We start from the raw sequence: 55,870 nt of genomic DNA, 5'->3' as shown, positions 1-55,870 counted from the left end.
CTTGCGCTTGCCGTGCTGCGCGACGACGGTGAGCGTGTTCCCGGCGTGCGTCGTGTAGCCGTTCTTCACCCCGGCGATCCCCGGGTACGGGTCGAGCCCGGGGGCGCCGGTGAGCAGCCGGTTGGTGTTCTGGATGCCGAACGTCGCCCGCTTGCCGTTCTTGTCCGTGTCGCCGGGGAACTGCGCGGTCGCCGTCGCGCAGTACTCCCGGAAGTCGGCGTTCTGCAGCCCCGCGCGGGCGAACAGACTCAGGTCGTACGCGCTGGAGACCTGCCCCGGCGCGTCGTAGCCGTCCGGTGTGACGACATGGGTGTCGACGGCGTTCAGGTCCTTGGCCCGCTGCCGCATCTCGGCGACCGTCGCCTCCGTGCCGCCGTTCATCGCCGCGAGCGTGTGCACCGCGTCGTTGCCGGAGCGTAGGAAGACACCGAGCCACAGGTCGTGGACGGTGTACGTCAGGTTCTCCTTTATCCCGACCAGGCTGCTGCCCGCCCCCATGCCCTCCAGGTCCGCGGGCTTGACCTTGTACTTCTCGCTCTTGGGGAACTTCGGCAGAACCGTATCGGCGAACAGCATCTTCAACGTGCTCGCGGGCGGCAGCTGCCAGTGCGGGTTCTTCGCCGCCAGCACCTCACCCGACTCCGCGTCGGACACGATCCACGACCGTGCCGAAATCCCCTTCGGCAGCTTCGGCGCCCCGTCCTTCAGCTGCACCTGCACCCCCGGCATCCCCAGCCGCTCCCCGCCGACCCGCGACATCGCGGCGGGCGGCGCCGGCTCCTTCGCCCGCTTCCCTGCGTCACCGTCCGCGGCGTACGCACTCTGGCCACCGGCCACCACGGACGGCACCAGCAACGCGGACAGCGCGAGCGCGGACACCGCCCGCGGCGATCGCGGACGGGGAATCCGCACCGCCCGCGGAGCGGGAACCCGCACCGCCCGCGACGCGGACACGGAAGCCCGGCGGACGGCACCACGGGGAACGGGCAGGGGGACCGGGGAGGAGGACATCGTCGACACGTCCGCGAACGTACCCGCAGCCCCTGTGCCCGCGTCGGGGACCCCGCGCATTCCTGCCCCGGCCGTCCGGTTCCCGGCCACCTTGCCCATACTGGAAGCCATGAAGCTCTCTCGCCCCGTCTCCTGGTTCCTGCTCGCCTTCGGGGTCTGGAGCTGGTTCATCTGGATCACTTTCGTCAAGAACCTCTGGAAGGACGGCAGCGGCCTCGCCTTCGACGGCGCGGGTGACCCGACGGCCTACTTCTGGGTCCACCTGCTGCTCGCGGTGGCTTCCTTTCTTCTGGGGACGGCAATCGGAGTGATCGGGTTCCGCGCGGTCCGCGCCCACCAGCGCGAGCGGTCGGCGACCAACGCTCCGAAGCCTCCGACCGGGGACCAGCCGTAACCACCTCTCCGGGGCTGCCCCCGGGCGCACGGCGTCCCGCCCGCATGACCCGGCCGCCCTCCGCGCCCGCCCATGCCGTCACCCGCGCTCACGTCCGCGGGGGCCGCGGGAGCCACGCCGCCGTCCGTCGGCCCACGCCCGGCTCCCGGCCGCCGCGGGCGCACCCGAAGCACCTCGCGTGCGTTCCGCCGGATGCGTCCCGGGCAGGACAGGTTGCCTCGACTTGGTAACAACAGCCCTACAGAGCTTCGCGCCATCTGGCGCTAAATCGGACACATCAGGACTTTCAACGTTGGCCGAGCGGACGTCAACTCCCTAGTATTGACACTCTTTACGCTGCTCCGGGCGCAGGTTTGCCGGACGCGGAATGAAGGACAACGGGGGAGTGATCGCGGTGAGCGACAAGTTTCAGGTCGACCTGGACGAGCTGGACGGCGTCGTCCGCAGACTCAAGCGCCTGCAGGCCGACATGGACGAGCCGAACGAGAAGATCAAATACAGCACGGTCATCCCCAAGTCCGCATTCGGCATCAATTTCAACGAGGCCGAGGACATCAGCAGCGCTCACGACAAGATGCACGACTACATGGCGCAGGTCATCGCCGCCCTTCAGGACCTCATACGCGACTTCGGCGGCAAGGCCGAGCGTAGTCACGGTGCCTACGACGACCAGGAGCAGGAGACGAAGGCGTCGATGAGCAGCTGATCCCCGTGCGGGGGAGGGTGCGTCGGAGATGACTAGGGGGAGTAAAGCATGCCGGGCCCGATGGACAACGACGGCAACAAGGCGTACGCGAAGCAGATCGACGAGAAGCACCGCACGGAGGGGATGAAGCAGTTCGACGGCTACAAGCCGATCCCCAAATCCGATTCGGACTTCCACCATCACGGGATCAACGCGCTGCGGAAGATGGTGGAGAACTCCTCACCGGAAGCCCTGGAGCGGTCCGGTGACCACTGGCGGGCATCGGCGGATCGACTCGGGGGGCAGGACGGCCGGGGCGGGATCCGCAAGGCGTTCATCGACGCCGTGGACCACGCCTCGGAACACTGGCGTGGCACGGCGGCCGATGCCTTCCGGCGCCAGGCGGAAAAGGTGCTGACGAAGATCGACCGCACTTACGGGCATGCCCGCAGTGTCGAGGCCATGCTCATCGGAAGCCGGTCGACGGGGCCCGAGTACGGCGTCGCCCACAGCCTGCGTGAGGCCAAGAAGGCCATGTCCAAGATCGAGGACCCGGGCAAGGTCGAGAGCGCGTTCAACTCGTCCGGCGATGACACCCAGTTCCACAAGGACATGGCGAATCCCAAGATGGACGCCAGGATGGCCCTCGAACTCAACCGGGACAAGCTCTCGTTGAGCAAGGAGCGCCAGGTCGAAGCGGTCATCGTGATGGAGGAACTGGCGAACCGCTACAAAAAGGCGCACCAGAACCAGTTCAACCCGGGGCCGCCCCCCTCGGCCGACCCTGACTGGCCGACCGATCCTCCTGAGTACAAGCCTCATCCGCCGGTCAACATGCCGACGATCGGCGGCAACCACCCCCGCCTGACCACGGCCACACCCCACGGCTCGGGCCCCGGAATCCGTCGTGACGACCTCGGGAACATCAAGCCGCTCGGGCCATCGCCCACCACCGGTCTCGACGGGTTCCAGAGCGGTACGTTGACGCCGCCTCCCGGTAACACCGGAGGCACCTTCGGTTCCGGACACACTGGCGGTGGTGCCGGCGGCAGCGGCTCGGGCGGGGCCGTGCCTCCAGGGCTCATGCCCGGGATGGTCGGTGGCACGGGCGGAGCCATGCGGCCCGGCCCAGGAGCCGGCCGCTCCGGGATGCCGGGCGTGGGGGGCGGAGCCTCGCGCGTTCCCGGCGCCGGGAAGGGGAAGCCCGGCGGCCCGGCCGGCGGCCTGAAGCAGGGCGGCGCGGGACTACACCGCAGCCGCGGCGGTGCGCAGGGCGGCCCGGGTATGGCCGGAGCCGCAGGCAAGGGCAAGAAGGAGAAGAAGCGCGAGGGCAAGGAGCGCCCCGACTACCTTGTCGAGGACGAGGAGACCTGGGCCTCGCGACGTAATGTGGCGCCGCGCGTGATCGAGTAGCACGAAGACGGCTCCGGCGACCCGCCGGTGCTCACAGGTGCCCCGTACAGCCTGGTACGGGGCACCTTCGCAGGCGGTCGGCTGCCGCCCGGGAAGAAGCAAGTGAGGAGCAAGGCATGAGGGTCACACGTACCCTTCGCGCGACCGTTGGCGCTGCGCTGACCGGAGCGCTTTTCCTCGGCACCACCGGGTGGGCCGCCGCGGACGAGTCCGGCAACGATCAATGGCCGCTCACTGCCTTTGACGCGGCGAGCACGCACGAGCGGGCCACCGGCAAGGGTGTCACGGTGGCCGTGATCGATGCGGGCTTCCACCTGGAACAGCAGGACCTTACGGGCAAGTTCCTGCCGCTGCACGAGTTCAGCGGAGGCTCGAAGGGCAAGATGCAGGCGCTGCCGGGCGAGGACATCCGGACGCACGGCACCAGCATGGCGGCTCTCATCGCAGGACACGGGCATGGAGCCGGTGGTCAGCAAGGGCTGCGCGGTCTGGCGCCGGATGCCAAGATCCTTCCGCTGGCGGAGGACAACGCGGCTCCCGAGGCGACGCGTTATGCGGCCGATCACGGAGCGGACGTCATCAACATGTCCATCGGTGTCTCCAAGCACACCCCGGACATGTGCGAGGCGGTGCACTACGCGGTGGAGAAGGGCGTCGTCGTGGTCGCGGCGGTCGGTAACGATGCCGGGTCGGAGGAGAACTACCCGGCTGCCTGTCCCGGCGCGATCGGCGTGGGTGCGGTGGACGAATACGGCAAGGCCTGGGACGGCGGAAACTACAACTCCACCGTGGATCTCCTGGCCCCGGGCGTCGACGTCCCCGTCCTCGGCGGTGACAGCTCGCGCTACGGCAAATCCAGTGGTACCTCCATCTCCACCGCCTACGTCTCCGCCTCCGTCGCGCTGCTCAAGGAGAAGTTCCCGGATCTCACGCCGGGGCAGATCGCGAATCGGCTGGTGAAGACCGCGGGGTTGCCGGAGTCGGCGCAGAAGGAAAGGCTCAAGCTTCCTGATGCGCATTACGGCTACGGCTTCATCAAGCCGTTGGTCGCGCTGACGAGCGACATCCCCGCCGGCCCCGCCGCCGGTCCGCTTCCCATGCCGGAGGGGAAGGCGTCGAAGACGCCGGTCGTTGCCGGTGCGGACAAGGGGCAGGACCCCGACCCGCCGATGGGCGGGAAGCAGGCGGTGCTGCTGTACGGCGGTATCGGGCTGGGCGTGGTGATCGTGCTCGGGGTGATCATCGGTGGTGTGGCGCTGGCCCGGCGTAAGGCGAACGCGGGCAGTCAGTCCTGGGGTTGATCCCGGGGCGTCCACCGCGCACACGGACGAGGCCGCCGCCCGGCACCGGGCGGCGGCCTCGTCCGTGTGCGGGGGCGGGGCCGCAGGCGTGGAGCGGGCCAGGGGCGGTGGCGGAGAAAATCGGACGACACGCCCGGGGGTCGCTGTTACGTTCCTGGTTATGGACCCCGTAGGTGAGAAACAGATCCGTGCCTCCTTTGTGAACTGCTCGAAGGGGGAGGCGAGCCGGATCAATCTCCCCCGTGACCTGGGGGAGCTGCCGTGGGGGGATCTCGACTTCCTGGGGTGGCGGGATCAGGGGGCGCCGGACCGGAGTTATCTGGTGGTGCCGCGGGCCGGCGGGCTGACGGGGGTCACGCTGCGGGTGCCGCAGGGGGTGCGGCGGAGTTTCACGAAGACGACGGTCTGTTCGGTGTGCCTCACGGGGCATCCCGGCTCCGGTGTCAGCCTGCTCGCCGCCCGCCGCGCGGGCGCCTCCGGGCGCGAGGGCAACACTGTCGGGGCGTACTTCTGCGCCGACCTCGCGTGCTCGCTCTACGTCCGCGGCAAGAAGCGGTCCCAGCTCGCCGCGCGGTACGAGGAGACACTGCCGGTCGAGGAGCGCATCGCACGGATGGCGCGGAACCTGGACGAGTTCCTGGAGAAGGTCACCGCGGGAGCATCGGCGGCCCGCAGGCGGTAACCCGCCGGGCGCCCGGACCCGCAGCCCCGGACCGGCACTCCCGGGCGCTTCTCCCCGCACACGACCGACCGCGCCACCCGAGTCCCGCCCGGTTCCCTGAGCGGCGGGCCCGGCCCGAGCCCCGCCCGGCACGCCCCGGTGCCCCGATCGGCGCCCCCGCCCGACGGCTCCCCGGCGCACCCCACCCGAGCCCCGACACGGCGCCCCCACCCCGCAAACAGCGCCCCACACCCCGCGGAAACGTGAAGAGCCCCGCACCCGGAATCCGGATGCGGGGCTCTTCACCTGCCCCAGGGCCGTCGGCCGGCAGGCGACATCGGGCCCGTAGGAGGATCAGAAGCGCCGGGTGATCAGCGCTCGCTTGACCTCCTGGATGGCCTTGGTGACCTCGATACCGCGCGGGCAGGCGTCCGTGCAGTTGAAGGTCGTACGGCAGCGCCAGACGCCGTCCTTGTCGTTGAGGATTTCGAGGCGCTGCTCGCCACCCTCGTCGCGGCTGTCGAAGATGAAGCGGTGCGCGTTGACGATCGCGGCGGGGCCGAAGTACTGACCGTCGTTCCAGAACACCGGGCAGGACGACGTGCACGCGGCGCACAGGATGCACTTGGTGGTGTCGTCGAACCGCTCGCGGTCCTCGGGGGACTGCAGGCGCTCGCGGGTCGGCTCGTTGCCCTTGGTGATCAGGAAGGGCATCACGTCGCGGTACGCCTGGAAGAACGGCTCCATGTCCACGACCAGGTCCTTGAGGACCGTCAGGCCCTTGATGGCCTCGATCGTGATCGGCTTCTGCGGGTTGATGTCCTTGATCAGCGTCTTGCACGCCAGACGGTTCTTGCCGTTGATGCGCATGGCGTCGCTGCCGCAGATGCCGTGGGCGCAGGAGCGGCGGAACGTCAGGGTGCCGTCCTGGTCCCACTTGATCTTGTGGAGGGCGTCGAGGACGCGCTCCTTCGGGTCGATGTCGAGCTGGAAGTCCTGCCAGCTCGCCTCGTCCGAGATCTCCGGGTTGAACCGGCGGATCCGGAAGGTGACCTTGATCGTGTGGGATGCGGTGTTCTCGGCCGCGTCCAGCGCCGCGGAGTGCTTGTCGAGAGTCGGGGTGCTCATCAGTACTTACGCTCCATCGGCTGGTAGCGGGTCTGGACGACCGGCTTGTAGTCGAGACGGATCGACTCCTTGCCGTCCGCGCCGACCTCGCGGTACGCCATGGTGTGCCGCATGAAGTTGACGTCGTCGCGGTTCGGGAAGTCCTCGCGGTAGTGACCACCGCGGGACTCCTTGCGGGCCAGGGCGGAGACCGCCATGACCTCGGCCAGGTCGAGGAGGTTGCCCAGCTCGATGGCCTCCAGCAGGTCGGTGTTGAACCGCTTGCCCTTGTCCTGGATGGACACGTTCAGGTAGCGCTCGCGCAGCTCACCGATCTTCTCGACCGCGGTCTTGATCGTCTGCTCGGTGCGGAACACCATCACGTTGGCATCCATGCACTCCTGGAGCTCCTTGCGCAGCTCGGTGACGCGCTCGGTGCCGGTGGAGTTGCGCAGCCGCTCGACCTGGTCGATGACCTGCTTCGCCGGGTCCTCGGGCAGCTCGACGAACTCGTGGTCCGCGGAGTACTCGGCGGCGGCGATGCCCGCGCGGCGGCCGAACACGTTGATGTCCAGCAGCGAGTTGGTGCCCAGACGGTTGGCGCCGTGCACGGAGACACAGGCGACCTCGCCGGCGGCGAACAGGCCCGGGACGACGGTGGTGTTGTCGGCCAGCACCTCGCCCTCGACGTTGGTCGGGATGCCGCCCATCGCGTAGTGCGCGGTCGGCTGGATCGGGATCGGGTCCGTGTAGGGCTCGATACCGAGGTAGGTCCGCGCGAACTCGGTGATGTCCGGGAGCTTGGCGTCGAGCTGCTCCGGCGGCAGGTGCGTGAGGTCGAGGTAGACGTGGTCGCCCTCGGGACCGCAGCCGCGGCCCTCCCGGATCTCCGTGTAGATGGAGCGGGAGACGACGTCACGGGAGGCGAGGTCCTTCATGACCGGCGCGTACTTCTCCATGAAGCGCTCGCCGTCCTTGTTGCGGAGGATGCCGCCCTCACCGCGGGCGCCCTCCGTCAGCAGGATGCCCATCCGCCAGATGCCGGTCGGGTGGAACTGGAAGAACTCCATGTCCTCCAGCGGCAGACCCCGGCGGTAGCAGGCGGCCTGGCCGTCGCCGGTCAGGGTGTGCGCGTTCGACGTCACCTTGAAGAACTTGCCGGTGCCGCCGGAGGCGTAGATGACCGACTTCGCCTGGAAGACGTGGATCTCGCCGGTGGCCAGCTCGTAGGCGACGACGCCGGCGGACTTCTTGACGCCGTCCTCCTCGACGACCAGCTGGTCCAGGACGTAGAACTCGTTGAAGAATTCCACGCCCTCCTTGACGCAGTTCTGGTACAGCGTCTGGAGGATCATGTGGCCGGTGCGGTCGCCCGAGTAGCAGGCGCGGCGGACCGGGGCCTCACCGTGGTTGCGGGAGTGACCGCCGAACCGGCGCTGGTCGATCTCGCCCTTGGGCGTACGGCCGAACGGCAGGCCCATCTTCTCCAGGTCGAGAACGGCGTCGATGGCCTCCTTCGCCAGGATCTCGGCGGCGTCCTGGTCGACCAGGTAGTCGCCGCCCTTGATCGTGTCGAAGGTGTGCCACTCCCAGTTGTCCTCCTCGACGTTGGCGAGGGCGGCGGCCATGCCGCCCTGTGCCGCGCCGGTGTGGGAGCGGGTCGGGTAGAGCTTCGTCAGGACCGCGGTGCGGCTGCGCTTGGTCGACTCGATGGCCGCGCGCATGCCCGCGCCACCGGCGCCGACGATGACGGTGTCGTACTTGTGGATCTTCATTGGTCTCGTCAGCCCCGGCGTTAGCGGATGTTCGGGTCGAAGGTGAAGATCACCAGCGTGCCCAGGAGGACGGTGAACACCGTGGCGGTGTACAGCAGCATCTTCAGCCAGAAGCGGGTGTTGTCCCGCTGGGCGTAGTCGTTGATGACCGTACGCAGGCCGTTGGCGCCGTGCAGCATCGCCAGCCACAGCATCAGCAGGTCCCAGACCTGCCAGAACGGCGAGGCCCAGCGGCCGGCCACGAAGGCGAAGCCGATCTTGGAGACGCCGCCGTCCAGCACCAGCTGGATCAGCAGGTGGCCGAGGACCAGGACGACCAGCACGATGCCGGACAGCCGCATGAAGAGCCAGCCGTACAGCTCGAAGTTGGTCCGCGTCGACTTCGGGGTCTTCCCGGTGCGCTTGCGGGGCGGCTCGATGACGGGCGCGGGGTTGTCCACGTCGTAGAGGGTGACGTCGGAGGAACCCGCGGGGGAGGTCGTTTCAGCAGACATCTCGCGTCATCAGCTCCCGAACAGCGTGCGCAGGGTGTGCTGCAGCACGGGGTAGAAGGCACCGGCCATGAGCACGACCCAGACGCCCACAACGGTCCACAGCATCTGCTTCTGGTACTTCGGGCCCTTGGACCAGAAGTCCACGGCGATGACGCGGAGACCGTTGAGCGCGTGGAAGAGGATCGCGGCGACGAGGCCGTACTCCAGCACGTTGACGATGGGTGTCTTGTACGTCGCGACGACGTCGTCGTACGCCTCGGGCGAGACGCGGACGAGAGCGGTGTCGAGGACGTGTACGAACAGGAAGAAGAAGATGAGGACGCCAGTGACTCGGTGAGCCACCCAGGACCACATGCCTTCCCGGCCGCGGTACAGCGTTCCAGCCGGCACGGAAAAACCCTCCGGGAGCGGGGATTGGGGCCTGCCGGCTTCTCTGTCGGTCGGGCCCGGCCGGGTACGGTCCACCGGCCCTGGCCATCGTAGCGACGCCTTGTCGGTTCATTGCCCCCGGGCCCTTTAGGTGTGATCAAACAGCCACCAACGGGCTATCACACAAGAGCAAAACGGGATGTTATGGGCATCCCGTGATAAGGCGCGCCAGACGCCCGCGAACGGTACGACGCAGCTCATCGGCGGCGACCGCGCGCTCCTCGTCCGGGTCGTTGCCCAGCCGGGTGCGGATCCCGGCCAGCATCTGGTCCAGGACCTCGTCCTCGCCGAAGCCGTCGAGGCAGATGACGAAGGCGTGGCGGAAGCGGCGCTCGTACTCGGCGTGGGCGGCGCGCAGCGCGGTGTGCGCGGCGAGGGTGCCCGGACCGGGCGCGCCGGCCGGCAGCGGGGAGGCCGATTCCGCGGCCAGCGCCTCGTCCAGATCGGCGGCGGACAGGTCGTAGCACGCCTCGTCGGAGGCGGCGAGCAGCGCGCCGAGATCCGGGTACGGGCGGTGCCGGGCCAGCCGCACCGCCCAGCGGTCGCTGCCGCAGCAGGACAGCAGGGCGGTGCGGACGTCGTCGGCCGGGAGGGCGTTGAAGGTGGCGGGCACCGTGGTGTCCGGGAGCGGCGGCCGGGCGCCGTGGCTCTGCGTGGGTATACCGCGCCAGGGCGCGCGCGGCGGGCGCAGCATCGTCGGCCGGGCGGCCGGAGTGTCACCGGACAGCGGAGGCTCCTCGGACGTATCGGTCGAGCGGATGGCGGGGTACGGCGGAGGCGGTGCGGGTGTTCGGATCGTGGGCGCGGCGGCCGGGGCGGGCCGGGGCGGCGGAGGCGCCGGCCGGGGGCCGTCCGGAGAACGGAGGCCCTGCGCGCGGTGTGATGAACCGAAACGCCACCGTAACGACGCCGGGCGGGCGCTGTCCGACGGATGCGCGAATTTCACCCGGATGAGAGAGGTTTTCTTCAGGGAATCCCTGTGACGGGACGGTGTCCGTCCGTGAGCGCCCGCGGGCGGTGGGCGGGCGCCGGACGTGGCGGGTGCCGCCCCGGGGAGCTCCGGGAGGGCGAACGCCCGTGGTGCGGCGGGTCCGCGCGGCGGGAGCCGCGCTCCCCGTACCGGTACGTCCGGCGCGGGGCGCGGCGGCACACCGAGGAGTGAACCGAGCAGTAAGGAGCACGCGATGTCGTACCCGAACCGGCCCGGACGCCCCGAACGGCCGAAGGCGGCGGCGGAGAACGGCCCGCCGGGCGGCCGGCGGAGGGAACCGCGCGGCGCGCGGCCCCGGGAGCGGTGCGAGGAGCGGGCCCGGGGACGGCGCGGGGACCGGCCCGCCGCACGGCGGCACGCGCCGTGCGGCGGCCGCCCGCCCGTGGGCCGGGCCGCGCTGCCCGCCGCACTGCTGGCCACCGCGCTCGCCCTGGCCGGCTGCTCCGACGCGGCCGACTCCCGGGCGCCGGGCGCCACCGGCCCCACCCCGGCGCCCACCCCCACCTGGCAGAAGGTCACCGGGACACCGCGGACCGTCCCCGCCGTACGGGAGTTCCGGGCGGCCGACGGGCGCGGCTGGCGGCCCTCCAAGGGCGCCCGGATCGTGGTGCCCGCGGGGGAGAAGAGCACCGTCGCCGACGAGGCGCGGCTGCTCGGGCAGGATCTCGGCGGGATGCCGGTGGTCTGGGGCGACACGCCTGTACACCCCGGGGACGTCGAGGTGAAGCTCGCCGGGAAGGGCGGCAGGGCGGCTCCGGCGCGGCCGGACAACGCGCCCACCGGGGACCCCGCCGACGAGGCGTACACGCTGACCGCCCGGGACACCCGCCTGACCCTCGCCGCCCCCACCGACGCCGGGATCTTCTACGCGACCCGCACCGTCAAGCAGGCGGTCCGCGCCGCCGGCGGACTGCCCGAGGGCACGGTCGAGGACCGGCCCGACCGGGCGCAGCGCGGGATGCTGCTGGACAACGCCCGCAAACCGTTCACCGCGAGCTGGATCGAGGACCGGGTGCGGGAGCTGGGTGATCTCAAGCTCAACCAGCTCCAGCTGCACTTCTCCGACGACCAGGGCTTCCGCATCGCCAGCGACACCCATCCGGAGATCGTCTCGAAGGACCATCTGTCCAAGGACGAGGTCCGGCGGATCCTGCGGCTCGCGCACTCCCGGCACATCAGCGTCATCCCCGAGATCGACTCGCCCGGCCACCTCGGCGCCGTCCTCGACCACCACCCCGACCTCCAGCTGCGCAACGCGAGCGGGAGGGTGCTGCGCGGCGCGATCGACATCTCGAAGCCCGCCGCCGGGAAGCTCATCGACGAACTGATCGGCGAGTACGCGAAGCTCTTCGGTGTGCCCAAGGGTTCGGCCGCGTACTGGCATCTGGGCGGGGACGAGTACCAGGCGCTGGCGGTCTCCGATCCGGCCGCGTCCTACCCGGGGCTGGCCCGCGCGGCGCGGGAGAAGTACGGGCCGAAGGGGAAGATCGAGGATCTGGCGACCGGCTGGCTCAACGACCGGCAGCGCGCCGCCGAGAAGGCCGGGCGGGACCGCATCGAGGCGTGGAACGACGGCTTCTTCGCGAACGCGCAGGTCAAGGCCGACAAGAACCGCACCGTCGGCTACTGGACCGGCACCGAGATCGGCGCCAACGACCCGGCCCGCTTCCTGCGCGAGGGCCGCACCGTGGTCAACCTCAACGACGCGTACCTCTACTACGTCCTCGGTGAGCCGAACCAGTTCACCTATCCGACCGGTGAGCGGATCTACCGCGAGTGGACGCCCGCCGTACTGCGGCACACCACGCCCGTCGGCGTCCCGGCGGACATGACCACCCCGGAGCGGATCCCGGGCGCGCGCTTCGCGATCTGGTGCGACCGGTCGCAGGCGCAGACGCCGCAGCAGATCGTCCAGGGCATCCGGCTGCCGCTCGCGGCCCTGTCGCAGAAGGTGTGGGACCCGCGGAAACCCGCGCTGAGCTGGGCGGACTTCAAGAAGCTGGCGACGAAGGTGTCCGGCACGGGCTGAGGCACGGGCCCGTGCGGACCCGGCCGCGCCGCTCCCGCGGCGGGTCACGCGGGTGTCTCGGACCATGCTGCCCCGGAGGTACGGAGGGAGAGGAACGCAGGAGTCGAAAGGGACGGCCGGAGCCGCCACCCCCCACAGGAGAGGCTCCGGCCGTCGTTCGCGGGAGAGGCCCGTCACGGGCCCCTCATCCGATACAGCGCCGTACGCGCCAAAAGCGTCACAGGGGGTGTGGAAGGCCGCACCCCGACGCTCTGGACGGCGGCCGGGCGTGGCCCGTAACGTGCCAGTTCGCGCCGGTCGGCGCGCTTGTCGTACGACTGCCGCGGCCGGCTCGGGCCGCCGCCGACAGGGGGTTCGATGGATCCGTACGCGCCGTACGTCCCGGGTCGTCCGCGGCGGATTCCGGGCCCGGGGCCCTCCGTGGTGATCAGCCGGGATACCGTCTGCGGAGCCACCGGTGTTACCGGGGGTTCCGCGGAGCCGGCCGGAGGCGGCGGCCGGTAGCGGAAGCAGTGGGGCAGCAGCAAGGACCGGGCAGCGGAGATTCCGCACGCGACAGGAATGGACCCGTGCGAGGGGACGACACTCAGCCGGACGACAGCCGGCTGACCGCTGCCGTGCAGGCGGCACAGGACGGCGACGAGGCGGCGTTCCGCGAGGTCTACCGTGCGGTGCACCCCCGGCTCCTGGGCTATGTGCGGACGCTGGTCGGTGAGGCGGACGCCGAGGACGTCGCGTCCGAGTCCTGGCTCCAGATCACCCGTGACCTGGGCCGGTTCAGCGGGGACGCCGACCGGTTCCGCGGCTGGACCGCCCGGATCGCCCGCAACCGCGCCCTGGACCACATCCGGATGCGCGGCCGCCGCCCGGTGACCGGCGGCGACGAGAGCGAACTCCTCGGCACCCCGGGCGCCTCCGACACCGAGGGCGAGGCGCTCGCCGCCCTCGGCACCGGCCGCACCCTGCGGTTGATAGCCACGCTCCCGCAGGACCAGGCGGAGGCGGTGGTGCTGCGGGTGGTCGTCGGGCTCGATGCCAAGAGCACCGCGAAGGTCCTCGGCAAGCGGCCCGGCGCGGTCCGGACGGCCGCCCACCGCGGACTGCGGCGCCTGGCCGAACTCGTCGGCGAGGCGGACGACGGGACCACGGCCGTGACGGAGGGTGACGGTGTGGCGGAAGGCGGCCCGGCCCGCCGGGCGACGGGCGGACCGCGCGGGGGCGGTGGAACGATGGGCGGGGTGCCCGTCCAGGGGCGAAGACGCCGTGACGGCGTGGCGGAATCGTACGTACCGGGTGTGACGGAAACGGCCGCGCGAACGCAGAAGGACATGTGATGGCCGACGACCGGTACAACTGGCTCGACAACGATGCCGCGGAGCGCCTGCTGCGCGGCGAGCCGGTCGGCACCACCGCACCCGGCGCCCCCGCACTCGCCCGGCTGCTGGCTAACGCGGCACCGGCCGATCCCGGCCCGGCGCCGCTCCCGGGGGAGGAGGCCGCCCTCGCCGCCTTCCGCCGCGCCCGGAACGATCTCCCGGCCCGCCCGGGGGCCCGTGCGCCGTCCCGGGTCCGCACCGGTCTCGCCCGGCCCTTCCGGCGCGGGATCGTGGTGGCGCTGGCGGCCTGCGCGCTCGGCGGGGTGGCGGTGGCGGCCGGTACGGGCGTCCTGCCCAGCCCCTTCGGCCCCGGCCCCACCCCGGCGACCAGCGTCTCCACGGACGCCACCCCCGGCGCCCTCGAATCCCCGGCCGCCTCCGGCACCACCGCCCCCGGCACCCCGGACGCGACCGCGGGCGGGCGGCCGACCGGCCCGGCGACCGTCTCCCCGACCCCGGACACCTCGCCCGGCGCCACCGCCCCGCCGTCCTCCGGCGCCTCCCGGAGCCCCGGCCGCGGGGTGCCCGGCGTGCCCGGGAACGGCAAGAACGGTTCCGCTGAGCGCCGCACGGTGGTGCTCGCGCTCTGCCGGGACTACGAGGCGGGCAAGCGCGGTGAGATGGACCGCGAGACCGTGCAGCGCCTGGAGCGCGCCGCCGGCGGCCCCGCGAAGGTCCACGCGTTCTGCCGCCGCTATCTCCAGCAGCAGGGCAGCGGTGACGGGAGCGGCGGTGGGGACGGTGACGGTTCCGGCTCCGGCTCCGGCGGGGAGAGCGGCCACGGCGGTGGCGGTGGCGGGAACGCCGGCGGCGGACAGGGCGGCGGGAAGGGCGGCGGCGACGAGGACGACGACGGACAACCGTCCACCGCCCCCAGCTCTCCGGCCCCCGCCCCCAGCTCCCCGGCGCCGGACGCCTCGGACCCTGCGGCCACGCCCACGCCTTCGCCGGGCACCGCGTCCCCGGCGTCGGCCGTCCCCCCGGGAACCGCGTCCCGGGCCCGTGCCGCTTCTCCGGATACGCCGCGGCCCGTAGCGGTGTGACGTTTTTCCGGGGCCCGGCGCAGTACTGAGTGAGCCGACTGGTCATCGGCGGCGCGTGGGCCGGGTTCCCCCCGTACCCAGGGCCTCGCGCACCCGGCGCGGGCGGGGCACGTTCCCCCGGCCCTGCCCGCGCCCCCCTCTTTCCCGGTGTCTGCGACGGTGGTCCTCCACCTCTTCCCCGGGCGTTCCCCGGCGGGTGGTCTCCGGCCGCCGGGCGGGCCGTGCGGGGGCTGCGTCACACTGGTGCCATGTCGTCACCCCGCCGCGCGTGCCCCGTCTGCACCCGAGAGATCGCCGTTGTCGGCGGCCGTTTCGCCCGCCACGACCCGCCCGGACGGCGCACGGTGCTGGAACTGGTCTCCTGCCCGGGGTCGCGGCGGATCGCCCCGATGATGGCGCCCGCGGAGAAGCTCTTCGACCCGGAGGAGCCGCCGTTCCCCGGCCAGCAGCCGCTGTTCTGAGCGGCACCCCGTGACGTCCGCGGGTCTTACGGCGCGAGGACGTCCAGTTCGGCCATGGCGCCGACGGTGATCTGACGGGTCAGCTCCTCGGCGCGTGCCGCGTCGCCGACCCGTACCGCCTCGGCGACCTGGACGTGCAGGGAGACCGCCGCCGGGTCCGGGTCGGTGAACATGACGTGATGGGCGGTGCGGCCGGTCAGGACGGCGGCGACGACGTCGCCGAGGCGGGCGAACATCTCGTTGCCGGAGGCGGTCAGCACCACGCGGTGGAACGCGGTGTCGTGCACCAGATACGCGTCGAGCTGCTGGCCGCGGGAGGTAGCGACCATGCCCATGGCGTGTTCGGTGAGCGCGGCGCACTGGCCGGGGTCGGCGTGGACGGCGGCGAGCCCGGCGGCGACAGGTTCGACGGCGGAGCGCAGCACGGTCAGTGAGCGCAGCTGCCGGGGGCGGTCGCGTCCGGCCAGCCGCCAGCTGATGACCCGCGGGTCGTAGACGTTCCACTCCTCGGGCGGCAGGACCGTCACGCCCACCCGGCGGCGGGAGGTCACCAGCCGCATGGACTCCAGGACCCGGATCACCTCGCGGACGACGGTGCGGGAGACGTCGAACGCCGCCGCCAGCTCCTCGGCGCGCAGGACCGTGCCCGGCGGATGATCGCCCGCGGTGATCGCCGGGCCGAGGGCCTCCAGCACCCGTGCGTGCGGCCCCTGCCCCTGGTTCTCCATGGGATAACCCTACGTTCCGCCCGGTCCCCGCTTTAAGTATGACGTTTGCGCCACATCCCCTTGAATAAGTCGTACGTAATGGGTTTCAGTGGGGTGTCATACCGAGGTCGAAGAAGACAGCGAGGTACACGGGTATGAGCACGCCCCACGTCATCGTCGTGATGGGAGTCGCCGGCACCGGCAAGACGACGATCGGCCCGCTGGTCGCCCGAGCGCTCGGTGTGACCTACGCCGAGGGCGACGACTTCCACCCGCCGGCCAACATCGCCAAGATGTCCGCCGGAACCCCGCTGGACGACGCCGACCGCGGCCCGTGGCTGGACGCCATCGGCGCCTGGGCCCACGGACAGGCCGGACACGGCGGCGTGGTCAGCTGCTCCGCCCTCAAGCGCCCCTACCGCGACCGGCTGCGCGCCGCCGCCCCCGACGTGCTCTTCCTGCACCTCACCGGCGACCGCGCGCTGATCGAGCGGCGGATGGCCGAGCGGAAGGGCCACTTCATGCCGACCGCGCTGCTCGACTCGCAGTTCGCCACCCTCGAACCCCTCGGCGCCGACGAACGCGGCGTCGCGGTGGATGTCTCGGGCACTCCCGAGGAGATCGCCGCCCGCGCGGCCGACGCCCTCCGGGCCGTCCCCGCCGCCTGACCCCCGGGCCCCCGGGCCCGCCCTCCGGGAGCCGTGAGGACCGGGCCCGCCCGGAACCCTCCCTCCCCTTCCTCTAGGAATCGCCGTGACTCATCTCAGCGTCGAGATGCTCGCAGCGGACGCGGCCGAACCGATCACCTCGGCCGGTCATGCGCAGCTGGGCATCGCCGTTCTGGCGGGCATCGCCGTCATCGTTGTGCTCATCACCAAGTTCAAGCTGCACGCCTTCCTGTCGCTGATCATCGGCTCGCTGGTGCTCGGCGCGGTCGCCGGGGCGCCGCTGGACAAGGCGATCGCCAGCTTCTCCACCGGGCTGGGCTCGACGGTCGCCGGTACGGGTGTCCTCATCGCCCTCGGCTCGATCCTGGGCAAACTGCTCGCGGACTCCGGGGGCGCCGACGAGATCGTCGACACGATCCTGGCGAAGGCGAACCGGCGGTCGATGCCCTGGGCGATGGTGCTCATCGCCTGCGTCGTCGGGCTGCCGATCTTCTTCGAGGTCGGCATCGTGCTGCTGATCCCGGTGGTGCTGCTCGTCGCCAAGCGCGGCAACTTCTCGCTGATGCGCATCGGCATCCCCGCGCTGGCCGGACTCTCCGTCATGCACGGCCTGATCCCGCCGCACCCCGGCCCGCTCGTCGCGATCGACGCGGTCGGCGCCAACCTCGGCATCACCCTCGCCCTCGGCGTCGTCGTGGCGATCCCCACCGCGATCGTCGCCGGGCCGCTCTTCGCCCGCTACGCCGCCCGCTGGGTCGACATCCGGCCGCCCGAGAACATGGTCCCCGAGCGTGCCTCGGCGGAGCTGACGAAGCGGCCGCGGTTCGGCGTCACCGTCGCCACCGTGCTGCTGCCGGTCGTGATGATGCTGGCCAAGGCGCTGGTGGACATCGTCGTCGACGATCCGGAGGACTCCGTGCAGCGGGTCTTCGACGTCGTCGGCTCGCCGATGATCGCGCTGCTGGCCGGTGTCATCGTCGCGATGTTCACGCTGGGCCGCTCGGCCGGATTCACCAAGGGCAAGATCGCCACCACCGTCGAGTCGTCGCTCGGCCCGATCGCCGGGGTGCTGCTGATCGTCGGTGCCGGCGGTGGCTTCAAGCAGACGCTGGTGGACGCGGGCGTCGGCCAGATGATCCTGGACATCTCCAAGGGCTGGAACATCTCCGCACTGCTGCTGGCCTGGCTGATCGCCGTCGCCATCCGGCTGGCGACCGGCTCCGCGACGGTCGCCACCATCTCCGCGGCGGGTCTGGTCGCCCCGCTCGCCGCCGATATGAGCAGCACCCATGTCGCGCTGCTCGTCCTCGCCATCGGCACCGGTTCGCTGTTCTTCAGCCACGTCAACGACGCCGGGTTCTGGATGGTCAAGGAGTACTTCGGCATGAACGTCGGCCAGACCCTCAAGACCTGGTCGGTGATGGAGACCCTGATCTCGGTGGTCGGCATCGGGTGCGTCCTGCTGCTGTCACTGGTGGTCTAGCGGCGCGCGACCCCCGCGACGGGGCCGTACGGGCGGGGAGCCGCCGGTGCGGCCCCGTCGCACATCGAGGGCGGGGACGGTGCGGCCCCCCCCGCGCGGGCGCGGGTCAGGACGGGGCGGCCGGGCGTTTCAGCAGGACGATGCCGTCCTCCTCGGTGATCTGCCGGTAGCCGTGGGCCCGGTAGAGGGCGAGCATGCGGCCCGTTCCGGCCGCCGGGCAGGGGGTTTTGACGGTGGGGTCGTGCCGGTCGGAGATCACCCAGTCCGGCAGGGTGCGCGGCAGCCCGGTGGGCGCGGCCGGATCGCCCCCGGTGCCGAAGCAGACCAGGCTGACGGTGGTCCGGCCGGTCAGCATCGGCGCCAGCCGGTTGGACGAGGCGACGCGTACGCCGTCGGGGATGCGCGCCGCGACCCGCTCGGCGGTGCGGACGTGCGCGGGGGTGCGCCAGGCCGACGGCAGCACCAGATCGTGGAAAGGGTAGACGGCCGCCGTGATCAGCGTGAACGTGGCGGAGAAGGCCAGCGCCCGGCGGCGCAGACGGCCCGGGAACAGCTCCGGGCGCCGGTGCAGCACATCGATCAGCCCGGCGAACACCAGCGGCATCAACGCCGCGTTGTAGTGGAAGTTCGGCTGCCAGTAGTGCGGGTTGCCGGCGACCAGCCGCCAGCCGAGGGTGGGCAGCGTCAGCAGGACCAGCGGGGAGCGCAGACCGATGAAGGCGACCGGCGCGGCCAGCATGAACAGCAGCAGCCACTTCATCGGCGGCCAGAAGAGATGCAGCACCGCCGAGGCGAGGCCCGTCCCGCCGGACGGGGCCCCGCCGCCCGGCAGCTGCTGCCAGTAGTCGAAACCGCCGTGCGGGTTCATGGCGGGCAGCAGCACCAGCATCTCCAGCGCGGTCCCCGCCACCCCGGCGACGACGGCGCCGATCCCGAGGAACAGCGGCCACCGGGGGTGGTCCGCGGGCGCGGCACGGCGGTCGCGGGCCGACTGCCACGCCACATAGCCGCCGATCGCGGCCAGGGTGAGCCCGAGGTCCTCCTTCACCAGGAGCAGCGGCGCGGCCCAGGCGACCGCTGCGCCGCCGGTGGCCGAGCGCCGTCACGGCGAAGGCGAGGAGCGGGACCGCGAAGCAGATCTCGTGGAAGTCCTTGGTGACCGCCGTGGCGATGCCCCACGAGGCGCCCATGCCGCAGCCGATGACGAGCCCCGCGACCGGCCCGGCCGCGCGGTGCGCCCACCGGGTCAGCGGGTAGCAGGCCGACGCCATCAGGGCGGCCTGTACGACGAGGAGGGTGGTGGCGCCGGGGAAGAGCCGGTACACGGGGGCGACCAGTACCAGGATCGGGTGGAAGTGGTCACCGAGGAGGTTGAAGCCGGGGCCCTTCAACTCCACGACCGGGGCCCGGCCATGGGCGTAGGCACGGATCGCCTGCTCGAATATCCCCAGGTCGTAGCCGGCGTTGAGCATCTGACGGTGGCGCAGCAGGGCGACGGCGGTGTACAGGACGAAGCAGGCGGCGGTCAGGGACCAGGCGAGGGGCCGGGGCCCGGGGAGGCGGTCGCGCAGCGCGGACAGCAGTCTCTCCGGGCGGCGTCCGGCGGTCCTGGGGCTCCCGGGTGCCCGGGGGCCGGGTATCGGGGACGCGCCGGGGTCCGCTCCGCCCGCCGGTCCCGGGGGTATCGCCTCCGGTGTTCCCTCGGCCCGCTCCGCCGCCGTCGCCATCGTTCCGCCTGTACTCGGCCCGCGGTGACGCGCGGTGCCCGCCCGCGGGCCGTCGGGGGTCCGGTACCTGGTCCGGCCCTTTCCTCTCGGGCCCGGCAGTCAAGGGAGCGTAAACCGGACACCGCTCCCACCGGCGCGTTCGTGCCGCGGTGGGGAACCGGCGGTCTGCGGGCGCCCCGGGGGGGGAGCGGGCCCGGCCGTCCGCCGCGCAGCGCCACACCGGCCCGGGAAGGTGCAGGCCGTCCGTCCAGGGGCGGGGACGCCGAGGCAGCGCACCGGAGGGCGTGGTCGGGGGCCCAGGCGGTGGCGGGTCCGGCCGCGGCTTCTCCTCCGCGGACGGGCCGCCGCCCTTCCGTACCGGCGGGGGCGGCAGGGCCTCGACGCCCGGCCGCGGGGCGGCAGGGCCTCGGCGCCGCCCCCGCGGCCGGTCCGCCCCGGCTCACCACCCGGGGAGCGCCTCCTCTCCGAAGAAGGAGCGCAGGGCCTTGGCCGCCCGGCCCGCGGCGCCCTCCGCCGGGGCCGCCCAGGCGATGTAGCCGTCCGGCCGTATCAGGTACAGGGCCGGGTCCGGGCCGTAGGCGGCGCGGAGATGGCCGTGGGTGTCGAGGAGGCCGGCGGCCGGGCCCTCGGTGCGGACGGTGCGGAGCACGGCGGGGTCGGTGGGCAGGACGGCGGCGTCCAGGGCGATGTCGCCCAGGGCCAGCAGGGTGAAGTGCGGGCCGCGCAGCAGGTCGAAGAGGCGGACGGGGGTGCCGTCGGGGGCGGTGCAGGGGGCGTCGGGGGCGCGGTCGCCGGCGTGCGGGGTGGTGTCGGGGACGTGCGGGCGCAGCTCCTGGGTGAGGAGGCTGTCGCGGTAGTCGATGCCGAGCTGGTGGAGGTCGCGGTCGCGGCGCCAGCTGCGGGCGCGGTGGAGGCGGGTGCTGGTGGCGAGGATGTCGTCGGCGATCGGGCGGCGCTCGGCCTCGTAGGAGTCGAGGAGGGTGGCGGGGGCGCCGTGGCGGAGCACCTGGCCGAGCTTCCAGCCGAGGTTGTAGGCGTCCTGGACGCCGGTGTTGAGCCCCTGGCCGCCGGCCGGGGAGTGGATGTGCGCGGCGTCGCCGGCGAGGAAGACCCGGCCGGCGCGGAAGGTGTCGGCGCGGGCGGCCCGGGGGCGGTAGACGGAGGTCCACAGCACCTCGCGGATCTGCTCGGGCGCGAGGTGGGTGTGGCGGGCGAGGGCGGCGCGGGCGCCCGCCTCGCTCGGGTCGGGGGTCTCGCCCGGGACGATGACGAACGACTGGAAGAGGTCGGTGCGGGCCAGCGGGAGCATCCATACCGCGCCCCGCTCCTCCGGCAGGGGCCAGCGGTGCCAGTGGTCGCGGTCGAGCCCCTCGACGCGGACGTCGGCGAGGAGGGCCGCGCCCTCCTCCAGGGACGGGCCGCTCATGGTGATGCCCAGGGCGTGGCGGACGGTGCTGCGGCCGCCGTCGGCGGCGACCAGATAGCGGGCGCGGACCGGGTACGCGGCGTCGTCGGGCCCGCGGAGGACGGCGGTCACGCCGTCGGCGTCCTGGGTGAAGGTGGTGAGTTCGGTGCCGAGGCGCAGTTCGCCGCCCAGCTCCCGCAGCCGGGCGCGGAACAGCTCGACGGCGCGGAAGAGCGGCACCATCAGCGTGTTGGCGTACGGCGTGGCGGGGGTCGGCTCGTACCGCTCGACGGCGCGGAAGGTCTTGGTGATGCGGCCGTCGTGCCAGACGCCGACCTCCGGGTAGGGGCCGCCGGCCGCCTCGACGGCGGCCAGCAGCCCGAGGTCGTCGTAGACCTCCAGGGAGCGTGGTTGATGGCCGGTGCCGCGGGCGCCGGGGGAGAGGGCCGGCTGCCGCTCGACGACGAGGGCGCGCAGCCCGCGGCGGGTGAGGTCGATGGCGAGGGCGAGGCCGGTCGGGCCGGCTCCGCAGATCAGGACGTCGACCGGGGCGCCCGCGCCGTCGGGGGTGGGCAGGGGGGCGGCGGAGGTTTCCTTAACGGCGTTAAGTTCCATGCTTCCGAGGCTGCGCTTAACGGTGTTAAGTTGTCAACATGGTTTCGCGCATCGACCGGAAAAAGATGGTGGACACCGCCCTCCAGCTGCTCAACGAGGTCGGTCTCGACAAGCTCACCGTCCGCCGCATCGCCACCGAGCTGCACGTCCAGGCGCCCGCGCTCTACTGGCACGTCCGCAACAAGCAGGAGCTTCTCGACGAGATGGCCACCGAGATGATGCGCCGGATGGCCGCCCCGCTGATGGCCGAGCCGGGCCCCGGTACGACCTGGCAGGAGCAGCTGGCCGAGGTCTGCCGCGGGCTGCGCCGCGGACTGCTCGGCTACCGCGACGGCGCCAAGGTCTTCGGCGGCACCCGGATGGTCGGCCAGGGGTACGCCGCGCCGTTCGACGCCTTCATCCGGCGGCTGGTCGAGGCGGGCTTCGGCTTCCCCGAGGCGGTCCAGGCGTGGTGGACGGGGTACAACTTCACCGTCGGACTGGTCATCGAGGAGCAGTCGGTCCACCCGGATCCGGCCCGCCCGGAGTACCGCGACCCGGCCTACGACGACATCGAGCGTGAGCGGCGGCTCGGCGGCCGGTACCCGTACGCGGCGCGCGCCGGTGGTGAGCTGTTCGGTGACATCGAGCGGAACTTCGAGGCCGGGCTGCGGATCATCATCGCCGGTATCGAGGCGACGACGGAGATACGCCCGGCCGCGACCTGAGCTGCTGCGGCACCGGGCCGTCCCGCACGCCGCACCGCCGGCCGTCCCTGGGCCGCCCCCGGCACGCATCAGGGGCGCGGACCCCGCCGGCCCGCGCCCCCGTGTGCTCACCGCCCGCCGTTCACCGCTTCGGGTTGATCGCCCGTTTCAGCAGCGGGGTCAGCGGGCGTTCCACCCAGCAGTGCAGCAGCCACGCCAGCGCCAGCATCGCGGTGACGGTCAGCGCCAGCGTCGCGTACGAGGGCAGTCCGGCGCCGAGGTGCAGGGCGTGGACGACGACCCAGCCCAGGTGTTCGTGGACGAGGTAGAAGGGATAGGTCAGCGCCCCGGCGACGGTCAGCCAGCGCCAGTTCGCCCACCGGAAGTGGCCCAGCGCGACGGCCCCGACGAGGACGAAACCGGCGGTGACGACGGCGACGATGCCGAACTGCGAGCGGTAGGAGAAGCCGCCCGCGGACGCTGGGTGCCACAGTCCGGCCACCGCGAAATGCTGTCCGATCAACCAGCTGACCAGCACGATCGACCAGGCGATCGGGTCGCGGGCGCCGTAGCGGTGCAGCAGGTACAGCCCGATGCCGCCGATGAAGAACGGCGCGTACTCCGGCATCAGGACGGTGTCCAGCAGCGGTTCGTGGGCCGCCTGCGCCAGCGCGGCGGCCAGCGTCCAGCCCGCGCAGAACAGCACCACCCGCCGCCGGGTCGCCCCGGGCAGCACCACGCAGAGCGCGAAGAGGGCGTAGAACCGCATCTCCGCCCAGAGCGTCCAGCACACGCCCAGCACCCGGTGTGCGCCCAAAGGCAACTGAAGCATCGTCAGATTGGTCAGCACCTCGCTGGGCCGCACAGTTCCGTAGACCACGCCCGGCAGTGCGAACACGGCCGTGACCAGCAACACCGCGACCCAGTACGCCGGATACAGCCGGGAGATCCGGGACGCGATGAACGCCCGCAGGGTGCGCCCCCAGCCGCTGAGGCAGATCACGAAGCCGCTGATCACGAAGAAGATCTGCACGCCCAGACAGCCGTACGCGAAGAAGCCGGAGGCGGTCGGGAACTGCTCCGCGGGCGAGGAGCCCCACGCCGTACCGATCTCGCCGTCCCGCCCGCCGTAGTGGTACGCGGCGACCATCAGCGCGGCCAGCAGCCGCAGCCCGTCCAGCGCCCGCAGCCGGGACGGCGCCCGGCGCGCCCGCTCCGGGGCGGCGGTCGGCGCGTCCGCCCCGGCGGCGGGCGCCGGGGCGGTCAGCTGCCCGGTCATCCGGTCGCGACCCGCTTCTTCAGCCGCCGCTGCACCGCCCGCGCCCGGCGCGCCACCCGCAGCACCGCGGGGTTGCGCGGCAGGAACGCCAGCTGCGAGGGGATCGCACCGGGCAGCGCCAGCGCGGTCAGCCGCCGCCGCTTGAAGTAGCGCCGGGTGTACGGCGTCAGATGCGCCGTCAGATACCGCTCGGCGGCCGGGCGCAGCCCCGGGTAGATCTGGTGCTGCATCGCGTAGCCGACCGCCTCCACCAGTCCCGGCGGAACGGGCTTGACCCCGGTGGCCGCCGGATCGTCGAGGTCCGGCACGGTCGCGTCGACGAGCGTCACCGGGATGCGGTTGCTGTTCTGGTACGGCGTGAGCCGCTCCAGCAGCAGCGCGGTGCCGGTGCGGGCGACCGGCAGCCCGTAGAACGCCGATGCCGTCAGCAGCGCCGTGGAGAAGCAGCCGACGACGAGATCCGGCCGCATCCGGGCGTAGACGACCTCGGCGAGCACCGGGGTCTCCAGCACCGTCAGCGCCACGTCGAGCTTCTCGGCCTCCCGCTCCAGCAGGCGCGACCAGCGGGCCGGGGCCGACGGGTGCGGTTTGAAGACCAGCGTGCGGTGACCGCGCGCGACGGCGCCGCGCACCATCCGGACGTGCAGGTCCTCCTCTTCCTGCGGGGTGAGGATGGAGAGCGCGGAGAGGTACTGGCCCAGCAGCAGCGCACCGCCCTCGGGAAGGTCCAACGGGCCGGAGGCGTCGTCGAGTTCGCCGAGGACCTTGGTGAACGCCTCCGTCGGCACCGTCTGCGGCGCCACCCCGAACTCGGTGAGCAGCAGCGGGGTGAGGCCCGGCACCAGGTCCAGGTGGAGGAGTCGGGCGATGCGGGTGCCCACCAGCGGGTCGAGCTTGTTACGGGTCGGGCCGTAGCTCATCAGCCCGTCCGCGTAGACGTCGACGGGCGCGTCCGGGAAGAGCTGGGCCACCGCGAGCGCCGGGTTGACCTGGATGGACTCGACGACCAGCGCGACGCGGTCGTCGCCCAGCCCCCACTCCCGGCGCAGATGGCGCTCCCACAGCGGTACGTCGTCCGGGCGCGGGGACCAGCCACCGGGGTGGAAGGGGCGGATGGTCTCGTTCCAGGACAGCACGGAGTCGAAGCGGGAGCGCAGCTTCGCGAAGCCGGGCGCCGCGTCCAGCCCCGGTGTGGTCTCCGGGGTCGCCGTGTTGTTGCAGATCAGCAGTACGTTGCGGTCGGCGGGGGAGAAGGCGCCGCTGTCCAGGGCGGCGGCGAGGGTCGCCGTGCCGTACAGGGTCGACGCCAGGAAGATACGGGTGAGCGGCCGGGTACCCATCAGGCGGCGACCCCCGAGGCGACGGGCCGACGGCGCAGCCGCCGCAGCCGGGACGCACGCTGCACATCCATGGAATCCAACGCTTCCTTCAGTACGTCCTGCGGCATACGCCTCAGCGCCGCCGCGCTCAATTCCCGCAGGGCGCGGGCCACCTGCGGCTCGAACCGTTCAATGGAGCCGAGATGGTGGGAAATGATCGCGCAATACGTCCGGACGGCTTTCGGCAGCAGTTTGTCCGCATCGCGGTCCTGGGCGGTTTCCTCGATTACCTGATCGAATGCGCGCAGGAAATCCAATTGCCGGACATCGCCGATCTGCGTGAGCGACGACGCCACTCCGCGCCGGTAGAAAATACCGAGCAGTCCGACGACCGCCATCGATTCCGCCTCGCGGTGCAGCCGCCAGATCCACGGCCGGTCCTCCGCCGTCCGCAGCCCGTCCCGGAAGCGCAGCACGCCGCTGTCGAGCAGCCGCCGGTGGTAGATCCCCGCCCAGGCGTACGCGTAGTCGACGGAGGTGGAGCGGTCCGCCGGCAGGATCACGTCGCGCGGGTTCATCACCACCCCGCGCCGCCCGTGCGGCACCCGGCTGATCGTGCGCGCCCGCGCCGTGCACTGGACGTGGTCGGTGCGGACGAAATCGCACCCCAACTCCTCGATGGCGCCCAGCAGATCGCTCAGATGGCCCGGCGCCAGCCAGTCGTCGCCGTCCAGAAAGGTGAGGTACTCGCCGCGCGCCGCGTCCAGACCGGTGTTGCGGGCGGTGGCGAGTCCGCCGTTCTTCTCGTGCCGCAGCAGCCGGGCGCCCGGCAGTTCGCGTTCGGCGCGCTGAAGGATCTGCGGTGTCTCATCGCGCGAGCAGTCGTCGACGAGCAGGAATTCGAAGTCCTCCCGGGCGTTCGCCGCCAGGCTCTTGAGGGTGTCGGGCGCGTATGTCTGCACGTTGTAGAACGGCACGATGACGGAGAGCTTAACCACCCGGGTGACGTTAGGGGCGGCGCCGCCATTCGTCTTTACCGGCGGCGGACGGCACGGTGAACGAAGAATGGCGGGACGGTTAACCGGCCCGATCCGGCGCCCGGTTCGCCATTCGGCGACCGGCTGTTAACCCTTTGTTGCGCGGTGGTTGGCCCGCCGAACGAAATGGATTCCTAGCGTCATCGACGTGCCCTCACGTACCCCTTCTACGCCGCGGGTCGCGGTACTCGCCGATTCGGACACCCGGTGGAAATGGGGCGCTTCGACAGCGTACCGAATCCACCCGGAGGCCCGGCTCGACGGCTACCTCTTGCGCGGTCGAGCCACCCCCACGGTCCGCCAGCTCCACGAGGTCGGCGCCCGCGCCGAGACGCTGCGCGAGATCCGCGGCATCGACTTCCTCGACCTGATGCGCGGTGACGGCGGATCCGCCGAGCCGTACGACACCCTCGTCCTCGCGCTGGTCGGCGGCGGTGTCCAGGCGATGCTGCACGGACTGGCCCGCGCCTGGGAGGGCACCGACCGCCGCCCCGCCGTCGTCACCGGCTACGTCGGCGTGGTCTACGAGAAGCTCGCCGACGGACTGCTGCTGCGCCACGGCGCGGACGTCGTCCTCGCCAACTCCCGGCACGACGCGGACCGTTTCCGCGCCGTCTACCGCGGCGTCGGCGCCGACGACTCGGCCGTCACCGAATGTGCCCTGCCGTTCCTCGGCGGCGCCCCCTACACCGGTGAACACTCCCCGTACACCGTGGTGTTCGCCGCCCAGCCGTCCGTGCCGGACAACCGCGCCGACCGGGCGTACCTGCTGCGCCGCGCCGTCGAGCACGCCCGCAAGCACCCCGCCCGCGAGGTGCTGATCAAGCTCCGCAGCAAGCCGGGCGAGCACACCACGCACATCGAGGAGCTGCCGTACCAGAAGCTGGCGGCGAAGGTCCCCGGCGGCCTGCCCGCCAACTGCCGCCTGGTGTACGGGAACATGGGCGAGGTCCTGGACCGCACCGACCTGATGGTCACGGTCTCCTCGACCGCCGCGCTGGAGTCGCTGCACCGCGGCGTGCCCACCGCCGTCCTCACCGACCTCGGCATCCGTGAGGTCCTGGGCAACCACCACTTCCTCGGCTCCGGCTGCCTCGCCTCCTGGGACGAGCTCGACGCCGGGCACCGTCCCGAGCCCGACGCCGGCTGGCTCGCCCGCCAGGGCGTCTGCGCCGACGGCGGCTACGGGCGGGCCTTCGACGCGGTCCGCGAGAAGGTCGCGGCCCTGCACGCCGCGGGCCCGCTGCCGCCCCTCGCGCCGTACTACACACCGCGCACCGCCCCCGGCTACCTCCCCGGCATCCTCGCCCGGCACGGTCTCGACGCCCGCGGCGTGCCCGTCGCCGGGTACGCGCCGGAGGGCCGCGAGGCGCCCGGCGGGCTGCGCGCAGCCGCCCGCACCGCGGTCCGCGAGGCCGCCCGCGGCGCCTACCGCCACGGCGTCCAGCGCGTCGCGCCCGCCATCCGCCGCTGGGGGCAGCTGTGACCGTTCCGCCCGTCCGCCAGGGGAGCCCGCGCGGCCCCCGGAAGGAGCCCGCCATGCCGCACCGCCCGCCCGCCTCCCCGCCCGTCGTGGTGGCCGTCATCCCCGCGCGCGGCGGTTCCAAGGGCGTGCCCGCCAAGAACCTCGCGGCCGTCGGCGGCGTCCCGCTGGTCGCCCGCGCGGTCCGCGCCTGCCGCGCCGCCCGCCTGATCACCGACGTCGTGGTCTCCACCGACGACGACGCCATCGCGGCGGCCGCCCGCGGCGCCGGCGCCGTCGTCGTCCGCCGCCCCGGCGCCATCGCCGGCGACACCGCCACCAGCGAGGCCGCCGTGCTGCACGCCATGGACGCGTACGAGGCCGAGCGCGGCACCCGGGTCGACGCGGTGCTGCTGGTCCAGTGCACCAGCCCGTTCCTCACCGCCGAGGACGTCGACGGCGTCGCCTCCGCCGTCGTCGAGGGCGGCGCCGACACCGCGCTGACCGTCGCCCCCTTCCACGGCTTCGTCTGGCGCGACGCCGACACCATGGCCGAGGCCGCCGGCGCCCTGGAGGACGGCGCGCTGGAGGCGGCCGCCGGCGCCGCCCCGGCCGGCCGCCGCGCCACCGCCACCGCCGTCGCCCCGTCCGGCGGCTACGGCGTCAACCACGACAAGTCCTTCCGCCCGCGCCGCCAGGACCGCCCCCAGGACCTGCTGGAGACCGGCGCCGCCTACGCCATGGACGCCGCCGGCTTCCGCGCCGTCGGCCACCGCTTCTTCGGCCGCACCGAACCGGTCCGCACCGACCCGGCGCGCGTCCTGGAGATCGACGACCCGCACGACCTGGCCCGCGCCCGCGCCCTCGCACCGCTCCTCGACGGGGCGCGGCCCGGCGCACTGCCCGGCGCGGACGACATCGACGCGGTCGTCATGGACTTCGACGGCACCCAGACCGACGACCGGGTGCTGATCGACGCGGAGGGGCGGGAGTTCGTCTCCGTCCACCGCGGTGACGGCCTCGGCATCGCCGCGCTCCGCAAGGCGGGCCTGAAGCTGCTGATCCTCTCCTCGGAGCGCAACCCGGTGGTCGCCGCCCGCGCCCGCAAGCTCCGTATCCCCGTCCTGCACGGCATCGACCGCAAGGACCTCGCCCTCAAGCAGTGGTGCGAGGAGTCCGGCGTCGCGCCCGAGCGGGTGCTCTACGTCGGCAACGACGTCAACGACCTGCCCTGTTTCGACGTCGTCGGCTGGCCCGTCGCCGTCGCCGGGGCGCACGACGTGGTGCGCGGCGCGGCCCGCGCCGTCACCGCCACACCCGGAGGCAGCGGCGCCGTCCGCGAGATCGCCTCCTGGCTCCTGGGCCCGTCCCTCTGAACACCCGGAACCGAACCGCACCCCGGGCACCGCGCCCGGCACCCACCACACACGAAGGACCTCCCCATGAGCGGCAACTCCCGTATCCGCAACCTCGGCAACCGCGAGGCCGGCCCCGGCCGCCCCGTCTACGTCACCGGCGAGATCGGCATCAACCACAACGGCGACCTGGAGAACGCGTTCGCGCTGATCGACGCCGCCGCCGACGCCGGCTGTGACGCCGTGAAGTTCCAGAAGCGGACCCCGGAGATCTGCACCCCGCGCGACCAGTGGGACATCGAGCGCGACACCCCCTGGGGCCGGATGACGTACATCGACTACCGCCACCGCGTCGAGTTCGACGAGGAGGGCTACCGCGCGATCGACGAGTACTGCAAGAAGCGGAACATCGCGTGGTTCGCCTCCCCCTGGGACGTCGAGTCCGTCGCCTTCCTGGAGAAGTTCGACGTCCCCTGTTACAAGGTGGCCTCCGCCTCCCTCACCGACGACGAGCTGCTGCGCGCCATGCGCGCCACCGGCCGCACCGTCATCCTCTCGACGGGCATGTCCACCCCGAAGCAGATCCGGCACGCCGTCGAGGTCCTGGGCAGCGACAACATCCTGCTCTGCCACGCCACGTCCACGTACCCGGCGAAGGCGGAGGAGCTGAACCTCCGGATGATCAACACCCTCCAGGACGAGTACCCGAACGTCCCGATCGGCTACTCCGGCCACGAGACCGGCCTGCAGACCACCCTCGCCGCCGTCGCCCTCGGCGCCACCTTCGTCGAGCGCCACATCACCCTCGACCGCGCGATGTGGGGCTCCGACCAGGCCGCCTCCGTCGAGCCGCAGGGCCTGTCCCGCCTCGTCCGCGACATCCGCACCATCGAGGAGTCCCTCGGCGACGGCGTCAAGAAGGTCTACGAGAGCGAGCTGGGCCCGATGAAGAAGCTCCGCCGGGTCGCCGGCGTCGTCGCCGAGGCGGAGGCCGTCCAGACCCCGGCCGCGGTCTGACCGGCCCGGGAAACGGCGGGACACCACCGTGAGCGCATCCGAAGGCCCCCGCGCCGAGCCGCCCGCGCCCGGCGCGGCGGCCCCGCCCCGGGAGGCGGCGGGCACCCCCCGCCGGCTCCCGGGGGTGCCCCGCCCCCGCGACCGCGCCGCCACCGGCGCCACCGCCCTGCCCCCGGCCACCCTCGCCTTCGTCGAAAGCCCGGTCCAGCTCCTCAACGTGCTGGAGTGGGCCTACGAAGAAGGGGGTGCGGGCGGCCCGGACGGCGCCGGGACACCGGCCGCCCCGGCACCCGGCGCGGCTTCCGGCCCGGCGGCCACCGGCGCCCCGGCCGGCCCGCCGCCCGCCGCGCCCCCGGTCGCCCCGGGGCACATCGGCGGGCCCGCAGCCGTCGCCTCCCCGGGGCACGGCCCCGGCAGCCGGGCGCCCGGCTCCGTCCCCCTCACCGTCGTCGTGCTCTCCCCGCACGACCCGATGACCCGCGGGCAGCTGCGCCGGATGGCCGAACTCGCCCGCGAGGAGGGGCACACCGTCCGCTGGGAGGACGCCCGGGGCGGTGCCACCGCCCCCGTCCGGACCATCGGCGGCCTCGCCCCGCTGCTCCGCCGCGCCGAACGCATCGTCATCGGCGACCCCTTCTCCCGCTACGTCCAGCTGCTGCTCACCCTCGCCCGCGCCCGTGACCTGGTCGTCGTCGACGACGGCACCGCGACGATGGAGTTCATCGCCCAACTGGCGCGCGGGGAGCGGCTGGTGCGCTGGCACCGGCACGGCAGCGGCCGGGGGGCGCGCGATCTGGTCTTCGCGCCGTTCGCACGGGCCGCGCGCCGCCGTCTCACCCCGGCGCCGGACGGTGGCCGCCGCACCGTCGGCGTCTTCAGCTCCATGCCGGTCGAGGCGCCGCCCGGCGTCCGCATCGCCACCAACGCCTTCGCCTGGACCCGCCGCCGTTTCGGCCCGCCGCGGCTGACCCGCGCCGCCGACATCGTCGGCACCTCCCTCGTCGAGACCGGCGTCGTCGACACCGACCGCTACCTGGAGGCCGTCGCCCGCCTCGCCCGTACGCACGGCGCCACCCGCTACTTCGCCCACCGCCGCGAGCACACCGACAAGCTCCACCGTCTCGCCACCGAGACCGGTCTGGAGGTGGTCCGCCCCGATCTGCCCCTGGAGCTGATCGCCCGCCGCGGGCCGATCGGCCGGCTGATCGTCAGCTTCCCCTCGACGGTCGTGCACACCCTGCCGCTCGCCCTCGTCGGCACCGGCGTCCGCGTCGCGGTCTGCGACGTCGACCCCGCCTGGCTGACCAGCCGCGCCTCGCCCCGCGCCCAGGGCTTCCTCGACGACGTCACCGGCACCGCCCGGGGCGTCGACCGGCTGCCCCCGGGGCGGCCGGAGCCGGAATGAGCGGACGGCCCCGGGCGGCGGCGCGGCGCTGCCCGGGTCGGTGCGAAAACCAGAGGAAGTACCCCACCACCGGGTCATCCATGCGGCGTACGGCCCGAAAATCTTCCCCTGACGGGCTGAACTTTTGTTGATCCAGGGACAGTTGCCCCCGCCGGGACCGTAACCTTCCCGGCGTGAACCAACTGATGTACCCTGCCGCCGCCCCTGACCCCGCCGACCCGCAGGACCTGCTCCCCGGAGCACTCTCCGAGGCGTTGCACACCGAACTCATCGCCTTCCGCCGCGACCTGCACATGCACCCCGAGCTGGGTAATCAGGAGTTCCGCACCACCGAGGCGATCCGCGGCCGACTGGAGGCGGCCGGGCTGCGGCCCCGGGTGCTGTCCGTCGGCACCGGCCTCATCTGCGACATCGGCACCGACCCGGCCGACCCCGCCCGCGGCGCCACCGGGGCGGACGGCTCCACCGGTACCGCCGCCGCCCGCCCGCTGCTGGCCCTGCGCGCCGACATCGACGCGCTGCCCATCCCGGACACCAAGACGGTCGCGTACCGCTCCACCGTCCCTGACCGCGCGCACGCCTGCGGCCACGACGTCCACACCACCGTCGTCCTCGGCGCCGGACTGGTCCTCGCCGACCTCGCCCGCCGGGGCCTGCTGCCGTACCCGGTCCGGCTGCTCTTCCAGCCCGCCGAGGAGGTGCTGCCCGGCGGTGCTCCCGACGCCATCGAGTCCGGCGCCCTGGACGGCGTCGGCCGCATCCTCGCCGTCCACTGCGATCCGCGCGTCGACGCCGGACGCATCGGCCTGCGCACCGGACCGATCACCTCCGCCTGCGACCGCCTGGAGGTCACCCTCGACGGTCCCGGCGGCCACACCGCCCGCCCGCACCTGACCACCGACCTGGTCACCGCCGCCGCCCGGGTGGCCGTCGACGTCCCCGCGCTCGTCGCCCGCCGCGTCGACGCCCGCTCCGGTCTCGCCGTCACCTGGGGCCGTCTCGACGCCGGGCACGCCTGCAACGTCATCCCGCAGCACGCCGAACTCTCCGGCACGGTCCGCTGCCTCGATCTGGACGCCTGGCGGCGCGCCCCCGACCTCGTCCACGCCGCCATCGACGAGATCGCCACCCTGCACGGCGCGAAGTCGCAGATCACCTACGTCCGCGGCGTCCCGCCCGTCGTCAACGAAGCCACCTCCGCGCAGTTGCTGCACGACGCGATGACCGCCCGCTGCGGCCCCGCGTCCGTCGAGTCCACCGAACAGTCCCTGGGCGGCGAGGACTTCTCCTGGTACCTGGAGCAGGTCCCGGGCGCCATGGCCCGCCTCGGCGTCCGCGCCCCCGGCAGCAACGACCGCCACGACCTGCACCGCGGCGACTTCGACGTCGACGAGTCCGCCATCCGCACCGGCGTCGAACTCTTCACCGCCGCGGCCCTGCTGTCCGGCGCGGCCCCGCTGCTCTGATCCCGTAGCCGTAGCCGTAGCCGTAGCCGTAGCCGCTCCGCAGCGCTTCGCCCCGCCGATCGTCCGGTCGACGGGGCGAAGCGCTGGTCCGGACGGGTGCCGGGAGACCGCACCGGGGCCCGGCGAGCCGCTGCCAGCAGTGGCCGGGCACGCCACCGGTCCCGTCGCCGACGAGGGCCCCGCCCCGGCCGGCGGACGGTCACCGGATCTGCGGACGGCCCCGGGCCTACGGGTGGTACTTCTCCGCGACGACCTCGGCGGCGCCGAGCTCGGCGTTCAGGGTGACGCGGACGGTGACGCTGTTGGTCCTGGCGGCCGTCTCCAGCTGCTCCACGTCGCACTTGTAGGTGCCGAAGCCCTCCTTGTCGATGGCGACGTTGCCCTCGGGGTCGCCGCAGATCGCGGCCGCGCCGAGCACCTTCGTGGCGTTGGAGACGAGGAACGCCTGGTCCATGCCGCCGCTGTCGGGCTTGACGATCAGCTTTCCGGGCGCGAGGTAGGACAGCTTCCCGACGAGCGTCCGCGCCTGCCCCGGCGCGGTGCCGCCGCCGGTGGACCCGCCGCCCGCCGCGGACCCGCCGCCTCCGGTCGTGGAGTGCGCGCCGGCCCCCGTGCTCCGCGCCGACCCCTTGCCGCCGTCCTGCCCCTGCCCGTCGGAGCCGCCCGCGGACTGCGACCGGTCCGCTTCCTGAAGGGCCGACGAGGAGTTGACCTTGCCCACCCCCGTGTCGCTCTGCCCGCAGGCGGTGAGCGATGTCCCCAGCGCCGCCGCGGCGGCCACGGCGAGGGCGATACGGCGGGCGGCGCGACCGCGGAAGCGGTGGGCGGTGGCGGTGATCATCATGGGCTCCCGATGCAGTGGCGTGGGCGTCTCGTTCCCGGACGATCACCACTCTGGGAGAGCGGCCTGCCGTTCTGCTAACAGGCCGCTAATGGGTTCCGCACGGCCCGGTCGGGCACGGGCCGGGGGAGCCGGGCCCTCAGCGCCGGTTCCCGTCGCTTCCGCCGCGCCGACCTTCACGATCCCCGCGCTGACCCTCACGATCCCCGCGATCCCCGCGATCCGCGTCCGTGCGGGGCGGGCCGCCGGACGGCGCGGGGGCGGAGCCCGCCGTCGCCCAGGAGGCCAGGATGCGCAGGCCGTCGTGGGTCGGGGTGCCGGGTTCGGCGGTCCAGACGACCAACTGCTGATCCGGGTCGTGGGCGCAGGCGAGAGCGTCCCAGTCGAGCGTCAGATCACCGGTGACGGGGTGGCGCAGGACCTTGCTGCCCCGGGTCCGCGCGGCGACGTGGTGCTCGCCCCACCAGCGGCGGAAATCCGCGTCCTTTATCGACAGCTCGCCGACGAGCGCCGCCATGCGCGGATCATCCGGATTGCGTCCCGCCTCCATACGGAGCATCGCCACGCACGATCGAGCGGTGCCCTCCCAATCCGCGTGGATTTCCCTCATGGCCGGGTCCGAGAAAACCAGCCACGCGTAATTCCGCTGTTTCTGCACAAGCGCCGAGAAATCGGTGAGCAGCGCGGCGGCCATCGGATTCCAGGCGAGTACGTCCATGCGGCGGCCGAGGACGAGAGCCGGGCTCACCGGCAGTTCGCCGAGCAGCCGCCGCAACTGGGGGTGGGCCTGTTGCACGGCCTGTCCGCGCGGTTTCGCGGTGGCCTTCCCGGCCAGTTCGAAAAGGTAGGCGCGCTCCTGGTCGTCCAGGTCGAGCACCCGGGCGAGGGCGGTCAGGACCGGGGCGGATGCCTGCCTGCGGCCCTGTTCGAGCCGGGTGTAGTAGTCGGTGCTGATCGAGGCGAGCAGGGCCACCTCCTCACGGCGCAGCCCTTTGACGCGCCGGCCCGCCCGGGTCTCCGGGAGCCCGGCGGCCCGGGGGGAGACCTCGGCCCGGCGAGCCTTCAGAAATTCCCCCAACGCGTTCGCATCGCTGCTTCCCATACCGACAAGTGTGCCAGCGGAAGGCTCGGGGAGAGGGGGCCAACTCTGTCCCTGGACCGTGTTGTCCGGGGACGCGGCCGTCCCATTGTGGGAGGGCGGACGGGGTGCGACGGTGAATGAGGCAGCCGGTGAGGTAAGGAATCGGTTTCCGAAGGTCCCGGAAACCGCGTACCGGAGGGTCACGAATTCCCTGCCCGGCCCATCGGTGATCTCCCCGCAGAAATCCCCCCCGTGAAAGAAAAGGCGAAGGATATGAAGACCGACGTTACCTTTCCCAGCAGCGGCATGAACCTGGCCGGACACCTCTACGCCCCCGAGGGCCGCGCCGAGGGCGACCGCCTCCCCGCACTCGTGATCGGCCACCCGACGACCGGGGTGAAGGAGCAGGCGCCCGCTTCGTACGCGCCCCGGCTCGCTGCCGCGGGCTATCTGGTGCTCACCTTCGACGCCGCCTACCAGGGCGCCAGCGAGGGCGAACCGCGTGGTCTGGAGGACCCGTTCCAGCGCGCCGAGGACTTCCGCAACGCCGTCACCTACCTGACCACCCGCGCCGATGCCGACCCCGAGCGCATCGGCGTCCTCGGCATCTGCGGCTCCGGAGGCTACGCCCCCTACGCCGCCCAGACCGACCACCGTATGAAGGCCGTGGCCACCGTCAGCGCCGCCGATGTGCCGGCCTTCTTCCGGAGCGCCGACCCCGAGGGCTTCCGGCAACTCGTCGAGGAATCCGGGCGGGCGCGCACCCAGGAGGCGCTCGGCGGGCCGGTCCGGATGGTTCCGGTACTGCCCGACACGGTCGACGACTCCACCCCGGCGTTGGTACGCGAGTTCCACGACTACTACCGGACGCCCCGGGCCCGGCACCCCCGCTCCGTCGGCGCGTACGCACTGCGCAGCGCCGACCTGCTGGATCAGTACGACTCCTACGCCGAGGTCCACAAGATCGCCCCGCGCCCGCTCCTGATGATCGCCGGCTCCCGGGCCGAGACCCTGCCCTTCAGCAGCGCCGCCGTGGAGAAGGCCGGTGCCACCGCCGAGTTGTTCCTCGTCGACGGCGCCACCCACGTCGACCTCTACGACCGGGACGAGGCCGTCACCCCCGCCGTCACCAAGCTGATCGCCTTCTTCGGCAAGCACCTCTGACACCCCGGCCCGACGCCCACACGAACACACGCTCCTCCGCAAGGGCACCTCGGCGCCCCGGGTTCCCCGGGGCGCCGCTGCGAGCCGGCCGCGCGCCCCGGGCCCGGTGTCGCGTCCGGGCGGCCCGGGACCGCCCGCCGGCCTGCGCCTCCGCGCGGCCGGCGGGCCCGGCCGCGCGGCCTCCTCGCCTCCGGCGCGGGCGACGTGTTCGGCACGGATGTCCTGCCGGCGCGGGTAACCGCTCATGATCGGCCTCCTTCCCCCCGCCCACCTTCCACGACGAATCGATAACGGCAGCGCCGTAGAGGGTTTTGCGCCATGTCTACGCGCGTTAATCTCCCGCTAAGCCGGAGCCACAGGGGGCTCCGGGAGCGAAGGGAAGGCCCCGTGCGTCGGGTCACCAGGATTGCCGCCGCGGCCAGTGCCACCGCGGTTCTCGCGCTCACGGCCACCGCGTGCGGGCAGAGCTTCGCCGAGGCCAACCGCGCCAAGCACGCGGGCGTCGGACTCGCCTTCGACATCGGTGGCCGCGACGACCACTCGTTCAACGAGGCGGCCGCGCGGGGTACGGAGAACGCCCGCAAGGATCTCGGCGTCGACGTCAAGATGCTCACGGCGAAGAACGGCGAGACCGAGGCCGACCGCGAGCAGCGGCTGACGTCGTTCGCGGAGGCCGGGTACAACCCCGTCATCGGCGTCGGCTTCGCCTACAGCCAGTCGGTGCAGAACGTCGCGAAGGACTTCCCGGACACCACGTTCGGCGTGGTCGACGCGGTGCCGACGGGTAAGAACGTCGATGCGATGGTCTTCGCCGAGCACGAGGGTTCGTATCTGGCGGGCGTCGCCGCGGCGCTGAAGAGCAAGAGCCACAAGGTCGGCTTCATCGGCGGGGTGAACAACGCGCTGATCCAGAAGTTCCAGGCCGGATTCGAGCAGGGGGTGCGCGCCACCGACCCGAAGGCCAAGGTCGTCTCGCAGTACCTCTACCCGAACAACGACAAGGGCTTCAACGACCCGGCGGCGGCGAAGGCCAAGGCGTCCGGCATGCTCGACAGCGGTATCGACGTGATCTACTCCGCGGCCGGTCAGTCCGGCGCCGGGTCCATCGAGGCGATCAGCAAGCGCAAGGGCGCCTGGGCGATCGGCGTCGACTCCGACCAGTACCAGCAGGCGGGCCTGGCGAAGTACCGCGACTGCATCCTCACGTCCGTCGTGAAGAACGTCGACGTCGCCGTGTACGACCTGATCAAGAGCGTCGAGGACGGGAAGCCGCTGACCGGCATCCACGCCTACGACCTCAAGAAGAACGGCGTCAAGCTCGCCACGTCCGGCGGCTTCATCAAGGACATCCAGCCGCAGATCGACGCGGCCCGGAAACAGATCGTCGAGGGCAAGGTGAAGGTCAAGGAGACGCCGTAGCCCGGGACGGCGCACCCCGGTGGCCCGGTCGGGGCCCCGGGGCCGACCGCCGTGCCCCTCCGTGACCCTCGCGCGTCACACCCGCCCCTTCCGCTCCTTCATCCCCGAGGGGAGTGCGTCATCAACGCAGCAGCCACGAGCAGCGCCCCGGCCCGGCCGGACGCCCCTGCCGTAGAACTCCGCGGAATCACCAAACGGTTCCCGGGCGTCGTCGCCAACCACGACATCCACCTCACCGTCCGCCGCGGCACCGTCCACGCCCTCTGCGGCGAGAACGGCGCCGGCAAATCCACCCTGATGAAGATCCTCTACGGCATGCAGAAGCCGGACGAGGGCACCATCGCGCTGGACGGCACCGTCACCGCGCTGAACACCCCGGCCGACGCCATCGCCCACGGCATCGGCATGGTCCACCAGCACTTCATGCTCGCCGACAACCTCACCGTCCTGGAGAACACCGTCCTGGGCGCCGAGAAACTGCACGGCATCGGCGGGCGCGCCCGCACCCGGATCATGGAGATCTCCGACGCGTACGGCCTCGGCGTCCGGCCCGACGTGCTCGTCGAGGACCTCGGCGTCGCCGACCGGCAGCGGGTGGAGATCCTCAAGGTCCTCTACCGCGGCGCCCGCACCCTCATCCTCGACGAGCCGACCGCGGTACTCGTCCCGCAGGAGGTCGACGCGCTCTTCGCCAACCTGCGGGAGCTGAAGTCCGAGGGCCTGACCGTGCTGTTCATCTCGCACAAGCTGGGCGAGGTGCTGTCGGTCGCCGACGACATCACCGTCATCCGCCGCGGCACCACCGTCGCCTCCGTCGCGCCCGCCGACACCACGCCCAAGCAGCTCGCCGAGCTGATGGTCGGCAGCGAACTGCCCTCGCCCGAGACCCGCGAGTCGACCGTCACGGACGAACCGATGCTCCAGGTCGAGGGGTTGCACCTGTCGGCCACCGACTCCGACGGCGTGGTCCGCACCGTCCTGGACGGCATCGGTTTCACCATCCACAAGGGCGAGGTCCTCGGCGTCGCCGGTGTCGAGGGCAACGGCCAGGCCGAACTGGTCGAGGCGATCATGGGGACCCGCACGCCCGACCGCGGCACCGTCACCCTCGACGGCACCGACCTGTCGGGCACCTCCACCCGCCGCCGCCGCGAGGGCGGCATCGGCTACGTCCCCGAGGACCGCCACCGCCACGGCCTGCTGCTCGAAGCGCCGCTGTGGGAGAACCGCATCCTCGGCCACGTCACCGAACGCCCCAACAGCAAGGGCAAACTCCTCGACCCGGCCGGTGCCCGTAAGGACACCGCGCGGATCGTCGAGGAGTACGACGTGCGCACCCCCGGCATCGAGGTCACCGCCGCCTCGCTCTCCGGCGGCAACCAGCAGAAGCTGATCGTCGGCCGCGAGATGAGCCACCATCCCAAGCTGCTGATCGCCGCGCACCCCACCCGAGGGGTCGACGTCGGCGCGCAGGCGCAGATCTGGGAGCAGATCCGCACGGCCCGCCGTGAGGGCCTGGCCGTCCTGCTGATCTCCGCCGATCTGGACGAGCTGATCGGCCTGTCCGACACCCTGCGGGTGATGTACCGGGGCCGGCTGGTCGCGGACGCGGATCCCGCCGTGATCACCCCGGAGGAGTTGGGCTCCGCCATGACCGGTGCCGCCAGCGGCCACCTCACCGCGGACGGGGACGCCGACGCCGGCGCCCCCGCGTCCGAGCAGACGGGCGGTGACCAGGCATGACCGCCGCCGAACCGACCGCGCGGGGCGCCGCGGGGAGCGCCACCCGCGACAAGCTGATCCTCGCCCTCGCCGCCCCGCTGCTCGCCGTCGTCGCCGCGATAGTGATCAGCTCGCTGGTCTTCCTGGCGTCCGGTGAGAACCCGTTCCGCGCGTACGGGATCATGGCCGATTACGGTCACTACAGCGACAGTCAGGTCTGGATCGTCAACAAGGCGGTCCCGTACTACCTGTCCGCGCTCGCGGTCGCCATCGGCTTCCGGATGAACCTCTTCAACATCGGCGTCGACGGCCAGTACCGTCTCGCGGCGTTCGCCGCCGCGGCGGTCGGCGGCTCGCTGGTGCTGCCCGGCGCGCTCCAGATCGTGCTGCTCATCGTCATCGCGATGCTGGTCGGCGCGGTCTGGTCGGGGATCGCCGGACTGCTGAAGACCACCCGCGGGGTCAGCGAGGTGATCACCACGATCATGCTGAACTCCATCGCGGCGTCGGTCATCGGCTACTTCCTCCAGGACGGCCGCCTCGCGATCAAGGACGGCAACCTCCTGCACACGAAGTTCCTGCCGGAATCCAGCCACTTCTTCTCCTTCCCGACCCACCCCAAGCCGGTCTACGGCTTCGTGGTGATCGCGGTGATCGCCGGAGCCCTCTACTGGTTCCTGCTCTCCCGCACCCGCTTCGGCTTCGACCTGCGGGCCGTCGGCGCCTCCGAACCGGCCGCCGAGGCCAGCGGCGTCAGCGTCAAGCGGATGGTCGTCATCTCGATGCTGCTCTCCGGCGCCGCCGCCGGTCTGGTCGGCATGCCCACCCTGCTCGGCGAGTCCTTCCAGTACGGCACCGACTTCCCGGCGGGCATCGGCTTCACCGGCATCGCCATCGCCCTGCTCGGCCGCAACCACCCGGTCGGCATGGCCTTCGGCGCCCTGCTCTGGGCCTTCCTCGACCGCACCGGCTCCCGCCTGGAGTTCGAGGGCTACGCCCAGGAGATCGTCGGCGTCATCCAGGGCGTCATCGTCCTCTGCGTCGTCATCGCGTACGAACTGGTGCGCCGCTACGGCCTGCGGCTCCAGCAGCGCAAGGTCGGCGAGGAACTGGCCGCGGCCGCCCGCACGCCGGGTGACGCGACCGGCAACAACGACAAGTCGGAGGTGTCGGCGTGAGCGCGGACCTCAAGCCCGCGGCGCAGCCCGCCGCGGCCCCCGCGAAGGGCGGGCGGCGCAGGCTGACCTACCCCTGGATCCTGCTGATCATCGCCGTCGCGCTGCTCGCCGTCTCCGGCCTGCGGGCGCTGACCGGCACCGCGGACCTCACCTCCACCGGCCAGTTCGGTGCCGCGCTCTCCGCCGCCGTACCGATCGGTCTGGCCGGTCTGGGCGGTCTGTGGTCGGAGCGGGCCGGTGTGGTCAACATCGGCCTCGAAGGCATGATGATGCTCGGCTCGTTCGCCGCCGGCTGGATCGGCTGGCAGCACGGGCCGTGGGCGGCGGCAGCCGCGGGCATCGTCGGCGGCGCGCTCGGCGGACTCATCCACGCGATCGCCACCGTCACCTTCGGCGTCGACCACATCGTCTCCGGTGTCGCGATCAACATCCTGGCGCTCGGCGCCACCCAGTACCTCGCCACCCTCTGGTTCGGCCAGGAGGGCAGCGCGGCGCAGGCGGCGGGCGGCAACGACAAGCAGTCGCCGCCGATGCCGGACATGCCGACGTTCACCGTCCCGGGCCTGTCCGACTGGCTCAACTCCGTCGAGGCGCACCACTGGTTCTTCGTCTCCGACCTCGCCGGCATCCTCGGCGCGGCCGTCACCAACGTCTCCTGGCTCACCCTCGGCACCGTCGGCCTCTTCGTCGCCACCTTCTACCTGCTGTGGCGCTCGTCGTTCGGTCTGCGGCTGCGCTCCTGCGGTGAGGCGCCGCTGTCCGCGGAGTCGCTGGGCGTCAACGTCTACGCGTACAAGTACGCGGCGGTGCTGGTCTCCGGCGCGCTCGCCGGGCTCGGCGGCGCGTTCCTCTCCATCGGCGTGCACTTCTACCAGGACGGCCAGACCGGCGGCCGCGGCTACATCGGCCTCGCCACCATGATCTTCGGCAACTGGCGGCCGGGCGGCGTCGCGATGGGCGCCGGACTCTTCGGCTTCATGGACGCGATGCAGCTGCGCAGCGGCGGCCCGACCGTCCACGCGCTGCTGCTGGGTCTGGCCGCGCTGCTCGCCGTCCTCGCCCTGCTGCGGCTGCGTGCCGCCAAGCGGGCGCAGGCGGCCCTCGCCGCGGTCGTCGCCGTGGCGCTGGTGGTCTGGTACGCCGTCGCCGATACGGTGCCGCTGGAGCTGGTCGAGGCCAGCCCGTACATCGCCACTCTGCTGGTGCTCGCGCTCTTCTCGCAGCGGCTGCGGCCGCCGAAGGCGGGGGGCCGGCCCTACCGTCGAGGACAGGGCGCATGACCTCACAGGAGCCGGTCGACTGGACCGCTCTGCGCGCGCGGGCCCGGGACGCGATGTCCCGGGCCTACGCCCCGTACTCCGGGTATCCCGTAGGGGCCGCGGCGCTCGTCGACGACGGCCGTACGGTCATCGGCTGCAACGTCGAGAACGCCTCGTACGGCCTCGGGCTGTGCGCCGAATGCGGTCTGATCTCGGCGCTGTTCGCCACCGGCGGCGGCCGTCTGACGGCGTTCACCTGCGCGGACGCGGCGGGCGAGGTGCTGATCCCGTGCGGCCGCTGCCGCCAGCTGCTGTACGAGCACGGTGGCCCGGAGCTGCTGATCGACACCGTCTCCGGCATCCGCCCGCTCGCCGAGCTGCTGCCGGACCCGTTCGGACCGCAACACCTCGTCGGCTGAGAGCGGTTGGCGCGGCGGACGGCTCGGGGGAGCGGATCCGGGGTTCTCCGGGGGATACCCGGGGCGGGCCGGGGGCGTCCCGGGGTATGTGCGTCGGGACGGGGCCGGGTTCGAGGCGGCTCGGAGCGTGCGGGGCGGGCGCGGCGCCCGGTCGGGCCCCGGAGTGTTGCGGGGCGCGCGGGCGGTGCCTTCGCGCTCGGGACCGTGGTGCTTCGGGCGCCCCGTACCGCCTCGGACCGTGGCACCTCGCCGGGCCGGCTCGCGGCGTCCCTGGGCGTGCGCGCCGGGGTGGCCCCGGCCCGCCCCGCGTCGCCCGACCCTTCCGCCGGGCCACCACCCGTATCCCCGGCGCGCCTTCCGCGCCATCCGGCCTCGCCCCTCCTGTTCTATGCGTGTAGAACAGGAGGCAACCGTTCGAAAGGAAGCCTCCATGGACGTCATCTCCGTCATCCGCACCAAGCGCGACCGCGGCGAGCTGACCGCCGATCAGATCGACTGGGTCATCGGCGCCTACACCCGCGGCGAGGTCGCCCACGAGCAGATGTCGGCCCTGGCCATGGCGATCTTCCTCAACGGTATGAACCGCACGGAGATCGCCCGCTGGACCGCCGCGATGATCAACTCCGGTGAGCGGATGGACTTCTCCTCGCTCACCCGCCCCACCGCCGACAAGCACTCCACCGGCGGTGTCGGCGACAAGATCACCCTGCCGCTCGCCCCGCTGGTCGCCGCCTGCGGCGCCGCCGTCCCGCAGCTCTCCGGACGCGGACTCGGCCACACCGGCGGCACCCTCGACAAGCTGGAGTCCATCCCCGGCTGGCGCGCCCAGCTCACCAACCCCGAGATGCTGGACGTGCTCCGCGACGTCGGCTCCGTCATCTGCGCCGCCGGTGACGGGCTCGCCCCCGCCGACAAGAAGCTCTACGCGCTGCGCGATGTCACCGGAACCGTCGAGGCGATCCCGCTCATCGCCTCCTCGATCATGTCCAAGAAGATCGCCGAGGGGACCGGCTCCCTCGTCCTGGACGTCAAGGTCGGCTCCGGCGCGTTCATGAAGAACCTCGACGACGCCCGTGAACTCGCCTCCACGATGGTGGAGTTGGGCACCGACCACGGCGTACGCACCACCGCGCTGCTCACCGATATGGCCACGCCGCTCGGCCTGACCGCCGGCAACGCCCTCGAAGTCCGCGAATCCGTCGAGGTGCTGGCCGGCGGCGGCCCCCGCGACGTCGTCGACCTGACCCTCGCGCTCGCCCGCGAGATGCTGGACGCGGCCGGACTGCCCGACGCCGACCCGGCCAAGGCGCTCGCCGACGGCTCCGCCATGGACCACTGGCGGCGCATGATCCTCGCCCAGGGCGGCGACCCGGACGCGCCGCTGCCCGTCGCCCGCGAACAGCACACCGTCAACGCCCCCGCCACCGGCATCCTCACCGGCCTCGATGCGTACGCCGTCGGCCTCGCCGCCTGGCGGCTGGGCGCCGGCCGGGCCCGCAAGGAGGACCCGGTGCAGGCCGGGGCCGGTGTCGAACTCCACGCCAAGCCGGGCGACTTCGTCGCCGCCGGACAGCCGCTGCTCACCCTGCACACCGACACCCCCGAGAAGCTCCCCTACGCCCTCGAAGCCCTCGACGGCCACCTCCACGTCGGCCCCGCCGACACGGAGTTCACCGCCGCGTCGGTGGTCCTGGAGCGCGTCGGCTGAGCGGCGCGGGCCGTCTCCCGGGGACGTGGGCGCGGGTCGCTCCCCGGGGGCGGCCGCTTCGCGAGGCGCCCCGCCGCTTCCGGGAAGAGCCTTCGCCCCGGCGCGGTCGCCTCACGCCAGGTGCCGCATCGGCCCGAGCGGTCGCGTGCCCGAGCGGAGCCGGGCCCGCCCTGAGCGTGCCCGGCTCCGCGCAGGGCCCGGCCCGCTCGCCCCACGCCGGAGTGGCGGCGTGGCGGCCCGCCCGGCCCGCCGTCCGCCGTGGCTCGCCGCCCGCGCGGTGCCCGCCGCCGTATCCCGGGTGTCCGCTGCCGTCAGCAGTGCACCCGCGGGGGCAGCCCCTTCACGTCCACCGGCCGGTCACGGTACGACGCGGCGAAGTCCAGGAAGGCGCGGACGTCGGACTCGTGGGACGAGACGCCCAGCGAGACCCGTACCGCGCCGCCGAACGGCAGCCCCAGCGCCCGCACGTAGTCGTCGACCGTGCCGGACTCCCGGCGGCTGACCGTCTCCAGGGCGGCGCGGGGTATGCCGAAGGCGGTCTCGCCCGCGCCGGGGTTGCAGAAACAGCCCGTGCGCAGCGAGATGCCCCGGGCGGAGCTGTCCCGGGCGACGGCCCGCTCGTCGATGACGGCGCCGTGCGGGTCGAGCAGATGCAGTGCGACCGTGCCGCCGCGCATCCGGGTGCCGGCGGGCCCGTACACCCTGGCCAGCGGCGCGCCGTTGGTGTGCCGCAGGTCCCGCAGACCGTCGAGCAGCCGGGCGGTGAGCGCCGTGACGTGGGCGTGGACGGCCTCGGGCCCGATGCCGTCGAGCCAGTCCAGGCCCGTGGCGATGTCCGGGATGCTGAGGTAGTTGAGCGTGCCGTCCTCGAAGGCGCTCTCGTCGTCGGTCATGCGGTGCCAGCCGCCGCCGGCACTGGCGACCTGGACGGTGCCGCCGGAGAACCACGGCCGCCGCAGCACCGCCAGCGCCTCCCGGCGGGCGATGAGGGCGCCGATCCCGGTCGGATAGCCGAAGACCTTGTACCAGCTGAGCGCGACGAAGTCGGGGTGCACCCGGCTCAGGTCGAGCCGGGTGGTCGGCAGCTGGGCGGCGGCGTCCAGCAGCACGTGCCAACCGCGCTCCCGCGCCCGCCCGATCCAGTCGAGCGGATGGCGCACCCCGGTGAAGTTGCTCTGTGCCGGATAGGCCAGCAGCCGCGGCGCGCCGCGGCTGTCCGCCCCGCCGAGCACGTCGTCCACCTCCGCGTCGGCGATCCGCAACTCCCGGCCGGTGAACGGTATGGAGGTGACGGACGCGCCGCCCGCGGTGGCGAACGACCTCAGCCCGAGGACGGAGTTGTGGTTGTCCAGCGTCAGCGCCAGCCGCCCGCCGGGCGCGAACGGGTACGCCTCCCCGACCAGGCGGCAGGCGCCGGTGGCGTTGGGAGTGAAGATCACGGCGTACTCGGCGGGGTCGGCGCGCAGGTACCGCAGCACCCGCGCGCGGGTGTGTTCGATCAGCGCGGTGGAGGCGGCGGAGGTGGGGTTGGCGGAGTGCGGGTTGCCGAAGCAGCCCGCGGCTATGCGGTCGGTGTGGGCACGCAGGCTGCTGCGGGCCGGGAGCCCGGCGCCGGCGTGGTCGAGGTAGACGTGCCCCTGCGCGTCGAGATAGTCGAACTCGGTGGCGCGCAGCGCGTCGAAGCCCTGCGCGGGGGGTGCGGGGGTGGCAACTGCGTCGGACATGGTTCCTCTTCGGACGTCGCGGGTGGGGCGCGGAGCGCCGGTTCGCGGGTGCGCGCCTCTTCTTCAACGTACGCCTGACCGGCCCTCAACAACCGTCCTGACAAAGGGATTAAGGGGATACCCGGAGAGATTTAGGGGTCTTGTTCGAATGTCCCCCGACGCCCTGGAGGGCCGGCCCCTGACGTCCGGCCGCCCGGCCCCCGAGGCCCTGCCGCCGGGCGCCCGGCTCACCGCCCTGGAACCAGCCGCACGGGCCCCGGTGCCCGGCCCGGCATCATGCCCCGACGCCCCGCCTCCGCGCCCGCCCCCGGCGTCCGCGCCCGCTCCGCGCGTACGTCCGCGGGCCCATCGGGACGGCCCCTCCGCCGCCTCGCCCGTAGTGCCGGAACGTACCTTCTGACCTGCGGTTTCTCGTTCGGGTGAGAGCGTTGCGTGGACGGGGTGGGCGCCCGCCGGGCATGCTGGGATGGGTGACGTACCGATAGAGGAGACCGCCATGAGCGCACTCACCGTCGACCACACTCCGGACCAGGGCCGCGAGTGGGACGACACCGTCCGCATCTGGGAACAGACGGACGCGCCGGAGGGCTGCAAGGTGGAGATCATCGAGGGGATCGTCACCGTGTCACCGCCGCCGGACACCGCCCACAACTTCATCGCCGACAAGATTCAGCGCCGTCTCTACACCGTGCTCCCCGAGGACTGGGGCATCTACCAGACCCTCGGGGCGGAGGTCCCGTCCCGTAAGGGGCTCTACATCCCGGATCTGGCGGTGGTTCCGGACGCGGTGGTCCGGGAGGTGACGGGCTGCTACGTCCCGGCGGGCGCCGCCGAGCTGGTGGTCGAGATCACCTCGAAGGCCAACGCGAGCCACGACCGGAGCGCGAAGGCCGCCGGGTACGCCCGTGCCGGCGTTCCGCTCTACCTCCTCGTCGACCGGTGGGCTCCCGGCGGGCCCACCATCACGCTCTACGGGGAGCCGACGGGCGACGTCTACCGCGTGCTCCAAGCGGTGAAGTTCGGCGACGAGCTGGCCCTTCCGGCGCCTTTCGACCTCCTGCTGGACACGGGGATCTTCCCCGCCTGACCACCCCACGACGAAGGGCCCGCCCCACCAGGACAGGTGGTGGGGCGGGCCCTCCGGGTTCGAGGGGGCCTTACGCGGCCTTCTGGAGGCGCAGCATCCGCTGTTCGGCGAGCGCCTTGCGGGTCGCGTAGAGGGTGATCGCGGCGGCGGTGACCATCGCCAGCAGGCCGAGGACGACGGTGCCGTCCCAGCCCGCCGCGCGGAAGGCCATGGCGCCGAGCGCCCCGCCGACGCTGCTGCCCGCGTAGTACGCGCACTGGTACAGCGCCGACGCCTGGGCGCGGGCCGACTTGGCGGCGCGGCTGACCGAGGACGAGGCGACCGCGTGCCCGGCGAAGAACCCGGCGGTGATCAGGACCAGCCCGGCCAGCACCCCGGCGACCGTGTCGGAGAGGGTCAGCAGCAGCCCGGCGGTCGTCGTACCGACCGCGAGGTAGAGCGCGCCGCGGCGGCCCATCCGGCCGACCAGCTTGCCCGCCGCCGCGGACGACGCCGTACCGACCAGGTACACCAGGAAGACCGAACCGACGATGCCCTGCGGCAGGTTGAAGGGTTCGGAGACCAGGCGGTAGCCGATCACCGTGTAGATCGCGCCGAAGACCGTCATGAACAGCGCGCCGATGCCGTACAGGCGGCGCAGCAGCGGATCGGCGAGATGCGTGCCGAGGGTGCGGGCGAGGGCGCGCGGGCCGACCTGACGCGAGACGAAGTGCCGGGCGCGGGGCACCAGCACCCGGAAGATCACCGCGCACACCACGGCCATCAGACCGACCGCGGCGAGCGCCGCCCGCCAGCCCCACGCCTGCGCGACCCAGCCGGTGACGATCCGGCCGGACATCCCGCCGATGCTGTTGCCCGCCACGAACAGGCCGATCGCACCGACCAGCGCCCGGGGACGGACCTCTTCCGCGAGGAACGCCATCGCCGACGCGGGCAGCCCGGCCAGCGCCACGCCCTGTGCGACGCGGAGCGCGATCAGCCAGCCCAGCGACGGTGCGAACGGCACGAGCAGGGCGAGCAGTGCGGCGACGGTCAGCGAGGCGGTCATCATCGTGCGGCGGCCGAAGCGTTCGGAGACCGCGCTGAGCGGGATCACCGCGAGGGCCAGCCCGAAGGTGGCGCCGGAGACCGTCCAGCTCGCCTGGTCCGGCGAGACGTGCAGGGACGCGGAGATCGCGGGGAGCAGCGCCTGCGTGGAGTACAGCAGCGCGAAGGTCGCGAGACCCGCGGCGAAGAGGGCGAAGCTCATCCGGCGGTAGCCGGGCCCGCCCGGGTGCAGCTTGGCCGCGTCGGGGTCGACGGCGGCGGCTGCGGAGGAGGAGTCGGGGGACGACAGGGGAGAGGCGGCCGCACGGGTGGTGGCGGTCGCCCCGGTATCAGCGGGAGGCATGGTGTGAACGTAGGCCGCCCACGTTTTATGTGTCCAATGCATGGAAACGCCATAATCGATGTGCTGGCGTATGACAGCAGTTCAGCGCGGGCGGTGTCACCGCTTCGCAACAGAAAAGACATCCGGAGCAGCAAACGGGAAGGCGGTCGGCGATGGCGAAGGAGCGGACACGGGGCCGTACCGGGGGCACGGACGCCGGGCGCGGCGCGGGCCGTCCGTCCGATCCGGGCCGGACGCCCGGCGCGCCGCACCCGTCCCCCGGGCGGCGTGCCACGGGCCGCCCCGCGGACGGCTCCCGGACCGCCGCCCCGGCCACCGGCGCGGCACGGTCCGCCCCCACCGGCACCGAGCGCCCCGCCCCCACCGGTACGCCCCGCCCCGCCACCGGCTCACCGCGTCCGGCCACCGGCGGTCCCCGCCCCGGCAGCCCGGTCCGCCGCACCACGCCCCGCGCCCCCGCCGAGGCGTCCGACGGCGCCGATGTCGGCGCGGGGTCGTGGGCGCTCGCCCTCGCGCCCCGGCTCGCGCAGTTCACCGCGGTCGCCCGGTACGAGCACGTCACCCGCGCCGCGCAGGAGCTGGGGATGCCGCAGCCGACGCTCAGCCGGGCGCTGGTGCGGCTGGAGGACGAGTTGGGCGTCGCCCTCTTCGCCCGGCACGGCCGTACCCTCTCGCTCACCCCGGCGGGCCGTGCCTTCCGCGCCCAGACGGAGAAAGCGCTCGCCGATCTGGACCGCGCCACCGAAGCCGTCCGCGCCGACGCCGACCCCGCCGCCGGGAAGGTCGCCTTCGGCTTCCTCCACACCCTCGGCTCCGAGACCGTCCCCGGGCTGCTGCGCACCTTCCGCGCCGACCACCCCCGGGTCCGCTTCCAGCTGGTGCAGAACCACGGCGAGGCGATGATCGAGCGGCTGCGCGCCGGCGACCTCGACCTCTGCCTGACCTCGCCGGTCCCGGACTACCCGGACCTCGTCGCCCGTCGCCTGGACGAGCAGAAGCTGCGGCTCGTCGTCCCCGACGACCACCCCCTGGCCGTCCGCAAACGCATCCGGCTGGCCGAGGCGGCGACCGAACTCTTCGTCACCCTGGAGCCGGGCTACGGGCTGCGCCGGATCACCGACGCGCTCTGCGCGGAGGCCGGGTTCGCGCCCCGGATCGCGTTCGAGGGGGAGGAGGCGGAGACGCTGCGCGGGCTGGTCGCCGCCGGGCTCGGCGTGGCGCTGCTGCCGCCGCCCGCGGTGCCCCGGCCCGGCGTCGCCGAGCTGACGGTCACCGCGCCCCGCGCCGTCCGCGAGATCGGCCTCGCCTGGCTCGACGGCCACCAGGACACCCCACCGGTCGCCGCCTTCAAGAAGTTCCTGCTGAGCCGCCGCGGCCTGCTGCTGCGCTGAGGAAGCCCGTAACTCCTTGTACGGAAAGGGAGTTACGGGCTTCCTCGCGGTCCTCGCGTACGACGATCCGGCGGTCCCGGCTACCGCCGCAGCGACGCGCCGAACCCGGCGGCCAGCGGCATCCGCAGGCCCAGGGGCGGCGGCGCGGCCATCGCGTCCTGCACCGGGCGGGCGAAGTCCTCGGCGAAGAGCACGCCGAGCAGGAAGTCGACGGCGAGCGCGTGGACCTCGAAGCGGTGCTGGAGCAGCGCGTGGCCGTCGGAGTGCACCTCGAACCGGCAGGTGTCCCGGTTGATCTTCTTGACGCGCTCGGCGTAGCGGTACGACAGCTCCGGGTCGGTCCGCCCGTCGTTCGTCCCGTGCACCAACATCACCTGACGGCCGACGAGTTGCTTGACCGGATCGGACGTCTGCGGCGGGGCGCCGGACTCCGTCGCGTCCCGCGGACCGGACTCGTCCGCCCCGTCCGGCTCCGTCCGCCGTCCGCCGTCCGCCGCGTCCGGCTCCGGGAACCACGGCGCGAGCCCCAGCACCGCGCCGACCGCCGGATGGCCCGCCGCGTGCAGCGCCGCCCGCGCGCCCATCCCGGCACCGACCAGGCAGACCGGCACATCGCCGTACCGGCGGACCACCTCCTCGACCGCCCAGGCGGCGTCCCGTACCGGATCGCCCGCGGCGCCGTTCCAGCCCCGGTGGCGGTAGCGCACGACATGGGCGGTCAGCCCCTCGGCGCGCCCCGCGCGGGCCAGCCGGCCGGCGAGCGGCCGGACCGCGAGCGCTGGCCACGGCGACGGGCGCCCCGTCCCGTCCGGGGGTCCGTCCGGCAGTAACAACGCCACCCCGCTGACCGAACGCCCGGATCCGCCCGCGCCGCCTCGCCGCAGAGCGGCGCGTACCCCCTCGTCACCGGATGCTCCCAGCGGTTTTCCCAGCCGGGCGTCACGCACCGGCAGTGCTTGCTGAGCCATGCCAGAACGATGGCAGATCGTAGCGGGTGGGCCACCCCGCCGACGGGTCACCGTTACGTATCGTTCGGTGAGTTCTACGCGCGTAGGCGCTAGAGTGCCGCAATGACGAGCGAGACCAGCACCCTCCCGACCAGTGACCAGATCCGGCGCGCACCGAAGGTGCTGCTCCACGATCACCTCGACGGCGGGCTGCGCCCCGCCACCGTCGTCGACCTCGCCCGCGCCTGCGGATACACCCAACTGCCCGAGACCGACGCCGGAAAGCTCGGCGACTGGTTCCGCGAGGCGGCCGACTCCGGTTCGCTGGAGCGGTATCTGGAGACCTTCGCGCACACCTGCGCCGTCATGCAGACCCGCGAGGCGCTGACCCGGGTCGCCGCCGAATGCGCCGAGGACCTCGCCGCCGACGGCGTCGTCTACGCCGAGATCCGCTACGCCCCCGAGCAGCACCTGGAGGGCGGGCTGAGCCTCGAAGAGGTCGTCGAGGCGGTCAACGAGGGCTTCCGCGAGGGCGAGCGGCGGGCCCGCGCGGCCGGACACCGCATCCGCGTCGGCGCGCTGCTCACCGCGATGCGGCACGCCGCCCGCGCCCTGGAGATCGCCGAACTCGCCAACCGCTACCGGGACTCCGGCGTCGTCGGCTTCGACATCGCGGGCGCCGAAGCCGGCTACCCGCCCACCCGCCACCTCGACGCCTTCGAATACCTCAAGCGCGAGAACAACCACTTCACCATCCACGCGGGCGAGGCGTTCGGCCTGCCGTCGATCTGGCAGGCGCTCCAGTGGTGCGGCGCCGACCGGCTCGGCCACGGCGTGCGGATCATCGACGACATCCAGGTCGGCGACGACGGCACCATCACCCTCGGCCGCCTCGCCTCGTACGTCCGCGACAAGCGCATTCCGCTGGAGATGTGCCCCAGCTCCAACCTCCAGACCGGCGCCGCGCCCTCGTACGCGGAGCACCCGATCGGGCTGCTGCGGCGGCTGCAGTTCCGGCTCACCGTCAACACCGACAACCGGCTGATGAGCGGTACGACGATGTCCCGGGAGTTCGGCCACCTGGTGCGGACGTTCCGCTACACCCTCGATGACATGCAGTGGTTCACGGTCAATGCGATGAAATCAGCATTCATTCCTTTCGATGAACGTCTCGCCATGATCAACGACGTCATCAAGCCGGGCTACGCGGAGCTGCGCGCGGAGTGGCTCTTCCCGAAGGCGGTCCCAACTACCGCGTGACACACGGCTCCTGAGGGGGCGTGAGCCCTCGGGCGGGGGAGCGGACGGGGCGGTCGGGGCGTTGCGCACCGGCCGTTTTCCCGCGCCCGGGGATGTTTGCGGCACCCTGGGCGGCTCACTACGTTGCGTTGCCGGTCGACTCCCCATCACGAGGACGTAATTGCGATGAAGCAGGCAACCATCAAGACGCTCGGCACCGCCCTCCTCGGCGTGGCCTTCGCCGCCACCGCCGCGGGCTCCGCCTCCGCGGTCGACGCCGGTCAGCTCGGCGGCGTGCTCCACAAGCTGCCGGTCAAGCAGACCGCCGACACCGTCTCCGGCGTCTCGAAGACGGCCCACTCGGCCACCGGCGACATCCGGGCCACGCCCAACGCCAAGGGGAACCGCCTCCTGGGCGGCCTGCCCACCAACGCCCTCGGCAAGGTCCTCGGCGGCTGAGCCCCGCACCGCACCGTGCCCCGGCCCCGCCTAGCGCAGGGGGCCGGGGCACCGCCGTGTCCGGGCGCCGCTCACCGGGGGTTCACCAGGCGGTGGCGGCGCTCTCCGACTCGGACGGCAGCAGCAGCCACAGCGCCAGGTAGACGAGGAACTGCGGGCCCGGCAGCAGGCAGGAGAGGACGAATATCACGCGCATCGTCGTCGGCGTCGTACCGAAGCGGCGGGCCAGACCCGCGCAGACTCCGGCGATCATGCGGTTGGTGCGGGGGCGGACCAGTGCGGCGGCCATGAGGACTACTCCTTCTCGACGGAACGGGGCGAATGCCCCGGTATCTCAAAGGTAGGTACGCGACGCGGAGAGGACATCAGCCTTCGGGAGGGGGCCGACCCTGGTGATTCTCGGGGTCGCAACCCTGAGAGCCTCCGCCCGGCGGCGGAGCCGGGCCCGCACCCCGGGGACGACGGCGAGATGCGCCAGCGCCACCCCCAGGACGTTCAGCAGCAGCGTGTCGATGTCCGCCACCCGGCCCGGCACCGAACTCTGCAACGCCTCCAGGACCAGCGCCAGCAGCCCGCCGGCGCCCACCGTGCGGAGCAGGGACAGCACCGGGGAAACGTTCAGTCGCCCTCCGGCGAGCGGCAGCAGCACGCCCAGCGGGGCCAGGGCCAGCAGCGGTACGCCGATACCGCACACCGCCTCCCACGGGCCGCGGGACAGCGCGGCGCCGATCGTCGCCAGCGGTTCGAGATTGGCCTCCGGGACCCAGGGCACCTGCCGGGGCCACAGCATCAGACGGCCGATGACCAGCAGATGCACCACGAGGAGGAGCCGTCCGGTGGCGCGCATACGGAAGGTGGCGAAAACGCCGGGGCCATGCTGCACACAGCCCAGGACGCCGGGACCGGCGGCCGCGGTTCCGCCCCGCGTCCGGGCCGGGCCCGGCAGGGGGGAGGGCCGCGGGCGGGCGCTCCGGGGAGCCGCGCCCCTTCGGGCCTTCACGGGGAGCGCGGACCCCTGAGGGGCGCGAGCGCGGACCCCTGAGGGGCGCCCCTGAGCCCGAAAGCCCCGCCCCCGACACGAGAGCCCGCCCCCACGAGGGAGAGCCCGCCCGAGGAGCCGGACGCGAGGCCGGGGCCGCACGCCCGGAGGCCCCCCGCGCGCCCCTACGGAACGACCGGCGTCTCCTCGACCGTCTCCCGCCCGGCGTCCGGGTGGGCGCGGACGGCCGCCGTGCAGGCGTAGCGGTGCGGCGGTTCCGTGGCGTCCGGGCCGCCGAGGACCGCCGCGTGGGAACGGCCGAGCGCCGGGACGTCCCCGAAGGTGCAGGCGAGCTGGGCCAGCGCGAAGGACGGCAGGGCGTCCGGGGGCACGCTCAGCCGCAGCGTCCCCGCGGGGTCGCCCGGCCGTGCTTCCGCGACCGTCAGGTCCTCCGGCACCGCGGACGCGAAACCGGCCTCCTCCTCGGGCGCCGACGGCGGGCGGCGCAGCTCACCGAGGAGGGTCCGGGCCGCCTCCAGCGGCGCCGTCCCCGCGGCACGCGCCACCGGGCGGTCGACGGGCACCAGCGCCCCGCCGCACACCAGGTACACCGTGACCGTCGTCCGGTCCGGGCCCTTTTTCCCGGCGCCCTCCTCCTCGGCCTCGCAGCTCACCCGGGACGGCGCGCCCCCGGCGTCCACCGGGACCGTCGTCCCGCGGACCCCGCAGCCGGCCAGCGTCAGGGCCGTGACGGCGATCAGCGCGCCGCCCGCCGCCCGGCGCGGCCGTCCCGCCCGGCTCACCGTCCGCCCTCCGCGCCACCGCGGGCACCGTCGTCCCCGGCGCCCGGCGTACGGGTCACACCGCCGTCCTCGCCGCGGTCGTCGCCGGCCAGCCGGGAGGCGTCCATCGGCAGCCGCAGCGTGAAGACCGCGCCGCCCTCGGGGAGGTTGGCCGCGGTGATCTCACCGCCGTGGATGTGCGCGTTTTCCAGGGCGATCGACAGGCCCAGACCGCTGCCGTCGGAACGGGGCCGGGACGCGCTCGCCTTGTAGAAGCGGTCGAAGACGTGCGGCAGGACCTCCTCGGGGATACCGGGGCCGTGGTCGCGCACCCGGATCAGCAGGGAGCCGTCCGCCGGGCCGTCCGCCGGCTCCGCGCCGGACGCCGCACTGCTGCCGGCGCGGACCGCCTCGGGCGGGCACCGGTGCTCGGCCCCCGACGCGTCCTTCGTACGGACCGACACCCGCACCGGCGAGCCGCCGTGCTTGAGGGCGTTGCCGATGAGGTTGGCGAGGATCACGTCGAGGCGGCGCGGGTCGAGGCGGGCGACGATGCCGCGGTCCGCGTCCAGCTCCACGGCGTCCAGCCAGGCGCGCGCGTCGATGCACGCCGTCACCTGGTCGGCGACGTCGACGTCGTCCAGCACCAGCCGGGCGGTGCCCGCGTCGAAGCGGGTCACCTCCATCAGGTTCTCCACCAGGTCGTTCAGCCGCCGGGTCTCGCTGACCACCAGCCGCACCGCGGGCTCGATCATCGGGTCCAGGGAGTCGGCCTCCTCCTCCAGGACCTCCGAGACCGCGGTGATCGCCGTCAGCGGCGTCCGCAGCTCGTGCGACATGTCCGCGACGAACCGCCGGGACGCCGCCTCCCGCGCGCTCAGCTCCTCCACCCGCTGCTCGACCTGCTCCGCCGTACGGTTGAACGTCCGGGACAGATCAGCCAGTTCATCGGTGCCGGTCACCCGCAGCCGGGTCTCCAACCGGCCCTCGCCCAGCTGCCGCGCCGCGTGCCCGAGCCGCTGCACCGGACGCAGCACCATCGACGCGGCGGCCTGCGCCAGCAGCGCCGAGCCGACCAGCGCCAGGGCCGTCGCGATCCCCAGCGACCAGGCCAGGGAGTTGAGGTCCTGCCGCTCCGTCGCCAGCGACTTCATCAGATAGCCGGTCGGCCCGCCGCCGGTCACCTTCGCCCCGGCGACCAGGTACGGCACGTCGCCGACCTCCTTGCGCTGCCAGTACAAGTGGTGCGAGAAACGGTTGGCGTCGTCCACCGGGCGCGCGGTGTCCACCGCCGTGCGCAGCGACGCGGGGACGCTCCCCGGCGTCAGCAGCTCCCGGTCCGTCGCGGCCACGCACTCCTTGCCCTCGGAGTCCGTACCGATCAGCAGGACCGCGTAGTTCTGCGGCCCGGCGGCCATCTGCCGCGCCGCGTCCTTCAGTTCCCCGCACCGCGGCTGCACCGGCAGCGCCCCGGCACGCTCGGCCAGCGCCGTACGGAAGTCCTTGAGCACCGCGTTCTGGGTGCGCTCCAGGACGGTGTTGCGGTTGAGCCAGTACGCGATGCCGGACGCGGAGACCGCCGCCGTCAGCGCGACCAGCGCGAAGACGAACACCAGCCGCATCCGCAGGCTCGTCCAGCGCAGCAGCCCCGCCGCCCGGCGCCGGAACCGCGGCAGCCGCCGGGCGCGGCCGTCCGCGCCGGTGGCGCCGTCCGTCACTGCGGGGTGTCCAGCCGGTAGCCGACCCCGCGGACCGTACGGATCAGCGTCGGCGACGACGGGACGTCCTCGACCTTGGCCCGCAGCCGCTGCACACACGCGTCCACCAGACGCGAGTCGCCGAGGTAGTCGTGCTCCCACACCAGCCGCAGCAGCTGCTGACGGGAGAGCGCCTGACCGGGGCGGCGGCTCAGCTCCAGCAGCAACCGCAGCTCGGTCGGGGTCAGCTGGAGGTCCTCGCCGTTCTTGGTGACCGTCATCGCCGAACGGTCGATCACCAGCGAACCGAACGTCGCCGCGTCGTTCGACTCCCGCTCCCCGCGGCGCAGTACGGCCCGGATCCGGGCGTCCAGCACCCGGCCCTGCACCGGTTTGACGACGTAGTCGTCCGCCCCGGACTCCAGGCCCACCACGACGTCGATGTCGTCGTTGCGGGCGGTCAGCAAAATGATGGGCAGTTGGTCCGTACGCCTGATCCGCCGGCACACCTCGAAACCGTCGATGCCCGGCAGCATCACATCCAGCACGATCAGGTCCGGCCGCTGCTCGCGCAGCAGCAGGA

General features: G+C 72.9%; 49 protein-coding genes and 2 pseudogenes (2 of these 51 running past the window's edge). 28 read left to right on the top strand and 23 right to left on the bottom strand.

Annotated elements, in window-relative coordinates:
* Positions 1 to 1,122, bottom strand: the 5' portion of a protein-coding gene (locus ACZ4M8_RS09025; protein ID WP_467604707.1) for a D-alanyl-D-alanine carboxypeptidase family protein. 372 nt of this gene lie to the left of the window's left edge; only the first 1,122 of its 1,494 coding nucleotides appear in the window; the start codon lies at positions 1,120 to 1,122; the stop codon falls past the left edge of the window.
* Here ACZ4M8_RS09025 and ACZ4M8_RS09020 point away from each other — a divergent pair.
* The 5 genes from ACZ4M8_RS09020 to ACZ4M8_RS09000 all read left to right on the top strand — a co-directional run bounded on the left by ACZ4M8_RS09020 (position 1,121) and on the right by ACZ4M8_RS09000 (position 5,486).
* Positions 1,121 to 1,405, top strand: coding sequence for an SCO4848 family membrane protein (locus tag ACZ4M8_RS09020; protein WP_467604704.1), 285 nt, complete (start codon positions 1,121 to 1,123; stop codon positions 1,403 to 1,405). The two genes, ACZ4M8_RS09025 and ACZ4M8_RS09020, sit on opposite strands and share 2 nt — an antisense overlap.
* Positions 1,406 to 1,799: 394 nt before the next feature.
* On the top strand, positions 1,800 to 2,111 hold the full coding sequence (locus ACZ4M8_RS09015; protein ID WP_467604702.1) for a hypothetical protein: 312 nt from the start codon (positions 1,800 to 1,802) through the stop codon (positions 2,109 to 2,111).
* Between the two features lie 60 nt (positions 2,112 to 2,171).
* Positions 2,172 to 3,503, top strand: a complete 1,332-nt coding sequence (locus tag ACZ4M8_RS09010; protein ID WP_467604700.1) for a hypothetical protein — start codon at positions 2,172 to 2,174, stop codon at positions 3,501 to 3,503.
* A 116-nt stretch (positions 3,504 to 3,619) separates the two neighbouring features.
* Entirely contained in the window at positions 3,620 to 4,804 is a 1,185-nt protein-coding gene (locus ACZ4M8_RS09005) for a S8 family serine peptidase (RefSeq protein ID WP_467604698.1), read from the top strand.
* Positions 4,805 to 4,964: 160 nt separating this feature from the next.
* Positions 4,965 to 5,486: an FBP domain-containing protein gene (locus tag ACZ4M8_RS09000; RefSeq protein WP_467604697.1), complete on the top strand. Its 522-nt coding sequence runs from the start codon at positions 4,965 to 4,967 to the stop codon at positions 5,484 to 5,486.
* A 333-nt stretch (positions 5,487 to 5,819) separates the two neighbouring features.
* Here the strand turns inward: ACZ4M8_RS09000 and ACZ4M8_RS08995 are convergent, their stop codons facing one another.
* From ACZ4M8_RS08995 to ACZ4M8_RS08975, 5 genes are all read right to left on the bottom strand, one after another.
* Positions 5,820 to 6,593: a succinate dehydrogenase iron-sulfur subunit gene (locus ACZ4M8_RS08995; protein ID WP_467604695.1), complete on the bottom strand. Its 774-nt coding sequence runs from the start codon at positions 6,591 to 6,593 to the stop codon at positions 5,820 to 5,822.
* Complete coding sequence (gene sdhA, locus ACZ4M8_RS08990) at positions 6,593 to 8,347, bottom strand: succinate dehydrogenase flavoprotein subunit (protein ID WP_467604694.1); 1,755 nt, start codon at positions 8,345 to 8,347, stop codon at positions 6,593 to 6,595. The genes ACZ4M8_RS08995 and sdhA overlap by 1 nt, the downstream gene beginning before the upstream one ends.
* A gap of 20 nt (positions 8,348 to 8,367) precedes the next feature.
* Entirely contained in the window at positions 8,368 to 8,841 is a 474-nt protein-coding gene (locus ACZ4M8_RS08985; RefSeq protein ID WP_467604692.1) for a succinate dehydrogenase hydrophobic membrane anchor subunit, read from the bottom strand.
* 9 nt (positions 8,842 to 8,850) lie between these two features.
* Complete coding sequence (gene sdhC, locus ACZ4M8_RS08980) at positions 8,851 to 9,231, bottom strand: succinate dehydrogenase, cytochrome b556 subunit (RefSeq protein ID WP_037678497.1); 381 nt, start codon at positions 9,229 to 9,231, stop codon at positions 8,851 to 8,853.
* Positions 9,232 to 9,412: 181 nt separating this feature from the next.
* Positions 9,413 to 9,883 carry a 2-oxo-4-hydroxy-4-carboxy-5-ureidoimidazoline decarboxylase gene (locus ACZ4M8_RS08975; protein ID WP_467604691.1) on the bottom strand — a complete coding sequence of 157 codons (471 nt, stop codon included), beginning with the start codon at positions 9,881 to 9,883 and terminating at the stop codon, positions 9,413 to 9,415.
* A gap of 571 nt (positions 9,884 to 10,454) precedes the next feature.
* On the opposite strand from ACZ4M8_RS08975, the gene ACZ4M8_RS08970 reads away from it, so the two are divergent.
* The 4 genes from ACZ4M8_RS08970 to ACZ4M8_RS08955 all read left to right on the top strand — a co-directional run bounded on the left by ACZ4M8_RS08970 (position 10,455) and on the right by ACZ4M8_RS08955 (position 15,170).
* Positions 10,455 to 12,290 (top strand): beta-N-acetylhexosaminidase, encoded by a 1,836-nt coding sequence (locus ACZ4M8_RS08970; protein ID WP_467604689.1) that lies wholly within the window; start codon positions 10,455 to 10,457, stop codon positions 12,288 to 12,290.
* Positions 12,291 to 12,859: 569 nt separating this feature from the next.
* Positions 12,860 to 13,624, top strand: coding sequence for an RNA polymerase sigma factor (locus ACZ4M8_RS08965; protein ID WP_467604687.1), 765 nt, complete (start codon positions 12,860 to 12,862; stop codon positions 13,622 to 13,624).
* Complete coding sequence (locus ACZ4M8_RS08960) at positions 13,624 to 14,709, top strand: hypothetical protein (protein WP_467604685.1); 1,086 nt, start codon at positions 13,624 to 13,626, stop codon at positions 14,707 to 14,709. The genes ACZ4M8_RS08965 and ACZ4M8_RS08960 overlap by 1 nt, the downstream gene beginning before the upstream one ends.
* A 248-nt stretch (positions 14,710 to 14,957) precedes the next feature.
* Positions 14,958 to 15,170 (top strand): hypothetical protein, encoded by a 213-nt coding sequence (locus tag ACZ4M8_RS08955; protein ID WP_030284618.1) that lies wholly within the window; start codon positions 14,958 to 14,960, stop codon positions 15,168 to 15,170.
* 26 nt (positions 15,171 to 15,196) lie between these two features.
* Here the strand turns inward: ACZ4M8_RS08955 and ACZ4M8_RS08950 are convergent, their stop codons facing one another.
* A complete protein-coding gene (locus tag ACZ4M8_RS08950; RefSeq protein WP_467604682.1) occupies positions 15,197 to 15,898 on the bottom strand; it encodes a FadR/GntR family transcriptional regulator in 702 nt (233 codons plus the stop codon).
* A 134-nt stretch (positions 15,899 to 16,032) separates the two neighbouring features.
* Here ACZ4M8_RS08950 and ACZ4M8_RS08945 point away from each other — a divergent pair, with 134 nt between their 5' ends.
* Both ACZ4M8_RS08945 and ACZ4M8_RS08940 read left to right on the top strand, forming a co-directional pair.
* Positions 16,033 to 16,545: a gluconokinase gene (locus ACZ4M8_RS08945; RefSeq protein ID WP_467604680.1), complete on the top strand. Its 513-nt coding sequence runs from the start codon at positions 16,033 to 16,035 to the stop codon at positions 16,543 to 16,545.
* An 85-nt stretch (positions 16,546 to 16,630) separates the two neighbouring features.
* On the top strand, positions 16,631 to 18,028 hold the full coding sequence (locus ACZ4M8_RS08940) for a GntT/GntP/DsdX family permease (RefSeq protein WP_467604678.1): 1,398 nt from the start codon (positions 16,631 to 16,633) through the stop codon (positions 18,026 to 18,028).
* A 106-nt stretch (positions 18,029 to 18,134) separates the two neighbouring features.
* Here ACZ4M8_RS08940 and ACZ4M8_RS08935 read toward each other — a convergent pair whose 3' ends face one another.
* From ACZ4M8_RS08935 to ACZ4M8_RS08925, 3 genes and pseudogenes are all read right to left on the bottom strand, one after another.
* The gene (locus ACZ4M8_RS08935; RefSeq protein ID WP_467604675.1) at positions 18,135 to 19,076 is read right to left on the bottom strand and encodes a DUF2079 domain-containing protein; all 942 of its coding nucleotides are present in this window, start codon (positions 19,074 to 19,076) and stop codon (positions 18,135 to 18,137) included.
* Between the two features lie 97 nt (positions 19,077 to 19,173).
* A pseudogene (locus tag ACZ4M8_RS08930) lies at positions 19,174 to 19,500 on the bottom strand (DUF2079 domain-containing protein); the annotation flags it as partial.
* Between the two features lie 694 nt (positions 19,501 to 20,194).
* Complete coding sequence (locus ACZ4M8_RS08925) at positions 20,195 to 21,775, bottom strand: FAD-dependent monooxygenase (RefSeq protein ID WP_467604673.1); 1,581 nt, start codon at positions 21,773 to 21,775, stop codon at positions 20,195 to 20,197.
* A 38-nt stretch (positions 21,776 to 21,813) separates the two neighbouring features.
* On the opposite strand from ACZ4M8_RS08925, the gene ACZ4M8_RS08920 reads away from it, so the two are divergent.
* A complete protein-coding gene (locus tag ACZ4M8_RS08920; protein WP_467604672.1) occupies positions 21,814 to 22,482 on the top strand; it encodes a TetR/AcrR family transcriptional regulator C-terminal domain-containing protein in 669 nt (222 codons plus the stop codon).
* A gap of 121 nt (positions 22,483 to 22,603) precedes the next feature.
* Here ACZ4M8_RS08920 and ACZ4M8_RS08915 read toward each other — a convergent pair whose 3' ends face one another.
* The 3 genes from ACZ4M8_RS08915 to ACZ4M8_RS08905 are packed head-to-tail and all read right to left on the bottom strand — an operon-like array spanning position 22,604 to position 26,057.
* A complete protein-coding gene (locus tag ACZ4M8_RS08915; RefSeq protein WP_467604670.1) occupies positions 22,604 to 23,740 on the bottom strand; it encodes an acyltransferase family protein in 1,137 nt (378 codons plus the stop codon).
* Entirely contained in the window at positions 23,737 to 25,080 is a 1,344-nt protein-coding gene (locus ACZ4M8_RS08910; protein ID WP_467604667.1) for an alpha-2,8-polysialyltransferase family protein, read from the bottom strand. The genes ACZ4M8_RS08915 and ACZ4M8_RS08910 overlap by 4 nt, the downstream gene beginning before the upstream one ends.
* Positions 25,080 to 26,057, bottom strand: coding sequence for a glycosyltransferase family 2 protein (locus ACZ4M8_RS08905; protein ID WP_467604666.1), 978 nt, complete (start codon positions 26,055 to 26,057; stop codon positions 25,080 to 25,082). The genes ACZ4M8_RS08910 and ACZ4M8_RS08905 overlap by 1 nt, the downstream gene beginning before the upstream one ends.
* A gap of 187 nt (positions 26,058 to 26,244) precedes the next feature.
* Between ACZ4M8_RS08905 and ACZ4M8_RS08900 the strand changes: the two genes are divergently transcribed.
* The 5 genes from ACZ4M8_RS08900 to ACZ4M8_RS08880 all read left to right on the top strand — a co-directional run bounded on the left by ACZ4M8_RS08900 (position 26,245) and on the right by ACZ4M8_RS08880 (position 32,801).
* Complete coding sequence (locus ACZ4M8_RS08900; protein WP_467604663.1) at positions 26,245 to 27,582, top strand: DUF6716 putative glycosyltransferase; 1,338 nt, start codon at positions 26,245 to 26,247, stop codon at positions 27,580 to 27,582.
* 53 nt (positions 27,583 to 27,635) lie between these two features.
* The gene (locus ACZ4M8_RS08895; protein ID WP_467604662.1) at positions 27,636 to 28,934 is read left to right on the top strand and encodes a cytidylyltransferase domain-containing protein; all 1,299 of its coding nucleotides are present in this window, start codon (positions 27,636 to 27,638) and stop codon (positions 28,932 to 28,934) included.
* 66 nt (positions 28,935 to 29,000) lie between these two features.
* The gene (locus tag ACZ4M8_RS08890) at positions 29,001 to 29,930 is read left to right on the top strand and encodes an N-acetylneuraminate synthase family protein (protein ID WP_467604660.1); all 930 of its coding nucleotides are present in this window, start codon (positions 29,001 to 29,003) and stop codon (positions 29,928 to 29,930) included.
* Positions 29,931 to 30,054: 124 nt separating this feature from the next.
* A complete protein-coding gene (locus ACZ4M8_RS08885; protein WP_467605329.1) occupies positions 30,055 to 31,335 on the top strand; it encodes a hypothetical protein in 1,281 nt (426 codons plus the stop codon).
* 185 nt (positions 31,336 to 31,520) lie between these two features.
* The gene (locus ACZ4M8_RS08880; RefSeq protein ID WP_467605326.1) at positions 31,521 to 32,801 is read left to right on the top strand and encodes an amidohydrolase; all 1,281 of its coding nucleotides are present in this window, start codon (positions 31,521 to 31,523) and stop codon (positions 32,799 to 32,801) included.
* A gap of 226 nt (positions 32,802 to 33,027) precedes the next feature.
* On the opposite strand, the gene ACZ4M8_RS08875 is transcribed toward ACZ4M8_RS08880, so the two are convergent.
* Both ACZ4M8_RS08875 and ACZ4M8_RS08870 read right to left on the bottom strand, forming a co-directional pair.
* Entirely contained in the window at positions 33,028 to 33,642 is a 615-nt protein-coding gene (locus ACZ4M8_RS08875) for a hypothetical protein (protein ID WP_467604657.1), read from the bottom strand.
* Positions 33,643 to 33,781: 139 nt separating this feature from the next.
* Positions 33,782 to 34,744: a helix-turn-helix domain-containing protein gene (locus tag ACZ4M8_RS08870; RefSeq protein ID WP_467604655.1), complete on the bottom strand. Its 963-nt coding sequence runs from the start codon at positions 34,742 to 34,744 to the stop codon at positions 33,782 to 33,784.
* Between the two features lie 252 nt (positions 34,745 to 34,996).
* Here ACZ4M8_RS08870 and ACZ4M8_RS08865 point away from each other — a divergent pair, with 252 nt between their 5' ends.
* The 7 genes from ACZ4M8_RS08865 (at position 34,997) to ACZ4M8_RS08835 (ending at position 43,592) form a co-directional block, all read left to right on the top strand.
* On the top strand, positions 34,997 to 35,887 hold the full coding sequence (locus ACZ4M8_RS08865; RefSeq protein WP_467604653.1) for an alpha/beta hydrolase: 891 nt from the start codon (positions 34,997 to 34,999) through the stop codon (positions 35,885 to 35,887).
* Positions 35,888 to 36,274: 387 nt separating this feature from the next.
* Positions 36,275 to 37,306, top strand: coding sequence for a BMP family lipoprotein (locus ACZ4M8_RS08860; protein WP_467604652.1), 1,032 nt, complete (start codon positions 36,275 to 36,277; stop codon positions 37,304 to 37,306).
* Between the two features lie 120 nt (positions 37,307 to 37,426).
* Positions 37,427 to 39,049 (top strand): ABC transporter ATP-binding protein, encoded by a 1,623-nt coding sequence (locus tag ACZ4M8_RS08855; RefSeq protein ID WP_467605324.1) that lies wholly within the window; start codon positions 37,427 to 37,429, stop codon positions 39,047 to 39,049.
* Positions 39,046 to 40,206 carry an ABC transporter permease gene (locus ACZ4M8_RS08850; RefSeq protein WP_467604650.1) on the top strand — a complete coding sequence of 387 codons (1,161 nt, stop codon included), beginning with the start codon at positions 39,046 to 39,048 and terminating at the stop codon, positions 40,204 to 40,206. The genes ACZ4M8_RS08855 and ACZ4M8_RS08850 overlap by 4 nt, the downstream gene beginning before the upstream one ends.
* On the top strand, positions 40,203 to 41,486 hold the full coding sequence (locus ACZ4M8_RS08845; RefSeq protein ID WP_467604648.1) for an ABC transporter permease: 1,284 nt from the start codon (positions 40,203 to 40,205) through the stop codon (positions 41,484 to 41,486). Before ACZ4M8_RS08850 ends, ACZ4M8_RS08845 begins: the two co-directional genes overlap by 4 nt.
* The gene (locus tag ACZ4M8_RS08840) at positions 41,483 to 41,884 is read left to right on the top strand and encodes a cytidine deaminase (RefSeq protein WP_399086784.1); all 402 of its coding nucleotides are present in this window, start codon (positions 41,483 to 41,485) and stop codon (positions 41,882 to 41,884) included. Before ACZ4M8_RS08845 ends, ACZ4M8_RS08840 begins: the two co-directional genes overlap by 4 nt.
* A 430-nt stretch (positions 41,885 to 42,314) precedes the next feature.
* A complete protein-coding gene (locus ACZ4M8_RS08835; RefSeq protein ID WP_467604645.1) occupies positions 42,315 to 43,592 on the top strand; it encodes a thymidine phosphorylase in 1,278 nt (425 codons plus the stop codon).
* 311 nt (positions 43,593 to 43,903) lie between these two features.
* On the opposite strand, the gene ACZ4M8_RS08830 is transcribed toward ACZ4M8_RS08835, so the two are convergent.
* Positions 43,904 to 45,316: an aminotransferase class V-fold PLP-dependent enzyme gene (locus tag ACZ4M8_RS08830; protein ID WP_467604643.1), complete on the bottom strand. Its 1,413-nt coding sequence runs from the start codon at positions 45,314 to 45,316 to the stop codon at positions 43,904 to 43,906.
* Between the two features lie 496 nt (positions 45,317 to 45,812).
* Here ACZ4M8_RS08830 and ACZ4M8_RS08825 point away from each other — a divergent pair, with 496 nt between their 5' ends.
* Positions 45,813 to 46,403, top strand: coding sequence for a Uma2 family endonuclease (locus ACZ4M8_RS08825; RefSeq protein WP_467604641.1), 591 nt, complete (start codon positions 45,813 to 45,815; stop codon positions 46,401 to 46,403).
* A 70-nt stretch (positions 46,404 to 46,473) separates the two neighbouring features.
* On the opposite strand, the gene ACZ4M8_RS08820 is transcribed toward ACZ4M8_RS08825, so the two are convergent.
* The gene (locus ACZ4M8_RS08820; protein ID WP_467604639.1) at positions 46,474 to 47,793 is read right to left on the bottom strand and encodes an MFS transporter; all 1,320 of its coding nucleotides are present in this window, start codon (positions 47,791 to 47,793) and stop codon (positions 46,474 to 46,476) included.
* Positions 47,794 to 48,269: 476 nt separating this feature from the next.
* Between ACZ4M8_RS08820 and ACZ4M8_RS08815 the strand changes: the two are divergent.
* A pseudogene (locus ACZ4M8_RS08815) lies at positions 48,270 to 49,184 on the top strand (LysR family transcriptional regulator); the annotation flags it as partial.
* A gap of 80 nt (positions 49,185 to 49,264) precedes the next feature.
* Here ACZ4M8_RS08815 and ACZ4M8_RS08810 read toward each other — a convergent pair.
* Positions 49,265 to 50,152, bottom strand: coding sequence for an alpha/beta hydrolase family protein (locus ACZ4M8_RS08810; RefSeq protein ID WP_467604637.1), 888 nt, complete (start codon positions 50,150 to 50,152; stop codon positions 49,265 to 49,267).
* A 102-nt stretch (positions 50,153 to 50,254) separates the two neighbouring features.
* Between ACZ4M8_RS08810 and ACZ4M8_RS08805 the strand changes: the two genes are divergently transcribed.
* Together ACZ4M8_RS08805 and ACZ4M8_RS08800 are read left to right on the top strand one after the other, a co-directional pair.
* Positions 50,255 to 51,391, top strand: a complete 1,137-nt coding sequence (locus ACZ4M8_RS08805) for an adenosine deaminase (RefSeq protein WP_467604636.1) — start codon at positions 50,255 to 50,257, stop codon at positions 51,389 to 51,391.
* 165 nt (positions 51,392 to 51,556) lie between these two features.
* Positions 51,557 to 51,829, top strand: a complete 273-nt coding sequence (locus ACZ4M8_RS08800; RefSeq protein ID WP_467604634.1) for a hypothetical protein — start codon at positions 51,557 to 51,559, stop codon at positions 51,827 to 51,829.
* Between the two features lie 82 nt (positions 51,830 to 51,911).
* On the opposite strand, the gene ACZ4M8_RS08795 is transcribed toward ACZ4M8_RS08800, so the two are convergent.
* From ACZ4M8_RS08795 to afsQ1, 5 genes are all read right to left on the bottom strand, one after another.
* Positions 51,912 to 52,118: a PspC domain-containing protein gene (locus tag ACZ4M8_RS08795; protein ID WP_467604633.1), complete on the bottom strand. Its 207-nt coding sequence runs from the start codon at positions 52,116 to 52,118 to the stop codon at positions 51,912 to 51,914.
* 45 nt (positions 52,119 to 52,163) lie between these two features.
* Complete coding sequence (locus tag ACZ4M8_RS08790) at positions 52,164 to 52,676, bottom strand: VanZ family protein (RefSeq protein WP_467604631.1); 513 nt, start codon at positions 52,674 to 52,676, stop codon at positions 52,164 to 52,166.
* Positions 52,677 to 52,993: 317 nt separating this feature from the next.
* Positions 52,994 to 53,611, bottom strand: a complete 618-nt coding sequence (locus ACZ4M8_RS08785) for a hypothetical protein (RefSeq protein WP_467604628.1) — start codon at positions 53,609 to 53,611, stop codon at positions 52,994 to 52,996.
* Positions 53,608 to 55,407: an ATP-binding protein gene (locus ACZ4M8_RS08780; RefSeq protein ID WP_467604627.1), complete on the bottom strand. Its 1,800-nt coding sequence runs from the start codon at positions 55,405 to 55,407 to the stop codon at positions 53,608 to 53,610. Before ACZ4M8_RS08780 ends, ACZ4M8_RS08785 begins: the two co-directional genes overlap by 4 nt.
* On the bottom strand, positions 55,305 to 55,870 hold the 3' portion of the coding sequence (gene afsQ1 / locus ACZ4M8_RS08775; RefSeq protein WP_399086755.1) for a two-component system response regulator AfsQ1. The gene runs 112 nt beyond the window's last position; the window shows 566 of its 678 coding nt (coding positions 113-678); its start codon lies off the right edge, out of view; the stop codon is at positions 55,305 to 55,307. Before afsQ1 ends, ACZ4M8_RS08780 begins: the two co-directional genes overlap by 103 nt.

This window comes from Streptomyces sp. NPDC027185, assembly GCF_055567035.1.
Note: the sequence above shows the minus strand (reverse complement) of the source record. Positions and strands in the feature narration are given on the sequence as shown.

Bases quoted from the DNA above. Each gene is read 5' to 3' on its own strand.
- ACZ4M8_RS08925 (WP_467604673.1), bottom strand. From the start codon at position 21,775: ATGGAACTTAACGCCGTTAAGGAAACCTCCGCCGCCCCCCTGCCCACC.
- ACZ4M8_RS08795 (WP_467604633.1), bottom strand. From the start codon at position 52,118: ATGGCCGCCGCACTGGTCCGCCCCCGCACCAACCGCATGATCGCCGGA.
- ACZ4M8_RS08915 (WP_467604670.1), bottom strand. From the start codon at position 23,740: ATGACCGGGCAGCTGACCGCCCCGGCGCCCGCCGCCGGGGCGGACGCG.
- ACZ4M8_RS08850 (WP_467604650.1), top strand. From the start codon at position 39,046: ATGACCGCCGCCGAACCGACCGCGCGGGGCGCCGCGGGGAGCGCCACC.
- ACZ4M8_RS08945 (WP_467604680.1), top strand. From the start codon at position 16,033: ATGAGCACGCCCCACGTCATCGTCGTGATGGGAGTCGCCGGCACCGGC.
- ACZ4M8_RS08920 (WP_467604672.1), top strand. From the start codon at position 21,814: ATGGTTTCGCGCATCGACCGGAAAAAGATGGTGGACACCGCCCTCCAG.
- ACZ4M8_RS08875 (WP_467604657.1), bottom strand. From the start codon at position 33,642: ATGATCACCGCCACCGCCCACCGCTTCCGCGGTCGCGCCGCCCGCCGT.
- ACZ4M8_RS08985 (WP_467604692.1), bottom strand. From the start codon at position 8,841: ATGTCTGCTGAAACGACCTCCCCCGCGGGTTCCTCCGACGTCACCCTC.
- ACZ4M8_RS08840 (WP_399086784.1), top strand. From the start codon at position 41,483: ATGACCTCACAGGAGCCGGTCGACTGGACCGCTCTGCGCGCGCGGGCC.
- ACZ4M8_RS08865 (WP_467604653.1), top strand. From the start codon at position 34,997: ATGAAGACCGACGTTACCTTTCCCAGCAGCGGCATGAACCTGGCCGGA.
- ACZ4M8_RS08805 (WP_467604636.1), top strand. From the start codon at position 50,255: ATGACGAGCGAGACCAGCACCCTCCCGACCAGTGACCAGATCCGGCGC.
- ACZ4M8_RS08995 (WP_467604695.1), bottom strand. From the start codon at position 6,593: ATGAGCACCCCGACTCTCGACAAGCACTCCGCGGCGCTGGACGCGGCC.
- ACZ4M8_RS09020 (WP_467604704.1), top strand. From the start codon at position 1,121: ATGAAGCTCTCTCGCCCCGTCTCCTGGTTCCTGCTCGCCTTCGGGGTC.
- ACZ4M8_RS08950 (WP_467604682.1), bottom strand. From the start codon at position 15,898: ATGGAGAACCAGGGGCAGGGGCCGCACGCACGGGTGCTGGAGGCCCTC.
- ACZ4M8_RS08810 (WP_467604637.1), bottom strand. From the start codon at position 50,152: ATGGCTCAGCAAGCACTGCCGGTGCGTGACGCCCGGCTGGGAAAACCG.
- ACZ4M8_RS08970 (WP_467604689.1), top strand. From the start codon at position 10,455: ATGTCGTACCCGAACCGGCCCGGACGCCCCGAACGGCCGAAGGCGGCG.
- ACZ4M8_RS09005 (WP_467604698.1), top strand. From the start codon at position 3,620: ATGAGGGTCACACGTACCCTTCGCGCGACCGTTGGCGCTGCGCTGACC.
- sdhA (WP_467604694.1), bottom strand. From the start codon at position 8,347: ATGAAGATCCACAAGTACGACACCGTCATCGTCGGCGCCGGTGGCGCG.
- ACZ4M8_RS08790 (WP_467604631.1), bottom strand. From the start codon at position 52,676: ATGCGCGCCACCGGACGGCTCCTCCTCGTGGTGCATCTGCTGGTCATC.
- ACZ4M8_RS08800 (WP_467604634.1), top strand. From the start codon at position 51,557: ATGAAGCAGGCAACCATCAAGACGCTCGGCACCGCCCTCCTCGGCGTG.
- ACZ4M8_RS08895 (WP_467604662.1), top strand. From the start codon at position 27,636: ATGCCGCACCGCCCGCCCGCCTCCCCGCCCGTCGTGGTGGCCGTCATC.
- ACZ4M8_RS08960 (WP_467604685.1), top strand. From the start codon at position 13,624: ATGGCCGACGACCGGTACAACTGGCTCGACAACGATGCCGCGGAGCGC.
- ACZ4M8_RS09010 (WP_467604700.1), top strand. From the start codon at position 2,172: ATGGACAACGACGGCAACAAGGCGTACGCGAAGCAGATCGACGAGAAG.
- ACZ4M8_RS09000 (WP_467604697.1), top strand. From the start codon at position 4,965: ATGGACCCCGTAGGTGAGAAACAGATCCGTGCCTCCTTTGTGAACTGC.
- ACZ4M8_RS08870 (WP_467604655.1), bottom strand. From the start codon at position 34,744: ATGGGAAGCAGCGATGCGAACGCGTTGGGGGAATTTCTGAAGGCTCGC.
- ACZ4M8_RS08830 (WP_467604643.1), bottom strand. From the start codon at position 45,316: ATGTCCGACGCAGTTGCCACCCCCGCACCCCCCGCGCAGGGCTTCGAC.
- ACZ4M8_RS08820 (WP_467604639.1), bottom strand. From the start codon at position 47,793: ATGCCTCCCGCTGATACCGGGGCGACCGCCACCACCCGTGCGGCCGCC.
- ACZ4M8_RS08835 (WP_467604645.1), top strand. From the start codon at position 42,315: ATGGACGTCATCTCCGTCATCCGCACCAAGCGCGACCGCGGCGAGCTG.
- ACZ4M8_RS08825 (WP_467604641.1), top strand. From the start codon at position 45,813: ATGAGCGCACTCACCGTCGACCACACTCCGGACCAGGGCCGCGAGTGG.
- ACZ4M8_RS08910 (WP_467604667.1), bottom strand. From the start codon at position 25,080: ATGGGTACCCGGCCGCTCACCCGTATCTTCCTGGCGTCGACCCTGTAC.
- ACZ4M8_RS08890 (WP_467604660.1), top strand. From the start codon at position 29,001: ATGAGCGGCAACTCCCGTATCCGCAACCTCGGCAACCGCGAGGCCGGC.
- ACZ4M8_RS08880 (WP_467605326.1), top strand. From the start codon at position 31,521: ATGTACCCTGCCGCCGCCCCTGACCCCGCCGACCCGCAGGACCTGCTC.
- ACZ4M8_RS08955 (WP_030284618.1), top strand. From the start codon at position 14,958: ATGTCGTCACCCCGCCGCGCGTGCCCCGTCTGCACCCGAGAGATCGCC.